Genomic DNA, 49,723 nt, shown 5'->3' on the forward strand with positions numbered 1-49,723 from the left:
TGTTGTTATGTGACCAAGATTGTCAAAGAAGACGTTAAAATATAAGCGCTTGTGATAGCGTATTTACATAGTGCTGATTAGATAGAGCAAAAAACAAGAACATTAGAAAATCACTTTCCTAATTACAATTTATGCTTGGCGGCCATAGCGCTGTGGTACCACCTGATCCCATGCCGAACTCAGAAGTGAAACGCAGCTGCGCCGATGATAGTGTGGGGTCTCCCCATGTGAAAGTAGGTCATCGCCAAGCGCCTCATTTAAAATAGCCCCACTGGTTAGTTCCGGTGGGGCTTTTTTAATTGTGTTGATTTATGCTGGCCTACGCAGAAAGTAGGGCGAGTTTACCGACAGGTAAGGGTCACGAGCGGAGGAGCTCTGCGACGACTTTCCATCGCCAAGCGCCTCATTAAACGAACCCTGTTGACTCACGTTGACAGGGTTTTTTTATGTCTGCTGATTTATGGAGACCTACTTGAACATGGGATAAACAAAGCAGCGACGCAGTCGCTTTCCTTTAGTGTGACAGTAGGGGGAATATCGCGACAGCGATGGGGCATGAGCAATGTTCACCCATCGCCAAGCGCCTAACAACGATAAACCCCAGTCTTCGAAAGAAGGCTGGTTTTTTTTCGTTATTGGCTGTGGGTTTATGCCGACTTGAGCATGGGATAAATAAGTGCCACGTAGTGGCCAACCTTATGTGTGATAGCTAGGGGTGAATTATAGCAATCCTTTTAATTAAGTGGTCAGTTTCATCCAGTCTCTACGGCACATTTTCATTACTCTATTTTTATCACCAATAAAGTCATTCCAAGTATTACAGACAGTTTCTACTATTGTGTTATATCCTTTCAAACGTTTACTCGCTAAATGATGTTGGCGTAACCAACTCCAGACTTGTTCAATTTGATTCAACTCTGGGGAATATGGTGGGATCTTTATGACGGTAACATTATTGAACTCTGTCTTGAGATCATCTGTATGCCACCCCGCTGCATCATGACTTCTTTATTAACATAAGCCATCACTAAGGCTTCTGAGAATACAGACTGAGCCAAATAGATAAGCATACTCAAAATCTTTTTGTATAACCTGAGATTGTTTAGGGTACTTAGATCGAGAAGTTATCCATGAAAAACCAAGCTTATTCAATAATTTGTAAACGATTGCCAAGTGATAATCAAAACCAAACTCTGTTTGAATAAAAGTCTGTATATCAGTGCCTATTAATCGCCCGCCTGCGTCGCTTTTAGCTTGGTTAGAAACGTAATCTTTAAGTTTGTTATGTTATTGCTCAGATAGTCTAAAAGGTCTACCTGTTGTTATCTTATCATTCAATGCATCAACTCCACCTTGATGATACTGAGTGATCCATTTATTAACACTTGTTCTGCTTACTTTTAAGCACTGTGCAATTTGATAGCGAGAATGACCTTCGTAAAAATGTGCTAAGGCTAAAAGTCGGATTCTCATACGAGTACTTTTCTGTCTTTTAGCTAATAAACTGAAATCAGGGGTTTCCATAATCATTAAATAACATTAAGTGATGAGAGCAATAGTTATATTCGTTCATATAATTAAGCGGATTGGTATAACTGCATGGTTTTACAAATCTTTAATAGATCTTGATTTTATATTTTTATCTCGTTGTATTTTTTACATTACTAAATGAGTAGATATTAAAAGTAATAGGTACTAGTCTGTATTTATATATATTGATTATCGTTTAAATGAAATCCTTTATCTTGGAAATATAACCATGAACTTCTATATTAAATTAAGCCTGTGTTGTTCTTTTATTGTATCTACATTGAGTTTTGCAGATACAAACATAAATTTTGATATCGATGAGAATGGTTTATATGAGGATCAAGAACGGAAGGCATTATTAAACTATCTCCAGCAGCAATACCCAGAACTATCTGCTAACTACGATACAAATGATGATGGTGGTGTTTCAATATTGGAACAGACTGATGGGCGCTTACCTTTATCATTACGTATCTCTAGAGATGAAGTGACCAGTAATGAAGAAAAAGTGTCATGGGCTTTAAATCTCTTTCCTGAATGGATCATGACAGCTTATTTTCAAGATGATGTAGAGGTGGGTGAAGTAGACAGTCATAGTGCAAGAGGTAATAGTGTTCGTAACGCAACACAATCAACAACTAGTTTACGACCTGAAAAAGAAACTGAATATGGTGGTATTGAATTTAAAGAAAATTCTGGTGAGTTTCTAACCATGAGCGGACAGCGTGAAGCTCGATGGGCTTATCGTTGGACTATTTTTACATTTCGTATTGATGCTGAGTCGGGTGATGATGATACAACTGTGATGGTTGATATAAACCAAGGTAATGCCTCTAACAAATCTTCTCCTAAAATTTGGTATAACAAAACCACTGGACTAAATATCCAATTCCTTGGGCGAAACGAGAATGGATTGGATAAACGATTAATGACAACTAAAACGGCAGTGGTTGCTGATGGAGAAACTTGGAATGTTGTTGTTACTGGTATTCGCTATGGGCAAATGTTTGCTTCTGTGAATGGAGTTATCCTTTCTACCGAGTCAACTCAACCTGAACGTTATGCTAATTCAGAAATTGGAAATGATACTTCATCTTACATAGGGGATGATAGTGATGGAAATATGGCTTGGGCATACGATACTTTAGCTTTTGGTTTAACTGAACCAACCGAAGCAATGGTAAGAAAAATGACAGGGTGGGCTGCGCACCGTTTAGACGATGGTAATAGCGCAATTATTTTACCCAACAGCCATATTTACAAATCAAATAACCCAGTCATGGATAAAGAAGACTTTCCTACTCGTTATATTCACGATAATGAACAATGGACTGCATGGGGAACAAGTATTAATAGTACTGACGTTAAGGTAAATGGAGGTGGTTCTCCAGTGGAAGTTGAAGGGTTTGAACGTGTTTTTTATGATGATTTTAGAAATGATCGTGTAAAAGCCAGTTATAGTGGTGAATCAGACCTTTGGTCTGCGCCTGGTTTTAATACAGCTGTTGGTGCTTCAGCGACCTTAATTGCTCCCAACGATACAACGAATGTTTATGAATTCGATGAATCTGAACAAAAGCAGTCTCTCTCTTTATTAAAAGTTAATGACAGATGGAAAGCTGCGGCTTTTTATAGTGTTAATGACTTGGGTTATGGTTATACATGGGAAGGACCAAAAATATTTCGTATTCGAATGATGTTCCCCGAAGTTGCTCAAGCAGACTTAGCTGGCGGATTATTCCCTGCTTTTTGGTCATATGACCCTGACTTTTTATTCTGGCGAACCGCTAATAGAATTGAAGTGGATTGGTTTGAATTTGATGGTAAGAATGGCACCTGGTTAAATGGGCTGGCCTCTCATTATCATTATGCTGCCGTGGATAATATTTTTGCTAAAAGTGCAGAAAGCTATAAGAGTTATAAAGCCTATAGTGGTCAAATGACAGAAGCAAAAAGTAAAATTGCAGGTGGTATGGAGTTTTGGGATGGTGAATACCATACTTGGGAATTTGTTGTTGATGATGATATTACTTATATCAATGTGACTATACAAGATAGCGATGGCAATGATCAATGGGTTGAAGTAGGCAGAGTTTCGACACCACCAACTTATCTTGAAAGGTTAGACTTACAATTAGACTATGCACTAAGGTCATCGGATGGAGAGCCGAGTTCAGACCGTGAAGATTTTACTATTGATTCTATCGAGGTTTTACAAAAAACCCGTAATATCATGGAGCTCCCAGATATATTTAGTAGTAGACCAGTTATTACTGGCGATAAAACAGAAGGAAGCACTATTACCTGTCAGGCAAATATAGTAGACATTACCGATATACGTTATTACTGGTTTGCGAATGCCTACCCATTAACTTACACTGCAAGCAATGAATACCAAATTACAGCAGATGATGTCGGTAAGAATATGAGATGTATGGTAAAGGCTGTTGGCGCATTAGACAGTCCGGAAGCTTGGACAGAGTCTGTTCGAATTCCTGCTGTTCAAACTCCTATCGCACCGGGTGAGATCAAGTTACAAAAGTCAATTTAAGCAATAACTTGTCCTTATAAGGCAGCAGATAAATGTTGCCTTGTTCTTTTATTCCTATGTTTGATATTTGTTATGCAGAGCCCCTAAATTAGTTGTTCTATTTTAGGGGTAAATTAACCCGCTAATTTTAATTATTGAAACAATTACTTATCTAATACCAATCATACTAATTAACTGATCTACTTTACTTGTTAAAATAACTTATTTCTTCGTTGTAAATTTAGCAAAGGGAACAGCCATTAAGGAATGAATATCTTTTCGTTCACTCTCCGACAGATGATTAACGAAGTTAATCATCGATAGGCTCTATTCACGCCTTAAACTGAGTCATTTTTTCTCCGCAAAATTTAGAGCTCTTATTTAATATAATTGGTATAAAACCACTCTCAAACTAATTCTATCTTCCTATATTAAAAGGCTCCTTATTACATTTTTATTGCTCTATTTTGTTTTTATGGTGTTCATATACCTGTCACATAATCGCAGTAATATCTTCACGAATTTATCAAAATAATTAAATAAATTAAAATTAATGTAAATAAAATCAGTGGTTTAGTTTATTTGTTTTTTAAAGTTTAATGTTAGGAGTTTTTGTATGAAACGAGTTCTTAGTTTAGTGGCTGCTTCTGTATTATCTATTAATACTGCTTCTGCTGCATTTTCATTGGATAGTCGTTATACAGATAATGATAATGATTTAGTGGCAGATATCCCTACCGATAAATCTAAATTAAAAGACCCAAGTACGTTAATATTTGCTTATACTCCGGTTGAAGACCCTGCGGTTTATGCTGATGTTTGGTCTGGTTTTTTAGAACATATGGAGAAAGTGACTGGTAAAAAAGTAAGATTTTTCCCCGTTCAATCCAACGCAGCACAAATAGAAGCTATGCGTGCTGGTCGTTTACATGTTGCTGGTTTTAACACTGGCTCTAACCCATTAGCGGTTGCTTGTGCTGGTTTCCGTCCCTTTACTATGATGGCAGCAAAAGATGGCTCTTTTGGTTATGAGATGGAAATTATCACTTATCCAAATTCAGGCATTGATACTCCAAGTGATATTAAAGGCAATAAATTAGCCTTTACTTCACAAACTTCTAATTCAGGTTTTAAAGCACCTTCTGCTATTTTAAAAGCAGATTTCGATTTAATTGCTGATCGTGATTTTGAACCTGTTTTTTCAGGCAAACATGATAACTCTATTCTAGGCGTTGCGCATAAAGATTATCCTGCAGCGGCAGTGGCTAACTCTGTATTGAAACGAATGATTTCTCGCGATGTTATCAACCAGTCGCAAATCAAATCTATCTATAAATCTCAGACTTTCCCTACTACGGGTTATGGTGTTGCAAATAACTTAACTCCTGAGTTACAAGCAAAAATTAAAGAAGCCTTTTTCACTTTTAATTGGGAAGGTAGCAAGCTGCAAAAAGAGTTTAGTAAAGAAGGACAATTCTTACCTATTACTTTCAAAAGCGAGTGGGAAGTTATTCGCAAAATCGATACAGCAAACGGTGTATCTTACACCTGTCAATAGGAAAGCTTGTGCTTAAAATTGAACACTTAAAAAAACAATATAAAAAAGGCCCCTTGGTATTAAACGATATTAATCTTGAAATTCCAGAGGGGCAGATTGTAGGGCTTATTGGACCAAGTGGCGCTGGTAAGTCGACCTTAATTCGCTGCATTAATCGTTTGATTAAGCCCTCTTCGGGGAGTATCTCCTTAGATGGCACAAACCTTAGTGAGGCATCTCCTAAAAAGATTCGTCAGCAAAGACGCTACATTGGCATGATTTTCCAAGAATATGCATTAGTTGAAAGATTAAGTGTGATGGAAAACGTACTGTCGGGGCGTCTTGGTTATTTGTCTTTTTGGCAATCCTTTACCCGCCGTTACCCGCAAAAAGATATTGATAATGCATTCGATTATTTACAACGCGTTGGTTTGATTGATCATGCTAATAAACGTGCGGATGAATTATCGGGAGGGCAGCGTCAACGGGTAGGTATTGCGCGAGCGTTAGCACAAGATCCTCGTTTATTATTAGTGGACGAACCAACAGCGAGCTTAGATCCTAAAACTTCACGTCAGATCATGCGCTTGATCCAGTCTATTTGTCGTGAAAAAGGTTTACCTGCGATTATTAATATCCACGATGTGCCATTAGCGATGCAGTTTGTTGACCGAATCATTGGTTTACAAGGTGGTGATATCGTATTCGATGGTCAGGCAAGTGAGTTAAATGAACAGGTATTAACTCGCATTTATGGTGATGAAGATTGGCAACCTGCAGATGAGCAACAAGATAAAGGGGATGATTGATGCGTCACTGGGAAAGGCCACATTATATTGTTGCCAGTAAGTTTTGGCGCTTATCACTTTGGTTGTTGTTTTTTGTTTATCTAGTGATAGGTATTGGTAGTATCGATGTTAACTGGACACGAGTCTATGAAGGCTTAGAAAGGGGATCGAACTTTTTATCAGCCTTTTTACATCCAGACTTTATCACTCGATCTAATGATATTTATGCTGGAATATTAGAGAGTTTAACGATTACCGTTACCTCAACGGTTGCTGGGATATTGTTATCAATACCATTTGGTATTGGGGCTGCTCGTAATATATCAATTAAGCCTATTTACTTATTTTGTCGTGCTTTCATTGCAGTATCCCGCTCAATGCAAGAGGTGATTGTTGCTATTTTCCTCGTTGCGCTATTTGGTTTTGGTGCTTTTGCTGGGTTTTTAACATTAACCTACGCAACCATTGGCTTTTTGGGGAAATTACTTGCCGAAGAGATTGAAGGGATTGACCGTAAACAATTAGAGGCGATCAAATCTACAGGCGCTTCATGGTTACAAAGCATCCATATGGCTATTTGGCCACAGGTTATGCCACGTATGGTTGGCTTATCTTTTTATCGTTTTGATATTAACTTTCGAGAATCTGCGGTGATTGGGATTGTTGGAGCAGGTGGTATTGGGGCTACATTAAATACAGCCATTGATCGCTATGAGTATGATTCAGCAGGTGCAATTCTATTGTTGATTATCATTATAGTGATGATTTGCGAATACCTTTCAGGGTGGATTAGAAAATGGATCAGTTAACACAACATACATTATGGCAGTCGAATATTCGACGCAAAAACTGGCTTGTATGGGGTACTTGTTTTGTCTTAGCATTGTTAACCGTTTATTGCTGGTCAATCATGAATAAAGATACTATTTGGGAGTTTGTTTATGATGCGCCAGAACAAGGGGCAGATTTGGTTAGTCGCATGTTCCCACCTGATTGGTTTTATATTAATAAGCTGTATAAAGCGTTATGGGATACCATTAATATTGCTACCTTAGGGACTTTATTAGGGTTAATCATAGCTTTACCTGTGGCATTTTTAGCGGCGCGCAATACCACACCCTCGGTATTATTTGTTAGACCTATAGCCTTATTTATTATTGCGGCATCACGCTCTATTAACTCGCTAATCTGGGCGCTGTTATTAGTTATGATATTAGGCCCTGGCATTCTTGCTGGAGTATTAGCGATAGGGTTAAGGTCAGTTGGTTTTATTGCCAAACTCTTTTATGAAAGTATTGAAGAGATCAATGCCACTAGTGTGGAAGCGATTGAGTCTACTGGTGCCTCACGCTTTCAAGTGATTAACTACGCGATTATTCCGCAAGTGTTACCGGCTTTCTTAGGGGTAATTATTTTCAGATGGGATATTAATATTCGAGAATCAACGATTCTAGGGTTAGTGGGAGCAGGCGGTATTGGTCTATTCCTCTCATCATCTTTAAATGTATTAGCTTGGCCACAGGTAACGTTAATTATAGTGGTTATACTCGCCACTGTGATTGTGTCTGAGTTTTTATCTGCCAAGGTAAGGGCATTATTAATTGGTTAACTAATTAGCCGCCTAGTTTATTTATTTCATATCCATGACGACTAGACGGCTTTTTCACTTCTTACATCCACTTTTCAATTTTTCAGATTACTGTTTATTTTCTTCTGTTATTGGTTTTTATTAGTCATATTGGATAGAAATTTTATGTCATAAAAATGTAATGAAGTCAGTAGTTGAAAGGGGTTAATAAGTTATTGTGATTTGTATTTTCTGTTAAATGTTACGTTTTGTAACCAGTCAAATTACCTGTAATAAAATTACAAGTTTAAGAATTCAGTGAAAATAAAGAGATCTACATCACTCTAATTAATTGTAATCGGATTTATTGCATAATTTAATGAGACATACGTCTCTTTTGTGATATTTTCCCCGCATGCTAAACGTGATTAAAATCACTGTTTTTAGTGCGTGAATTTTTATATTTACAATTTGTAACAATAGTACACCCAATTTAAGTGACTTATGTATCAAAAGTAGGGCAGTTGCCGAGCTTTTAGTGATCATCTTCACAGCAATTGTGTGGCTATTCTATATTTCTTTTTATGTGCTAAATTAATTGTATCAAACCTAAATACCGCAGTTTTAACGGACTGTTAATTAACATTATTAATAACAAAATGAACGGGGAAATGAAATGATATCATCCGAAGCTAAAATCAGAGTACAGAACTTTGGTAGGTTCCTATCAAATATGGTTATGCCAAACATTGGTGCGTTTATCGCGTGGGGTTTTATTACTGCACTCTTTATTCCTACAGGTTGGTTCCCTAATGAGCAATTGTCTCAATTAGTAGGTCCAATGATTAAGTTCCTACTTCCTTTATTAATTGGTTATACAGGTGGTAAATTAATCGGTGGTGATCGTGGTGCGGTTGTTGGTGCTATCACTACAATGGGTGTTATCGTTGGTACTGAAATTCCAATGTTCCTAGGTGCGATGATTGTTGGTCCTCTAGGTGGTTACGCAATTAGCAAATTCGATAAAGCGGTTCACGGTAAAGTGAAAAGCGGTTTTGAAATGCTAGTAAACAACTTCTCTTCAGGTATTATCGGTATGATCTTAGCGATCATCTCTTACTACTTGATTGGTCCAGCTGTAAACGTTCTTTCTGAAGGTCTAGCTGCAGGCGTTAACTTCCTAGTTGAAGCAGGTCTATTACCACTGACTTCAATCTTCGTTGAACCAGCTAAAATCCTATTCTTAAACAATGCGATTAACCACGGTATCTTCTCGCCACTTGGTATTCAGCAGTCTACAGAACTAGGTCAATCAATCTTCTTCCTTATCGAAGCAAACCCAGGTCCTGGTCTAGGTCTATTACTTGCTTACATGGTATTTGGTAAAGGTACTGCTAAACAAACTGCAAGTGGTGCATCTATCATTCACTTCTTCGGTGGTATCCATGAGATTTACTTCCCATACGTGTTAATGAACCCACGTTTAATCCTTGCTGTTATCGCAGGTGGTATGACTGGTGTATTCACGCTAACACTATTCAATGCGGGTCTATTATCTCCAGCATCTCCAGGTTCTATCTTCGCAATCTTACTATTAACACCTAAAGCATCGCTAATTGGTGTTGTGTTATCAGTAGTTGCATCTGCCGCTGTATCTTTCCTTGTTGCTTCAGTATTAATGAAAACACAAAAAGATTTAGGTGAAGATGAAGGTGATAAACTTGCTGAAGCTTCTAACCAAATGAAAAACATGAAAAACGCTCCAGCAGCTGCTGCACAAGGCGGTGCTGACGTTGACATGGGTAAAGTAAACAAAATTATTGTTGCTTGTGATGCAGGTATGGGTTCTAGTGCAATGGGCGCAAGCTTATTAGCGAAGAAAGTTAAATCTGCAGGTCTAGATATTAGTGTAACTAACTGTGCGATTAACAACCTGCCAGGTGATGTTGATATCGTTATTACACATAAAGACTTAACGCCTCGTGCAATTAAGCATGCTGGTCAAGCTAAGCACTTATCACTAACTAACTTCTTAGACAGCACGTTATATGATGGATTAGTATCTGAAATCATCGCGTCATCTGATACGCCTGTTGCTGCACCTGCTGCTGCGCCAGTTGTTGAAGAAGCGTCTACAGAGAAGCCAGTGTTTGAGCTAACAGCTGAAAACATCCACCTTGGCCTTAAAGCTGAAAACAAAGAGCAAGCTATCCAGTTCGCCGGTGAGCAACTAGTTAAACTAGGTTATGCAGAACCAGCTTACATCGAAGGTATGTTTGAGCGTGAAAAATTAGTTACAACTTACCTAGGTGAATCAATTGCGGTTCCACACGGTACAATTGAAGCTAAAGAAAGCGTAATCAAAACGGGTATCGTTGTATGTCAATACTCTGAAGGTGTACTGTTCGGTGATGACGAAGATGACATTGCTAAACTAGTTATCGGTATCGCGGCTAAAAATGATGAGCACATTAGTGTTATCACAACCATCACTAATGCATTAGATGATGAAGAAGCTATCGAAACATTGATCAATAGTAATGATGTTCAAAAAGTATTAAGTATATTAAGTTAGTCAGCTCTGGCTTAAATTAAAACGCTGGTCTTTACCGGCGTTTTTTCGTTAAATATTCTTAAAAAGAAGGAAAAAACAATGAAATCAATTCATTTTGGCGCGGGTAACATTGGTCGTGGCTTTATTGGCAAACTATTAGCAGATGCAGGAATCAAAGTAACATTTGCAGATGTTGATGAGAAAGTGATCAACTTACTAAACTCATTGAATACATACAATGTGAAAGTAGTAGGCGCAGAATGTAAAACAGAAGTTGTTTCAGGCGTAAACGCAATCAACTCTACTAGCGATGACCTAGTAGGCTTAATTAGCGAAACAGACCTTATCACAACAGCGGTAGGTCCAAACGTATTAGTTATTATTGCAAGCAAGTTAGCAGAAGGCCTAGCGATGCGTTTTGAAGCAAACAATGAAGCATTCTTAAATATCATTGCTTGTGAAAATATGATTCGTGGTACTAGCTTCTTAAAAGCTGAAGTATTCAAACATTTAGATGAAAAATATCATGCACAAGCAGAACGTTTAGTTGGTTTTGTTGATTCAGCGGTAGACCGTATTGTCCCACCTTCAGAATCAGATGATCCGCTAGAAGTGACAGTAGAAAGCTTCAGTGAGTGGATTGTTGATGAACAACAGTTCCGTGGTGAAGTTCCTGTGATTGAAGGTATGCAAAAAACTGACAATCTAATGGCATTTATTGAGCGTAAATTATTTACCTTAAATACTGGTCATATCATGACTGCATACTTAGGTGCATTAGCTGATTACGCAACAGTAAAAGATGCGATTGATGACGAAGCTATCTGTGCGCAAGTTAAACAAGCGATGCAAGAAAGTGGTGAAGTACTGATCAACCGTTACGGTTTTGAGCGCGAAGCACATAACGCTTACATTGAAAAAATCATTGGTCGTTTTGCTAACCCATTCTTACATGATGAAATTGACCGCGTAGGTCGTCAACCAATCCGTAAGTTAGGTGAGAACGATCGTCTAGTTAAACCGCTATTAGGCACCATTGAGTACGCGACAGCGAATGATATGTTGTTAAAAGGTATTGCTGCTGCATTTAAATATACAAACAGCGATGACCCACAAGCAATCGAGCTACAAGCGTCTCTGCAAGAGATTGGATTCTTAGCAACATTGTCTAAATACACTGGTTTAGCAGAAGATAGTGCTGAAGCAATCAAGATTGAGAAGCTATTTCTAGCAATGGCTTAATAAAACAGTTATGTGGGGCAATTGTCCCACATAACCCTAATTAGCTGAGCTTATGTCGAAACAACTACAAGAAAATGAAATACTAGAATGTTTAAATGAAAGTGCGACAGCTCGCGGCTTTTTTATCTCTACTGTTGATATTTTTGAACAGCTTATACAAGCATTAATTGAACGTATTTTTTTAAAAGATGATTTTGCTGTGCAATCTGTTGTTGGCCCATTATTAACTAATTCTGGTCCACTTGGTGAGTTATCAGTTCGTTTAAAGTTATTATTCGGGTTAGGGGCGATCCCCCATCTTGTTTATCAAGATATAGAGAGCCTTATTAAGCTGAAAAACTTACTGAGTAACGATAGCGCTGATTACCATTTTACTGATGCCCCTATCGCAGAAGCGATTAAGTCATTACATCTATCTAAAAACATGAATCTAGCGATTTTTGATGCAGTCAAAGCAACGCAAGATGATATAGATTTAATCTTTCATAAAATGCAATTAGAGAGACAACAACAGGTGATTAAATCCTCCTTAGCGTTGGAAATTATCTCGCTTTGTGAAAACTTAAATAAAGAAAGCCCGTTTTAAACGAAGATCATAGTATTTCTTATCTGATAGTAAAAAGCCCCTAATAACTAAGTTATTAGGGGCTTTTTTATAACTTAATTAAGTATTAAGTTATAGTTGGTCTTTATAGGATGTAACGTGTTAAATCTTCATCCTGAACCACTTCATCAAGCATATTGGCAACGTAGGCTTCATCAATCGTAATCGACTCTCCTGAACGCTCTGTGGCTTCATATGAAAGTTCATCCATAATATGTTCCATCAAGGTATGTAAACGACGTGCACCGATGTTTTCAGTGGTCTCATTTACTTGCCATGCAGATTTAGCAATCTTGTTAATGCCGCTTTCAGTAAAGTTGATGCTAACCCCTTCTGTTGCAAGTAACGCCTGGTATTGCTCACTCAGTGATGCTTTTGGCTCTGTTAGGATACGCGCTAAATCTTCTTCACGTAGCGCTTCTAACTCAACACGAATAGGTAGACGACCTTGTAACTCAGGGATCAAGTCAGAAGGTTTAGCTACTTGGAACGCACCAGAAGCGATAAATAACATATGGTCAGTTTTCACCATACCGTGTTTAGTTTGTACTGTTGAGCCTTCAATTAATGGTAATAAGTCACGTTGTACACCTTCACGTGATACATCTGGTCCAGATGACTCACCACGTTTACAGATTTTATCGATCTCATCGATGAAGATGATACCGTTATTTTCTGCAGCGTAGATCGCTTTCTCTTTTAAGTCTTCTTGGTTAAGCAGTTTTGATGCTTCAGATTCAACTAAGGCTTTTAACGCATCTTTAATTTTCATCATGCGTTTCTTAGACTCACCTTTGTTACCTAGGTTTTGGAACATACCTTGTAGCTGGTTAGTCATCTCTTCCATACCAGGAGGAGCCATAATCTCAACACCAATTTGTGGTGCAGGCACATCAATCTCTACTTCTTTATCGTCTAATTTCCCTTCACGTAATTTTTTACGAAAAGATTGTCTAGCTGGACCTTCTTCAGCAACTTCAGAGCTATTTACGTCCCATTCTGTTGCTGTTTTAGCTGGTGGAATAAGAATATCTAATATGCGATCTTCTGCTAAGTCTTCCGCTTTAGCTGTTACTTTTGCTAATTCTTGCTCTTTAGTGATTTTGATTGCAGCTTCAACAAGATCTTTAACGATACTTTCTACTTCTTTACCAACGTAACCAACTTCCGTAAATTTAGTCGCTTCTACCTTGATAAAAGGGGCATTAGCCAGTTTTGCTAAACGGCGAGCAATCTCAGTTTTACCCACCCCTGTTGGACCGATCATCAAAATGTTTTTAGGCGTTACTTCATGACGAATATCTTCGCTCAATTGCATACGGCGCCAGCGATTACGTAATGCGATAGCGACTGCACGTTTTGCTTTACTTTGGCCAATGATGTGGCGATCCAATTCCTGCGCGATTTGTTGTGGAGTCATATTGTTAGTCATCATAAATCCTATTTTGTAGTAGCTACGTCGGTATCTGTATCAATACATTCGATAGTTTGGTTTGAATTGGTAAATACACAAATGTTACCGGCAATTGTTAATGATTTTTCAACAATATCTTGTGCAGATAATTCAGTATTTTCTAGTAAAGCCATTGCAGCTGATTGTGCAAAGTTACCGCCAGAGCCAATGGCAATTAAGTCATTTTCAGGTCTTACTACATCACCGTTACCAGTAATAATGTAAGAGTGCTTTTTATCAGCCACCGCCAGTAATGCTTCTAATTTCCTTAGCATACGATCCGTTCGCCAGTCTTTTGCTAGTTCAACCGCTGCGCGTTCTAAGTTACCTTGGTGAGCTTGTAGTTTTGCTTCAAAGCGCTCTAATAGAGTGAAGGCGTCCGCAGTACCGCCAGCAAAGCCAGCAATGACTTGATTGTTGTACAGGCGGTGTACTTTACGTGCATTACCTTTCATTACCGTGTTACCAAGTGATACCTGACCATCACCACCGATAACCACTTGATTACCGCGACGTACAGAAACAATAGTAGTCATATTGATACCTTTTGTTGTTTATTAAATAAATGAAGATGCCATTTTTGCAGGCTTGATATCTATAAGGTGGGGCAGATTTTATTGAATTCAAGGGAAATAGATAAAGAAAAGGAGAACCTAAGTTCTCCTTTTTTGATGTTTAACGCCAAAACCAGATTTGGCAGCCATTAATTTTTGCGCGCTGTAATTGGTGACGTTGTTTTTCAGCCAGACGTTTACGCTCGTATGGCCCTAAAATAACGCGGTACCAGTTACCAGTTTTTTTCACTATGCTGTTTAAACCTTGGAAAGCAATTTTGGCTTTCAGCGACTCAGCATCACTCTGATTTCTGAATGAACCACATTGCATTTGATAAGGTCGAGTTGGTTTTTCTTCAACCGGAATATCAACCTTCACTTCTTTGGTTTTTAAAATATCAACATAGTCCCACTTAGGTTGTGGCATCTCCGGCAGTGTTTCTTCGGTTTTTGCCGTACTTTTAGTGGTCTGTTTTTGTACAACGGGTGGTTTATCAACCGCAAATACAAAGTAGCTAATAAACGCGATCAATAAAATGGCAATAAAGCAGGCAATATAAGGAAACCCTTGTTTAGTTTGCTTACGCGTATTACCTCTTTTAGTTGCGCCCCGTTTAGCGGGTTTTCTACGTGTGACTCTTGGCATTTTTACATGCGTTCCAATGTGTTAATGCCTAATAATGCGAGGCCTTGTTGTAAGGTTTTTGCTGTTAACCCTGCTAGTTTTAAACGGCTTTGTTTTTGTGTTTCGTTTTCGGCGATTAGAATCGGGCAAGCTTCGTAAAAACTTGAGAATAAACCTGCTAATTCAAATAAGTAAGCACATAGGTAATGCGGCATACCTTGTTTACCTACTTGATTAATGATTTCATTAAATTGCATTAATTTATTAGCGAGGTCTTTCTCTTTTTCTTCAGTGAACGTCACGTCAGCGGTAATACTATCAATCGCGATACCTGCTTTATTAAAGATGCTCGCGACACGCGTGTAAGCATATAGTAGGTACGGTGCTGTATTACCTTCAAAACTCAACATGCTATCGAAACTAAAGGTGTAATCACTGGTACGGTTTTTAGAAAGGTCGGCATACTTAACCGATGAAATACCCACTACAGAGGCAATATGACGTAACTCTTGCTCTGCCATATCTTGGTTTTTCTCTTTCACTAACTCGTAAGCACGTTCTTCAGCTTCTGTTAATAAATCAGCTAATTTAGGTGTTGAACCCGCACGTGTTTTGAATGGTTTGCCATCTTCTCCCATTACTGTACCAAAAGGCATATGTTCAAGAGAAGTGCCCACTTTTACAAAGTCAGCTAAACGAGCAACTTCAAATACTTGTTGGAAGTGTAAACCTTGACGTGCATCTACAAAATATAATACGCGATCAGCATTTAACGCTGATTGACGGTAACGGATAGCGGCTAAGTCAGAAGTGGCGTATAAGAAACCACCATCTTTTTTCTTGATAATAACTGGTAATGGTTCCCCTTCTTTATTCTTAAAGTTATCTAGGAAAACACATTTTGCACCTTGGCTTTCTTGCAATAAACCTTTGCTATCTAAATCTGCTACGACTTGTGCTAGGTCATCGTTATAAGCACTTTCACCACGAACATCATCTAAACCTAAGCTCACACCCATGCGCTCGTAGGCTTCTTGACAGTGAGAAATACTGATCTCTTTAAACTCTTTCCATAGTGCTAAACATTCCGAGTCACCGCTTTGCAACGCAACCACTAGGTCACGTGCACGATTAGCAAACTCTTCTGATTCGTCAAAACGACCTTTAGCTGCACGGTAGAATACTTCCAGATTGGCTAGATTTTTGTTGATCTCTTCACCCTTAGCACGTAACTCTTCCATGTAAGCGAGCAACATACCAAACTGCGTTCCCCAGTCTCCTACATGGTTTTGACGAACCACTTTATGTCCTTGAAATTCTAAGGTACGGGTTACTGAGTCACCGATGATGGTTGAACGTAAATGACCAACATGCATCTCTTTTGCTAAGTTAGGTGAAGAGTAATCGATGACCACCGTTTGTGGTGTTTCTGTTAATTCAACGTTTAAACGTGAATCAGAAAACGCGCTATCTATTTGTTTTTCTAAATAGTTAGGGTTGATGAAAAAATTGATAAAACCAGGGCCAGCGATTTCAGTTTTAATCACTAACTCAGAAGCGGGTAAGTTTTTTACTATTAACTCAGCTAATGCACGTGGGTTTTGTTTAGCTGGTTTTGCTAGCATCAATGCAAGGTTGTTAGCAAAGTCACCGTGTGATTTGTCTTTAGTGCGATCAATAGCGATACGAGGTTGAACATCGGCAGGTAAAAGTTGTTGCGCTTGTAAAGAAGCCACTGCTTGTTCAAGTAGGTTTTGGATTAATGCTTTCATGTATAACTCACTAATTGATTCGGACAAATAAAGTAGTGAGATTCTACCGTTTATCTAAGGTGAAGACTAGGAAGTTAATTCAGTTCAACACCTTAAAAGTTAAAATAATGATTAAATTTACAACGCTTTTAAATATATTCAAACTCATGGCTGGCCATCACTACCTGATACAGCATCTCTTCTTCTTGTGACGTTAATCCTTCTAATGCACTTTCTGCTTCAGGTGTACTGCTATTGATAGCGGCAGCTTGCATCGCATCAATGAGTTGCATATCTAATTGAATGGCTAGCGTGACAACATCTTCTAAGGCTAATTCAGGTTGAAACTTAAGTTCTTTACAGCGCTGTGGGAAGCTTTGGTCGAATATGTCTTCTAACCAGGCATTTAATAAACTCAATGGCGCTTGTTGAACATATTGGTGTAGGTGGCAGTATGAGAGTTGTTCTTTATTTTTCATATATTCTAGTAAGAGCTTTACCTTTTCATCGTTGGCTTCAAGGCTTAACCTTTGGTAAAGCTCGGCTAATGCTTTATGACAATCTTCAATGTATAGTAAAAAATCTTTGATCAGTTTCACGCGCATAACAACCTCCTGAATTTTACTCCTTGTGCTGTTCAAAAAACAAACAGAACTTGCTTATCATAGCGAGTTTTAAGGATTAAGCGAGAAGTTATATTGGATATGTGATGTGTTATGCTTTTTATAAACAGGGTAAGTAACTAAAAGGTTTTCTTAACTAAAGAAAACCTTATCAATCTAGATATGTTGGTATTTTTTGCTGATGGAAATTAAATGACTTCTAAACGGGCATAAGTCGTCATTAACCATTTGCTACCCACACCCATAAAGTGTACTTGTAAACGGCTGTTCTCTCCGCTGCCTTCTTGCGCGGTGATAGTTCCTTCACCAAACTTAGCATGTCTTACTTGTTGGCCTAACTTAAAGCCTTGAATATCTTGTGTTATAGAGAGTTTAGGTTGTTGGACTTTAGGCTCAGCTCGACGTACTTGAGTTTTCATACGCACATAATCTACATTTTCATCGGGTAACTCACTAATGAAACGTGATGGAGCATGAAACTTCTCTTGTCCGTATAAACGTCTACTTTCAGCATGGCACAAAGTTAATTTAATCATAGCGCGCGTCAAACCGACGTAACATAGGCGGCGTTCTTCTGCCATACGTGTTTCATCGGTTGCTGATTGTTGGCCTGGGAACATACCTTCTTCAACACCAACAATAAATACCTGTGGGAACTCTAAACCTTTGGCTGCGTGCATCGTCATTAATTGCACAGCATCTTCAAACTCATCAGCTTGGTTGTCGCCTGACTCTAAGGCTGCATAAGCAAGGAAGGCAGTAAGTTCTTCCATTTCTTGCTCTTCTTCAGGAATAACAAAAGCTTTAGTAGCAGAAACGAGCTCTTGTAAATTCTCAATTCGGCTACGTGATTTTTCCCCTTTTTCAGCCTCAAACATCGCCACTAAACCAGAATGTTGAGTGACGTGATCCACTATTTGGAACAACGGTAATTCTGATGTTTCTTCTTTAAAACGATTTATTAAGGTTAAGAAACCGTTTAATGATGATTTTGCAGCGGCGCTGAGTAAGTTATTTTCTATTAAGTGCTGACTCGCCTGCCATAGTGTATAACCTTGCTCACGAGCACAAATTCGTATTTTATCTAAGCTGGTATTACCAATTTTTCGCTTTGGTTTGTTAACAATACGTTCGAAGGCGGCATCATCTTGATGGTTATTCATTAAACGTAAGTAAGCAATGCTGTCTTTAATTTCTAAACGGTCAAAGAAGCGTTGTCCGCCATAGATATGGTAAGGGATCTGCTGCGCCATTAACTGTTCTTCAAATAAGCGAGATTGTGCATTACTGCGGTATAAAATCGCACATTCACTTAACTTATTACCAGCGTTTTTCCAGGTTTGTAGTTGGCTCGTCACATAACGTACTTCATCGTAGTCATTAAACGCACTGTAAATGGAAATGGGTTCACCATCTTCACCGCTGGTCCAAAGTTCTTTACCTAATCGATCACTGTTATTTTGGATCAACTGGTTAGAGGCTTTTAGAATATGACCCGTTGAACGGTAATTTTGCTCTAAACGAATGGTAACCGGTGAATTTTTCTCTTTTAAGAAACGTTGGATGTTTTCAATATCAGCGCCACGCCAGCCATAGATAGACTGATCATCATCACCAACAATGGTTAAGTAATTACCATTGTCTGTTAATAGCGTTAACCAAGCATATTGTAATTTATTGGTATCTTGGAATTCGTCTACTAATACATGCTGAAAGCGTTGTTGGTAATGTAATAACAGGGCTGAGTTATGTAACAATAATTCATGTGCGCGTAATAATAGCTCTGCAAAATCTACTAATCCTGCTAAGTCACAGGCAGCTTCATAGGCTTGATAAACCTGTAAACGTTGTTTCTCTTGTAAACTAAACCCAGGGTCGATGTGTTTCGCGCGTAAACCTTCATCTTTTTTATCGTTGATGTACCACTGTAGCTCTTTAGGTGGGTAGTACTTTTCATCAAGATCTAGGCTTTTTATGATACGTTTGATCATCTTTTGCTGATCGTCACTATCAATAATTTGAAAGTGCTCTGGTAATTTTGCTTCTTGATAATGCAAGCGTAATAAACGATGTGCTATTCCGTGGAAGGTGCCGATCCACATACTACCAATCTGTTGTGGGCAAATATCAGCGATACGTCCACGCATCTCTTTGGCTGCTTTGTTGGTAAAGGTTACCGCTAAAATGCCGTAAGTTGGAATCTGGTTTACTTGCATTAACCAAGCGATTCTATGGGTTAATACTCGTGTTTTACCACTGCCTGCGCCTGCTAATACCAGCATGTTTTGTTCTGGTGCAGAAACCGCTGCGCGTTGATGATCATTTAAACCATCGATTAGGTAAGATACGTCCATAGAAAAGCCTGTTTATTTATTCAGTAGATAAGAACTATACCGAAACATAGATTAAATGTGAATGATCTATGTTTCGGCGTATATGTTGTGTGTCTTTATAACAACTTGAGGAGATCTTGGAGATCAGTCATTTCGATAGTCGGTAGCAGTTTTGCTCCATTTAGGGCAGACCCTTGAGGATTAAACCAAACCGCTTGAGCATCGTGCTGTTGCGCACCAAATACGTCACTATTTAGGTGATCACCAACATGTAATAAGTCGCTGATCTGAATACCTAATTGATCCGCAGCTTGTTGAAACAAGGCAATATCAGGTTTGCTTTTAAAACCATTACCCGCTTTTAAAACAAACTGGAATTTATCCTGTAGCCCTATTTTTTCAACATCAACATTGCCGTTGGTGATGGCTACTACAGGGTAGTGCTTAGCAAGTTGTTGTAATAGTTCGATGCTTTGATTCGGTACATTAACTTCACTGCGTAATGCTATGAAGATTTGTAATGCTGTTTCTGAGTAAGTAATAGCATGAACAGGTGCGATACCATGTACTATCATCACTCGTTGAATCGCAGCTCTTCGCCATGCAGTGACATCGTGCTTTAAGCTTGGATCTTCTTTAACCATTAATGCTTTATATAGATTCCATCTTCTTTCATCTAGCTCAGCTAACTTTTCATAGGTGTTGTTAAGGTAGGCTAAAAATTGTTGTTCTGCTTTTTTGATGACCGGTTCGTTGTCATACAAAGTATCATCAAGGTCGAAGCTAATCGCTTTAAATGGACGGAGTGTTTTATAAAATATCATCGGTTATCCCATCTTATTTTTTACGTTTAGCGCGTGGGTGTGCTTTATCGTAAACTTCTGCTAAATGTTGAAAGTCTAAATGTGTATAAATTTGAGTGGTCGCCAAGTCAGCATGCCCTAATAGAGTTTGTACTGCTCTTAAATTGCCGCTCGACTCTAACATGTGCGTTGCAAAGGAGTGACGTAGCTTATGTGGATTCACATGGCTAGGTAAGGATTGCTCTAATCCCCATTTTTCCATACGCATCTGCACACTACGAGTAGAAATTCGCTTTTTCTGTTTTGATAAAAACAGTGCTTGCTCACCCGGCTCTGCAAAGTCGGGTCTGACTTTTAACCATAATTGCATGGTTTCAATGGCAGCTTTAGTGATCGGTAATAGTCTTTGTTTGCTGCCTTTACCGGTGACCACGATCTCTTTAGCGGAGAGCTTAATATCACCTAAATTGATATTCACTAATTCACTTAAGCGTAAACCCGATGAATACATCAACTCCATCATACAATGATCGCGTAGAGTGAGTGGATCATCGCCATCAATATCTAATAGCTGATCCATATCATCTACGCTGATATTTTTAGGTAAAGGTTTATCTAACTTAGGCGCAGAAACGCCTTTGGCAGGGTTAAAGGTCAATAGACTGTTCTTTACCATATATTCAAGGAAAGAGCGTAAGGCAGAGAGTTTGGTTGCGATCGAGCGCGCTTTAATGCCGTTTTGGTTTAACTGTTTGGCTAATAGACGTACTTGGTGTGTATCTAAAACTTGCCAGCTTTTTATCTGTTGTTCGGTTAATAGATCGATAAATTCATTAAGATGGCGTTGATAGTTATTTATGGTGACCGGGCTTAATCCGCGTTGACTGGCAATGTGAGTTAAAAAGCGTTGTACGTCAGGTAATAATGGATTCATAGTAAACCCTAGGTTGAAGAAAAGTGCAGTATTGCTACTGCACTTGAGCAAAGGTTATATTTGAATTTGTCCATCAAATACAAAGTCTGCAGGACCGCTCATGCGAACGCTTTGGCCTGGTTGCCAGAAAAAGCGTAACTCGCCACCTGGTAACTCGATGCGACAATGTGTATCTAGTTTATTTTGTAATTGACCGACAACGGCAGCTGCACATGCGCCAGTACCGCAGGCTAGTGTCTCACCTACACCACGTTCCCAAACGCGTAATTTAGCAAACCCACGGTCAACCACTTGCATAAAGCCAACGTTTACCTTGTTCGGGAAACGTTCATGTACTTCTAGTAGTGGGCCTAAGGTTTCCACGGGCGCCGTATCAATATCATCAACTAATACCACGCAGTGCGGATTCCCCATAGACACAACACCACATAATACTGTGTGATCAGCAACGCGAAGAATGTAAGTCTTTTCCTCTTTTTGCGCTTCAAAAGGCACTTTAGCTGGTTCTAAAATAGGTTTCCCCATATCCACAATGATGTTGCCATCTTGCTCTATTTTGAGCTGAATTTTACCCTTTGCGGTACTCACGTTAATGACACGCTTTTGAGTTAACCCTTTTAACTTTACAAAGCGTGCAAAACAGCGTGCGCCGTTACCACATTGTTCAACTTCACTGCCGTCCGCATTAAAAATACGGTAATGGAAGTCTAAGTCTGGATCATAGGGAGGCTCAACCATTAACAGCTGGTCAAAACCAATACCAAAGTTACGGTCTGCTAGCTTAGCGATCGTTTCTTTAGATAAAAATACATTCTGCGTAACATTGTTAATGACCATAAAGTCATTACCCAAGCCATGCATTTTAGAAAACTCAATATTCATTATTTACCTTCAAAATAGGGGCATTACTCACCCCTAATGTATTGGGTCAATCTTTCACTAAGGTAAAACGTGCTCACCGCGCCATAAATCGATATGTTTTTCACGTTGGCGAACAACAAAGGCTTTATCACCATCAACCATGATTTCAGCAGGGCGACAACGAGAGTTATAGTTTGAACTCATTGTTGAGCCGTAAGCGCCTGCACTACGTACCGCCAAGTAATCACCTTCAGCAATGGCAAGTGAACGTTCTTTACCTAAGAAGTCACCTGTTTCACAAATTGGACCTACGATATCGTAAACACGTGTTGGACGTTTTTCAGGATCATCAAGTTTGTTATTTGTCGGAATGATATTTTGCCATGCACTGTATAGCGCAGGACGGATCAAATCATTCATTGCAGCATCAACAATAGCAAAGTTTTTGTAGTCATTAAGTTTTAAGAATTCAACTTTTGTGACCAAAATACCTGCATTAGCCATGATTGCACGACCTGGTTCAAAGATAAGTTTTAACTGGCGACCATTCATACGAGCGATTAATGCTTGCATGTATTGTGCTGGATCTGGAGGTGTTTCACCGTTGTATGGTACACCTAAGCCGCCACCTAAATCTAAATGCTTAATGTTGATACCTTGTGTTGCTAGGTCATCAATCAGCATGAGCAGTTTATCTAAGGCTTCAATGAAAGGTTCAATCTCAGTTAATTGAGATCCAATGTGGCAATCCACACCTTTCACTTCTAAAAATGGTAGTTCATTAGCTAGGCCAAATACGGTTAACGCTTGCTCTATCTCGATACCGAATTTGTTTTCTTTTAAACCAGTCGAAATATAAGGATGTGTACCAGCATCAATATTAGGGTTAATACGAATAGAGATAGGTGCTTTAGTTTTTAAGCAACCCGCTACTTCATTGATACGGTATAACTCTGAGATCGACTCAACATTGAAACAGTAGATACCTGCTTGCAGTGCCGTAGAGATTTCAATTTCTGTTTTACCAACACCAGAGAAAACCACTTTTTTAGGGTCGCCACCGGCTTGAATAACACGTAGTAGCTCACCAACAGATACAATATCAAAGCCTGATCCTAAGCGAGCCATTAGGTTTAATACACCTAAGTTTGAGTTCGCTTTTACGGCATAACAGATTAGGTGAGGGTGATCGCCCGCTGCTTGATCAAAGGCATTCCAATGACGTTCAATAGTCGCACGAGAATAAACGTATGCAGGCGTTCCAGATTTTTTGATGATATCTTCAATTGCAGTATCTTCTACTAATAGACGGCCATCGCTATGGTAATTAAAATGATCCAATGTTAAATCCTTTTTTGTTCAGTTTGTTATCACTGCCTTTGAGCATACTTATTGTGAATTATTTAAGGCATCTGTAGTGGTGTCAGTTACGTTATTTTGTTGTGTTTCTGTTTCTTGTTGTTGTGGCGCTTCTTGATAAAGAGGCCCTTTCATACCACAACCAACTAAAAAACTTGAAAAACACAGGACTATTAACGATAAATAAAGATTTTTCATACCTTATCCTAGTCAAATATTTTTAGCCCTCTATAATCGCATTTCATGGTTAAAAAGCAAAGGAGAAGTAAATGCCCGATGATGAATTTATCGAATTAGCTGACCCCTTGTTGTAAAAATTTGAAAAATACAGTGCTGATATTGATGATCGTCACCTTGTTCAAGGCTGATTTCATTTTTATTAGTGTTGATGGACCAACAATCTAGCGAAACAATGTGTTTCGATTTTAAGAGCACAAAACTATGTTCAAGTTATTTTTTTTATATCCTTTTATCGCACTAGTATGCATTTGGCTAAGCAGTGATGTTGAGGTTGATACCTCTATTTATAAGCTAGATGATAATAGTGTCTCCATTGAATTCCCTAAAGCTCGTTTTAGAGAAACCGGATCTGAACCTTGGTTTACCTTTTACTGGCAAGTGGACCACGAAGCGCAATTCTCCGAAACATTAATCGAATTAGAATAGAGGGATACTAATGAAAACAGTTGTTTTTCCAGGGTCTTTTGATCCCGTCACTAATGGACACCTTGATCTTATTTCAAGAGCTAGCAACCTTGCAGATAAAGTGATTGTTGCTGTTGCAATGAATGACAGTAAAAATCCTTTTTTTAATCTAGAAGAGCGTTGTGCTTTGTTGAAACAAGCAACACAACATATTGAGGGGATTGAAATCGTACCATTCAGTGGTTTATTGGCTGAATTTGCGAAACAACATCAAGCAGAAGCACTTATCCGAGGTATCCGTGGCGGTACTGATGCTGATTACGAAATTCATCTCTCACAGGTGAATTTCACCTTGTACCCGCAATTAGAAACTATCTTATTACCTGCTCACGCACGTACTGCTTTTATTTCATCAACTATTGTTAAGGAGGTGTTTAAACATCAAGGTGACATTAGCTTATTAGCACCGGAGTGTGTCCAACAAGCTTTTAAGAAAAAACAATAAAAATAAAATCTTACTTTAAAGTCATGCCATAGGAATAATAATGAGAATAATAACAAAAACACTCTTACTTAGCGCACTTAGCTTTTCTTTGCTGGGATGTAGTACCGTTGTCGATAAAACCTGGGAACAGGATAAGGTTTACAATATCACTGTGCTTCATACTAATGACCATCATGGTCGTTTTTGGCAAAACCGCTATGGCGAGTACGGTATGGCTGCACGTAAAACCTTAATCGATAGCATTAGAAGTGAAGTGGAAGATGCTGGTGGTAGTGTGTTGTTATTATCAGGTGGTGATATCAATACCGGTGTACCTGAGTCTGATTTACAAAATGCAGAGCCTGATTTTAAAGGCATGAGTTTAATTGGTTACGATGCGATGGCCATTGGTAACCACGAGTTTGATAATCCACTAGCGATTTTAAAACAGCAGGAAGAGTGGGCTAATTTCCCGTTATTATCAGCGAACATCTACGATAAAAAAACCAATACTCGTCTATTCCAGCCTTATCAGATGTTTGACCTAGGTGGTGTAAAAACCGCAGTGATAGGTTTAACAACAGAAGACACCGCTAAAGTGGGGAATCCTGAATATGTTGCAGGAATTGATTTTAAAGACCCAACCACTGAAGCGAGAAAAGTGATTGCTGAAGTTGAAAGAAATGAACATCCAGACCTTATATTTGCTGTGACACATATGGGTCACTACCAAAATGCATTTTATGGTGTCAATGCACCGGGTGATGTGACATTAGCACGTGCGTTACCGGAAGGTGCCTTAGATATGATCGTAGGTGGTCATTCTCAGGAGCCGGTTTGTATGGAAGGGCCTAATGTCGTTGATACCGGGTTTAAACCAGGTGATGACTGTGTGCCTGATAAACAAAACGGCACTTACATTATGCAAGCGCATGAATGGGGTAAATATGTAGGACGTGCTGATTACCAATTTAAAAATGGTGTGTTAACACTGGTTAATTACCGTCTTATTCCTGTCAACCTAGTGAAAAAAGTGAAAGTAAACGGTGAATCAAAACGTGTACTCGTCGAAGATAAAATAGAGCAAGACCCAAGTCTATTAGCCTTCTTAACGCCTTTCCAAGAAAATGGTCAAGCTGAATTAGGCAATGCTGTCGCGGAAAGTGATGCGAAGTTAGAAGGGGATCGTAATAAGGTTCGTTTCCAACAAACTAACCTAGGTCGTTTAGTGGCTAAGGCACAAAAAGAACGTGCTAAAGCAGACTTTGGTGTGGTTAACTCTGGCGGTGTGCGTGATTCTATTGAAGCAGGCACAATCACTTATAAAGATGTGTTGAAAGTACAACCTTTTGGTAATCAATTAACTTATGTTGATATGAGTGGTAAAGAGATCCTTGAGTACCTTAATGCAGTGGCGACTAAACCAGTTGATACCGGTGCTTATGCACAATTTTACGGTATTAGCATGACAGTGGGTAAAACGGCTGTTAGCAAGGTTAAAGTCAATGGTAAAAATCTTGATTTAACAGAGCAATACCGTTTCTCTATCCCAAGCTTTAATGCCGCTGGGGGTGATGGATACCCAAATATTACTGCACACCCAGGTTTTGTAAATACAGGTTTTGTGGATGCTGAAGTATTAAAAGAATACCTAGAGTCACACTCACCACTTAAGGTTGAAGAGTACCAGCCTGCAGGGGAAATGGTTTATCAGAACTAATCTTGTTATTTAATAGCGGCTAGTAATCGTTATTGATTAATATTACCAAATAAAAGCCTAGTAACTGAGTTGTTACTAGGCTTTTTTGTTGGTATTGATCAGCGTTGACAGTTTGGGCAGTACACACTGTTTCGTGCAGCTAACTTAACTGAGGTTAATGGCGTTTCACAACTTGGGCATAATTCACCAGTTTTGCCATACACATGTAAGGTTTGCTGGAAGTAACCGGGTTTACCATCACCACCAACAAAGTCCTTCAATGTTGTGCCACCTTGTTTAATGGCTTCGGTTAATATCTCTTTAATCGCAGCAACTAAAACCTGATAGCGTTTTAAGCTGATATTGTTGGCTGCTCTTACAGGGCTGATACCCGCTTTAAATAAAGCTTCAGTAGCATAAATATTGCCTACACCCGTCACTACCTTTTGTTCCATAATGAACTGCTTAACGGGTAGTTTTCTATTTTTGCCTAACTCATAGAGTAATGCGGCACTAAATTCATCGGAAAGAGGTTCTGGCCCTAAGATACTGAGTAATGGGCTCTCTTCAGGTTGTTCACCTAACCATAAAATAGCACCGAAGCGCCTCGGATCTGTGTAACGTAATAGGCAATGTTCAAATTCAAAATCAACATGGTCATGTTTTTGTGGGGCAGTCCCTAACTCACAAATACGTAAATTACCGGACATGCCTAAATGAATTAATAAAGTACCAGTAGCAAAACGCAATAATAGATATTTCGCGCGGCGATCAACGGCTAACAAGGTTTTCTGCTCTAATAACGATGGTAATTCTTTTGGTATTGGCCAACGTAATTGATGGTGGCGTAGGGTTATCTTTTTAACCGTTTGCTTAACAATATGTGGGCTAATACCACGACGGCTAGTTTCTACCTCTGGTAACTCTGGCATGTTTATCTCTTCATTTATTTAATAGTCATCCACGCAACAATAGCTTACTAGGCTTAATTAGTTAACTGTGTTTTTCAGCAAAAGTTAGCTGGATAATAGATCATCTACCAATAAGCGCGGTGAGTTTATCAAGGGGCAAAGCTAAGTAAGTGTCTTCATTAACTTGTAAAATGTACTGGCCATCCTGTTGCTGGTGGAGTTGCACGATAATAGGCTGTTGTTGCTCAATAACAAAAAACTTTAAGATAAAGTTGGAGAGTGGTAATGATTGGATATTTAACACGTCTAAGGGAAGTGTTTGCCAATTATCTACAATACTTTGTAGGTTTTCATTAGACAGGTTAATACTCGGCTCTCTTTTCCATTCTCGGCCTGTGCGTGTCATCACGAAGTCGGGTGTTTGTATTTCAACAATAGTGAAGTCAGGAGAGATAACAGGGCGTTGCTGCGTTGTATTTGAAAAATTAAGCTGTTGGCGGAAATTGAAAATGAAGATAATAAGTAATACGCCAAAGATAAGTACATTGTTCCAACCTTTTTTGGATAAGCGCATAAATATTCCTTTTTCTTCAGGTATAAAAAAACCCAGTATAAACTGGGTTTTTTCAAGGTGAAATCAAAATTACTTGATTTTGCCTTCTTTGTAGATAACGTGTTTACGTACTACAGGATCAAACTTTTTGATCTCAAACTTTTCAGGCATGTTCTTTTTATTCTTATCAGTAGTATAAAAATGACCAGTACCAGCGCTTGAATTTAAACGAATTTTATCACGCATTTTTAAGCTCCTTAAACTTTAACGCCATTAGCACGGATATCAGTTAAAACTGAATCAATACCTTTTTTGTCGATGATGCGCATACCTTTAGTAGATAGGCGTAATTTAACAAAACGGTTCTCACTCTCAACCCAAAAACGGTGTGTTTGTAGGTTAGGTAAGAAACGACGTCGTGTACGGTTCTTTGCGTGTGATACATTGTTACCAACAGCTGGACGCTTGCCTGTAACTTGACATACTCTAGACATGTCGAAATTCTCCAAAAATATTAGTTTTACTCGAGCAAAATAGTCGAACACCTTTTTTAGCCGTCGCCAAAGGCGTCGAGGGCGCATTTTATACATCATTAAGATTAAAAGATCAACAAATGTGAAAATAAATGCCCTAAATCCACCCTTTTTCGGCAAATGAGGTGTATTTTCCATCACCAATGATGAAATGGTCTAATATTTTAACATCAATTAATTGCAGTGTATTCACAAGTTTTTCAGTAATATTTTTATCCGATTGACTGGCCGTTGGATCACCTGAAGGGTGATTATGGACAAGAATAATTGCAGCAGCATTTTCCTGTAATACTTTTTGTACGATAACTCTTGGATGAACATTTGCACTATTGATGGTGCCGAAGAAAAACTCGTGAAAGCGAATAACACGATGTTGGCTATCTAATAATAACCCAGCAAACACTTCATAAGGATAATCACGCATTTTTGCACTTAAAAATTGTTGTGTTTGTGCTGCACTGGTTAAAGGGTCTCCTTTCATTAATGGTTCTTGTAGGTAACGACGAGACATTTCTAACACGGCTTGCAATTGTACATATTTTGCTTGTCCCAAACCTCTGTGGGTACAAAACTCACTTTCACAGGCAGAGAAAAGTGATCGTAAAGAACCAAAGTCGGTTAATAGCTGTCGCGATAGGGTGACCACATCAACACCTTGACAGCCAGTGCGTAAGAAAATAGCCAATAATTCACTATCGGTTAGGCTACCAGCACCTTGCTGGATCAGTTTTTCTCGTGGTCTTTCTTGTTTTGGCCATTGCTTAATTGATACCAAAGCTGACCTCCTTGATCAATATACAGAGTCTTAAATCTAGTTGAACTTGTACTTATTGCGTAACCTTTTTATGGTATTGTTAGTTTCTTTTTTTTATCTACTTTTCCGAGAATCTTATGTCGTCAATATTATCCCTTGCAGGGAAAAAGATATTATTAGGTGTTTGTGGTGGTATTGCTGCTTACAAAAGTGCAGAGTTAACCCGTCGCTTAATGGAGCAAGGTGCAGAAGTACGTGTTGTGATGACGGCTTCTGCAAAGCAGTTTATTACCCCTTTAACCATGCAAGCTGTATCTGGCCATGTTATTTATGATGATCTCTTAGATCCACAAGCAGAAGCGGGAATGGGACATATTGAACTCGCTAAGTGGGCTGATTTAATTTTAATCGCGCCAGCAACTGCCAATGCCATTGCGCGCTTACGTGCGGGAATGGCCGATGAATTGTTAACCACGTTGTGTTTAGCAACACCTTCTCCTATTGCGATTGCACCTGCAATGAACCAACAAATGTATTTAGCGGCAGCAACACAGGAGAACTTAACTGTGTTAGCTGAACGTGGCGTATCGATATGGGGGCCAGGGCAAGGCATTCAGGCCTGCGGTGATATTGGTCCAGGTCGCTTATTAGATGTCCCTGATTTAGTTACATGCTGTTGTGATTTTTTTGCGCCCAAAGCGCAAACGTTAGCAGGTGTAAATATAGTGATTACTGCTGGACCTACACAAGAAGCGATTGATCCTGTACGTTATATTAGTAACCATAGCTCTGGTAAAATGGGGTTTTCGTTAGCGAATGCGGCGCTTGATATGGGGGCTACAGTGACGGTGATTGCGGGGCCAGTTAATTTAACATTACCAAACAGTATTCACCGTATTGATGTTAAAAGTGCAATGGATATGCACCAGGCAGCCTTAGCGTCATTAGACTCAGCGGATATCTTTATTGCTTGTGCAGCAGTTGCAGATTATCGCACTGAAAATATTCATACAGAAAAGATGAAAAAACAAACTGACACTGATTCAATCACATTAACTTTAGTGAAAAACCCAGATATTATTGCCGATGTTGCGAGTGCTGCTAACCGACCTTTTTGTGTTGGGTTTGCCGCAGAAACTAATGATGTGGAAGCTTATGCAAAGGGTAAGTTACAGCGTAAAAACTTAGATCTTATTGCTGCAAATGATGTTTCTGTTGGGACACAAGGCTTTAATAGCGACAATAACGCATTAACGGTTTTTGCTAAAGATAAGCGTTTTGATATTGGCTTAACCAGTAAAAAAGAGGTTGCTAAGCAATTACTTACAATCATTGCAAAAGAGTATCAGCAGCGCTCATAAGATCATATGCATGACATAAATTAACAGTAGTATCTGCTCGCTAATTATTTAGCAATAGATAATACATGGTGAGTTTTTATAGTTACTTATTTTAAATTAATACTATTTATATTGAATCATTAACGCTCAGTGAGTGCTTAATCAGTGTTTTAGTATCACAACTGGAGACCAGCTTTGCGGACTCAGGAAAACAACAACGATAACAAAGGAAGTTATTAAGATGGTTGCAAAAAATAATAATAAAAAAGCCAATAGAAAGGATGATATTTTAAGTGCTTTAGCGATTATGTTAGAAGGAAAGCCAGGACAACGCATTACTACCGCAAAATTGGCTGCAGAAGTAGGTGTATCTGAAGCGGCTTTATATCGCCACTTTCCAAGTAAAGCGCGTATGTTCGAAGGGTTAATTGACTTCACAGAAACAACGGTTTTTACTCAGATCAATTTGATCAAAGAACAGCAAAAAGACACTTTTGTACGTATTGAACATATCGTCCATTTCTTATTAGGCTTTTCTGAAAGAAACCCTGGTATCACCCGCATTTTAAGTGGGGATGCTTTAGTCGGGGAAAATGAACGATTACAATTACGCATCGAACATGTTTTTTCTAAGTTAGAAACACAACTAAAACAAACATTACGTGAAAGGCCAACTTCTGATGGACAAAAGTTCACCACAGATGAAGGTATATTAGCGAACTTATTATTATCTTATGTAGAAGGGCGAATGAGTCAGTTTGTTCGTTCTCAATTCAAACAAAAACCAACACAACATTTTAAAAACCAATGGCAGTTTTTCTATAAACAGCTAACACAAAGTTAAGGAGCAATACAATGTCAGAAGAAAGTGGAGCGGTAAATGCTGTTGCCGAAGCTATCGAGAAAAACGTAGATATCCTCAGTAATAGTGTCACTTGGTTTGCGGATAACCAAGATCTTATTATTAGTTATGCGTTAAATATTATCTTTGCTGTTGTCACCCTGATTATAGGGATGATGGTGGCGCGTTTTGTTGCAGGTACATTGCATAAAATATTAGGTAAACGTGGTTTTGATAGCACCATAGTCGACTTTGTTACACGCATGGTGCGTTACATCATTGTTGCCTTTGTTATTATCGCCTCTCTCAGTAAATTAGGCGTAGAGACAACCTCATTTGTTGCCATCATTGGTGCTGCTGGTTTAGCGGTAGGTTTAGCATTACAAGGTTCACTATCTAACTTTGCTTCTGGTATCTTGATTATTGCATTACGTCCTTTCAAAGCCGGTGAATATATTGAAGCAGCTGGGACCGCTGGGGTGGTTGAGTCAGTTCAAATTTTCTCAACAACCTTAACTAGCCCAGATAATAAGTTTGTTGTTGTACCTAACTCTGCGATTTTAGGTGGCAACATTATCAATTACTCTCGTAAACCAACACGCCGTATCGATTTAGTGGTTGGGGTAAGCTACAACGCTGATTTAGCGCAAACTAAAGCGGTATTAGAATCTGTATTGAATAATACGAAAGGCATTTTATCGTCACCTGCACCAACGATAGCGGTCGCTGAATTAGCTGACTCAAGTGTTAACCTAGTGGTTCGTCCATGGGTAAATGGTGGTGATTATTGGCCAATTCGTTTTGAGTTAATGGAATCTATCAAAAATGCATTGGATGAAGCGGGTATAGAAATTCCATTCCCACAAATGGATGTACACATGGATAAATAGGTCTCGGACTTGTTAGCTCAAGAAACCAGCCTTTGTGCTGGTTTTTTTGTTTTTATATGATCCTCATCCTATTAAAACCGGTTTTGAATTCAAAAAAGCCTTCCTAGCTCTCTATAAAAAAATATTTTATAATTTAAAATCATAAACATAAGTGATTGTTAATTGAGCTGTTAGTTGTTTGTATCTAAGCCCTTATAATTATCATATAATAGCGATTGATTTTGATATTTGAAGAGACATTATGCATAACCCATTCATACAAATTTCTGGTTCGAAGCGTAGTTTACATGTCCAAGTGGCGCGTGAGATTGCGAGAAAAATATTATCTGGTGAAGTTGCTCAGAATGAAATTATTCCTAGTGAAATGGTATTATGCGAGCAGTTTAGTGTAAGCCGAACCGCCTTACGTGAGGCGATTAAACTACTAACCTCAAAAGGTCTATTAGAATCTAAGCCTAAAGTTGGAACGCGTGTTAAAAGTCGTGATAACTGGAATTTCTTAGATGCGCAATTATTAGATTGGGTGATTGATTTAGGTGATAACGCATTTGTATACCAAGAGTTTCTTGCTCTGCGTAAAGCGATTGAGCCAGAAGCGGCGGCTTTAGCGGCACAGAATGCAACTGCTCAACAGCGTATTCTATTATCTGCTACTTTCCAACAAATGGATTATGTGTCTAAAAACTTCGATGCTAAACAATGGATGGAAGTGGATATGGAGTTTCACCGTTTAGTCTTCCTTTCAACGGGTAATAGCTTTTATCTGCCTTTTGCTAATGTGCTATGTACTATGTTTAAAAGCTTTATTAGTCATTCATCTGAAAAGGGTGGCACTTGTATTGGCGAACATAGAGCTATTTACTCAGCTATTATGGCTGGTGATGCGGAAAAAGCGCGTGAAGCCAATAAACGTTTATTAGATACAACAAATCATCGTTTACCCACGAGTAATTAATTTTTCTTAAGTAGTAAACGAAAAAGCCGCGCTCAGTGAAAACTTAGCGCGGCTTTTTGTTAGCGGTCATTCGAACTAGAGGATAGCCACAGGGCCTGTCCAAGTAATCTGCTCACCATTGATAGTCACGTTAGCATCAGTTGTAGCATTCACCCCAACTTGATTGTTTACACATACTGTTAGTTGTTTTTGGTTACTTAAGTGAATCACTACTACTGATGTATTATCATCACTTTGAAGTACTTCTACCGACTCCACTAATCCACGCGCATTTAAGCTTGCTTCAACAGCTTCGTTAAAATAACCGTGTGTTTCATAAACATTAGCAAATAAGTGGTTAGCGGCTTTCTGACGAAGAATAAATAGGGGTTCATTACGTAAGTTGAAATCAGGATCATTTGCGCCGGTACGCGCAAAGATAAACTCGCTATTTTCATTGGCACTACTGATCAATGAATAATAAGTGTTACCCATTAACCAGGTAGTTAAAGAAGATTTCTCTACTTTACCTTGTCCTAAGTTCCATAAATGCTGATAACCGAATGCGTCACCTAAAGTATTAAGGCTTTTATTCGCTTCATAATCAAAGTTATTACGAATGATTTGCCCTTGGTAATGCACTGGGTAGTCGTAACTATGTTCTTCTTCACTGATTAAGCGGAAGAGGTCGATGATCAATGGTTTCTCAAAGCCTTCAATTTCAGCCATAATCACCGTTCGTTGTTGATCAACACCTGAATAGTAATCACGTGCATAAGCACTCATAGCTTGAAGTTGTTGGTCATCCAATAAGGTGAAGTGTTGTTCGCCAAAGTGCTGTTGGGCAATAGAAGTTGTCCCTTGGTTTTGGCTGACTTGGTCAACAACTACCGTGTTATGTGCAATGGTTTGCTTGCAGTAGCTAGTATTTTCGGGAATATAACGACCACCAAATTTAGGCTCGATATTTACCCAACGTCCGTAGCCATAATCATTAATGAACTCTTGGTTATTGTTAAATAGGCTAAGGTGTAATCCATCAAAGTGTCCATGGTCTAAAGCTGAGTGTAATTTGGCATCGCTACCGTGTTGACCGTACCAAAGTAAAGCCATGCTATCGTCGGCTTGTGTGTCTCGGTGACGCAAAATAGTCACACCACCACATTCACCTTCAGCACCATCACTTAAACTTAAGCTGCCCCAGTTAAAGTTAGGGACTTCAGTATTATCTTGTAGAGCATTAGATAAGGTTGCACCGGTATTATGCACCCAGACTTTACCTTGATGTTTCGCCATGGCTAATAAGGTTTCATTTTGCTCGTAACGATCGAAACAGATATTCGTCGCCAATAAAATACCTAGATCTTTGATATCCATGGTACGTGAGGAGTCATTTAGTGCAGGTAAGGTACCATTCGGGAAAGCTGTCGACATCACTGCATAGGCGGTGGTTTTGATCACTTCATCTTTTAATTGATAGATACCAATTTCAGGTTGGCGACGCTCAATGGTTTCAGCAAATAGGAAGATAGGACGCAGTGAAAAACGATGGTAATAAGGCCCTTCCATATAATAACCATCAGGTGAGAACAGTTGCGTTAATTGTGCAATAAAACCGCCAGAAACACTGTCGCCTTTTAAACCATAGATAGCTTTATCTACCGTTGCTTGATCGTTAATTGCGTATGCACAAATACCTGCACTCGCCACTGACCATAAACCATGATTATGAATAATATCAAAATTCTCAGCGTAGGTTTCAACAAACATTTCGAGCATTACTTTGAATAGATCATTTTCAATCAGTTGTTGTTGCCCTTCACTCAATTTGTGACGAATACAAGAGTAAGCGCAGGATGAATATAACATCCACATATTTTCATTGAGTGTTTGATGAAATAGACGACCGGGCTTGTTGGAGTCTCGGCTAATGTTTAACTCTCGGTGCTTATAAACCTTTGCATATTCAATTAACATAGTGGTTGCGTAATCAAGGTAACGCTGATCTTCAGTGATCAGATACAAACGGCCTGCTAGGTCTAAATGAATATAGTTTTGTTTATGACGGTTATGTTCATAACCGCCAGCTTCACCGTGTCCTGGGATTTCTATACCAATAGGCATGTAATCTTCAAGCGCATCAATCTCTTCTTTAATAGATAGACCGATCAACGAGTCGCTACCGACATGTTGACGTAATTCTGCTGCTTGCTCATAGCTCATTAAAAGGGGTTGATAACTCATGCTTAAGACCTCTTACTTTCTACAACTAAGAAACCTGTCCAGCTGTACGATTGATTGTTAAATTCGATGGTTGTTTGACTTGTTTCTGTGGCATCTTTAGCGTTGTTGATCATTACGGTTAACGCGATATCTTCACCTAACACTTCAATCACAGAGGCTTGTTCATTAAAGCCAATAATATTAATGGTGTGTATCTTTCCGCGTGCATCTAAACTCGCTTCAACTGACTCATTAAAGTAACCATGTGTTTCGATAACATTAGCGAATAGGCTATTTTTTGCTTGTCGACGAAGAATTAAGCTAGTTTCACTGCGTAAGTTAAAGTCAGGATCATTAGCGCCAGTGCGGGTAAAGAATAGAGTATCATCAGCGCTACTTGCACTTAACCAAGTGTAATAGCTGCTGCCTTGTAACCAACTTACTAAGTTAGTGTTTTGGCCTTTGCCTTCACTGACATTCCAAAGGTGTTGGTAACCGGCATCATCACCCATAGGATTGAGCGTAGAATGTTGTTTATGTTCAACATTAGTGCGGATGATTTGGCCTTGGTATTGCAGTGAATAATCATACTGATGGTCTTTATCACTGCTTAATCGGAATAAATCTAACAACAATGGCTGTGTTAATTGTTGATGTTCAATTAACACCAATGAACGCTGTTGCTCAACACCTGGGTAAAAGTCTTCAGCAAAGGCACTCATCGCTTGTATTTTTCCTTCACCGATAAAGAAGTGCGGAATACCATGTTTGCTATCAGCAAGCTCAACATCAAAGTCATTCTGACAACCCGCATCAACGGAGACTAGGTTGTGGACGATTGTTTGGCGTGCATAGGATTTGTTTTCATCAAGGTATCGACCACCGAATTTAGGTTCAATGTTCACCCAACGACCAAAGCCATAATCGCGCAATACTTCTTGATCATTATTAAAGTAAGTCATACCTAAAGTATCAAAGTGACCATGGCCCATGCCGTGTTGGCCATAGTTCATCACTAATTGGCTGATGTCGCCTTGTGAGTTTTGCATACGGATAAAGCCTTGTGCGCCTTTATCTCCATCTGGCCCTTCATTTAATTCAACACTTGGTAAGCAAGGCACTTCAACGGATGCTTGTGCTTGGTAAGCTTGAGATAAAGCAACACCGCAACCACTGATCCAAATTTGCTCTTGGATGTTGGCAATGCCATATAGGTTAGTGTCTTCTGGGTAATGCTTCGCATATAAGCTGACGGCAATCACTACGCCTTCATCTTTAATATCCATACTTTTTGATGCATCGTTTAATGATGGGAATACACCATTAGGGTAAGCCGTTGATAATAAAGATTGGATAGTTTTACCAATCACCTGATTTTTAAAGTTAAAAATATCTAATTCAGGGCGGAAACGTTGTGTTAACTCAGCTAATAAACACAAAGGACGAATCGCATAACGATGGTAATAAGGTCCTTCAATGTAATAACCTGAAGGTGCAAATAAATTACTTAACTGCGCAAGAAATCCACCTTGGATATCATCGCCCGCTAAACCATGTAAGGCTAAATCGATATACTTTTCTTGTCCTATGGCTGCACCGCATGCTGCTGTTGCGGCAACCGCCCATACACCGTGATTATGAATACGATCAAAATCAAAGTGATACTTGACTGTTGCTACCTCTAACATAGGTTCAAATAACTGTTTCACAATATGCTGACGTTGTGCTTCCGTTAACCAGTGTTTAATACAGCTATAGCCTAGGCTCGAATATAACAACCAAACATGTTCATTGAGCATTTGGTGGAATAAACGACCCGGTGGGTTGGTATTACGCTGCTCTTGAAACCCTAGTACTAAGTACTTGTCCGCATATTGCGTTAATAACGCTGCTGCAAACTGTGCATATTTATCTTCACCAGTAATCAGAAATAAACGGCCAGCTTGTTCAATATATTTATAGTTTTGTTGGTGTTTATTATGCGCATAGCCACCGGCTGGGCTATGCCCAGGTACGTCTATTGGTAAGGTTAGGTATTTATCGGTATCTTTGATTAAAGCATCTAAACTACGGCCCATTAGACTGGTTTTTCCTAGCTCCTGCTGAATGGCTTCAACTTCTTGCTGATTCATCAGAACGGCGTTAACAGTGGAGAGCATTATGACCTCGCTACATATAAAGTGGATAAAAATTATTTAATAAAGTAATACAAATAAACCTTAAAATCACTTTAATTTTTTAATTTTTAAGGATGACCTCTCTATTTTTAGATTTTAAATAACACTAAAAAAGCTAAAGCCTTTTATAATCTCACTGCTTCAACCAGCGATTTACTTTGCTTTTTATTCTTTATCTACCATAAGCACCTAGGCGGGTTCGCTGAATATGTTCCAGCTTACTTAATGTTTATATAGAATAATTTTTTGATTGTGATGTCGGTGGATGATCTAGATCACACATAGTGTCTTTTTGTATTACAAATTGGGTTGTGTGATGTACAATTTTTAACTTATAAATTGTATCAATAAGATGTAAATGCATTGTGACCATTTAGTGTGTTGATGCTGCAATTGATCTTAATACCGCGCTTTATACCGAGTGCATCAAGCGACGCTATTCGCTGCAACAGATTGAGATAGTTAAGTACAAAGACAATGAATCCATTTTTAGAATAGAGGTAGCAAATGGCTAATTTCAATATCGCTTTGATCGGCGAATGTATGATTGAATTACAGGAAGTAAATGGCGTTTTACGTAGAAGTTTTGGCGGAGATACTCTAAATACAGCTGTATATTTGTCACGTTTAACATCAGGTAAAGATGTTAATGTTAGTTATGTAACTGCCTTAGGTGAAGACAATATAAGCCAAGAAATGATCGATGCTTGGAACAAAGAAGGCATTGATGCACAATTTGTACAACGCTCTGCAACCAGACAACCTGGTTTATATATGGTTGAAACCGATGAAACAGGTGAGCGTAGTTTTTTATATTGGCGTGATGCTGCCGCTGCTAAATTTTGGCTCGAAACAGCAAGTGATGAATATATTGAATCGTTATTAAAACAAGATGTTATTTACCTTTCAGGCATTAGTTTAGCGATATTACCACCTGCTAGCCGTGAAAAGCTTTATGATCTATTAGCTCGTTATAAAGCAGCAGGTGGTAAAGTTTATTTCGATAATAACTATCGTCCGAAGTTGTGGGATTCTGCTGAACAGGCTGCTGAAGGATTTAAACGTATCCTAGCTGTTACGCATACGGGGTTATTAACATTTGATGACGAACAAGCTTTATTTGGTGATACAGACGTTGAGCAATGTATTGAGCGTACCCGTGCATTAGGCGTGCAAGAAATTGTTATCAAACAAGGTGGCAGTGAATGTTTGATCATTACTGCTGATGATTCAATTAGTGTTGCTGCACAAAAAATAGCACCTGAAAAGGTTATCGATACCACAGCTGCGGGTGATTCATTTGCTGCTGGTTATTTATCAAAACGAACTTTAGGTGGAACAACAGTGGCTTCTGCTGAAAAAGCACACCAAGTAGCAAGTACTGTGATACAGCATAAAGGTGCAATTATTGATATGGAATATATTGCCCCATTTGTAGATTAATCATTCATATTTAGGATAGTAGAAATGACAACATTAAATGAAAAGTTACAATCACTGAAAGTGATCCCTGTTATTGCCATTAAAGATGCTAATGATGCTGTACCACTGGGTAAAGTATTAGTTGAAAATGGCATGCCTTGTGCGGAAATTACATTCCGTACTCCAGCAGCTGCACAATCAATTAAAAATTTACGTGAAGCATTTCCTGAAATGTTAATTGGTGCTGGCACAGTACTAAACAGTGAAACTGTTGATTTAGCCATTGATGCGGGTGTTGATTTTATCGTTAGTCCTGGCTTTAACCCAACAACCGTTAAATACTGTCAACAACGTAATATGCCAATTATTCCTGGTGTGAACAATCCATCGTTAGTTGAGCAAGCAATGGAAATGGGATTAACTACCCTTAAATTTTTCCCTGCTGGACCATCGGGTGGCGTTGCAATGTTAAAGTCACTAACGGCTGTTTATCCAGTTAGCTTTATGCCAACTGGCGGTGTTTCACCTGCTAATATTAATGATTACTTAAATATTAATGCAGTATTAGCCTGTGGTGGTACGTGGATGGTACCTGCTGATCTGATTGATAACCGTGAATGGGATAAGATTGGTGAATTAGTGAAAGAAGCCGTTGCTGCACTAAACTAATTACAGTCATCGCATCTAGTTAAGCTATAAAAAACCTCAATAAGCGCAGCTCATGAGGTTTTTTATTTGATACGTTTATTTAGCTGACTTGCTTAAGGTCTCTGAAATATTGACGTTTTGACTTTTATCTAGCTCATCATCTTCAGGTAAAGGTTGACCAGTATAAGCATGTAAAAAAGCTTCGCATAACAGTTCACTGTTAGTTGCATGGCGTAAGTTATTCACCTGACGACGAGTACGTTCGTCTGTCAATATCTTCAATACCTTCGTAGGTATAGACACAGTCACTTTTTTTACCTGCTCACTTTTTTTCCCGTGTTCGGCATAAGGGCTGATATATTCACCGTTCCATTGTGTTGACATAGTAATAACCTTTTAAAAAATATGCTTTATTTTACCTCGATAAATTAAACATGGCAATCTATACGTACAGAGGGCTAGAAGTCTATAATTTAAAAGAGAATAGAAACAAAGGAGAATAGGGGAAGGCTTAAGATTTTTCTTTAACAGGGCTAAGTGCCGAGATTAAATCCTGTGCAGAAGCAACTAATTTACTGCTTTTAAAAGGGTTTAGTGACAATGTTTTATCTTCATTGAGGGTAATATCATAAAATTGTGGCAGATTAAAATTAACCTGTTCAGTGTCGGCATTAGGTAAATGATTATTAGAAGTATAAAAACGGTTTACGTTTTGTACAAACTCATTTTTTGAGCCAGCAAAGTTTAAGAATGTTTCGACATCATTTTCTGCATTAGCAATATAAACATTAAAACCATTATGGTAATTCTCAAAAAAGAATTGAATCAAACCTTCACTAATGTGGGATTCAATCACATCGGCGGTTTGATCGTAATGCGTGGTTTTTAAATTCAATGAACTTGTGGATAACTTCTTATTCGAGATATGGCTATAAATATCCACCGCACTTTCTAAATGTTGCAGTGATACACCTTTACGCTCAAAGTAAAAACCAAATTTTCTGCCACCCGTCCACAATGTTTGTACCGAACGAGTATGTACGGTATGTAAACGTAATTGAATGAATTCATTAAGTTTACTACCAAAGGCTTTACAGATTTGCTCACTAAAATGACGGCTATAACAGAAAAGGTCTATTTGTTGAGGGGGGGATGCATCTTGATGCATTTTCGACAAAATAGTATTAAGTGCTTCAACCACTGAGAATTGACTATTAAAGTGCAAAGTACGTACTTCATTCCATGAATTTCGGTAAATAAAGTCGATACTACCAATCAAACTCTCTTTATGTTCACCATAAGCCATTACGTTGTCGACTTGGTTTAATTCACTCTCTTCTGTATCTTGCCAATGACGTGTTGGATCTTTTTCAACATTTAAGAAAATAGATAAATGTTTAATTGCACAGGGTTCACTGAGTGCTTTATCACTGGCTTTAGGTACATAGATAGGGAAAACCGCATACAAGTCTCTGGCAAATTGATTAAGATTTTTATCAACGAGGTCAGAGCCTTGATTATATAAATGTAGAGTCGTGTCTTCATCATACAGTCCATTCACATAACTCCAAGCAACCAGCTTAGATAAATAAGGTGAATAACCTAGATTAGGTGTTGATGCTAATTCAAATGGATCCAGCGTACTATTAAATAAATACCAACCGGCTTTATTTTTGCGATGTTCTGGAATTTGGATCAGGCTAAGGTCATGCTCAATTAGATTCGGTGAGATATTAGGGTTAATAATATCCACTTTACCTGGCAGTGTTTCATGAGCAGCATAGAGCTTACGCGATAATATACCAATATCTTCGGCACTGATCGATTCACTAATATCATTGACTCGAGCAAATTTTATTAAGTTGCTGTAACTTAACATTAATGCATCAAGTAAAAGATGATTAGCTTGTTTTACTTCGCTTATTTTCCAGTTATTACGATTATCTAAATCAACAATTTGGCTAGCAGTCCAACCCCATTGTTTCACAAGTTTTTTTAAAATAGTACGGCGCCAAGCATGACTTTCATTGTAAGAGGGTTTAGATAACATCTCTTCAGTTTTAAAGTAGAAACAAACACGCACTAACTCTAAACGCTGTAAATCATTAATACTGATTAAGTAATGACTTACTTTTTCTAACATTAAACAATAGGGATCAAGGTGTTCATCATAACAATCTTGTTCTTGGAAACTTTTTTTGTAGGAAGTCGAGATCAGCTCTGTATTGGGGTATTCCCAAGAGTAAGCTTCCATTAATATGGTTTTTAAGGTGGCTTTATACGGGTTATCAATCCCTTTATATAGCTGCCATAAGGTTGCACCAAATAATTCTTCAGCTGGTACACGGTGTAAACCACCTAGGTCTAACCAATCATCTGGATTGATTTTTCCAGTGTCATAAAGATTTTTCACATAATTATCATAATCATGCTCATGTTCATGCGGAATTTGTCGCCATAGAATTCGACGGCCAGCAACACGCAATGAAGTACGATAAAACTCATCTAATAACAGCATATGCTGCGAGCTACCACAGGACTCATTACTTAATGATGCTTTATTTTTAACTCTGAACTTATTATCAGGAATAAGGAAGAAGTTAAGTTCTACGCCTAAACTTTCTGCCCAATAAGTAATTTCCCAAGATTTTTCATTAAGTAATGATACTCGGTCTGCACCCAAGGTATGTGAATAACAGATCCAAATATCAAAATCACTTTCAGAGCATTGCCCAATAGAGGAAGTACTGCCCATTGCATATAGGCCAATAATTTCGTTTTTTTCTACAGGTGGCTCAGGGACAACGGAAAAAAGTTGCTTGGCAAGCGTTTGATGTTCTTGGGTTGGATTGAATTGGCTAATGCCCGTTGGTACATCACCTTCAACATATCCCGGAAGGCTAGGGGAGTGATAATGAAATAGGAAAGGACAAATTTGAAATACGTTGGCTTCGTCTTGTTTCATTAATGCGAGAGCAGATCTAACACGCAAACGAGAAAACTCATCTGATTTATCGCGTAATTGAATGATTTCTTGGCTCAAGCTGTGTTCCATTAGTACAGGTATTAGTGTTAATTCAACCTTATAAAAAGTGTGAGCATCATAGCATTAATTCTGGTTGTTGGTAAATATAGTGTGAAATGAGTTGATTTTGGGAGGGACTAGCCCTCAGCATAACTGAGGGCTAGTTAACTTAATCTTCGGTTATTTGGTAAGGTAAAGGAGCGCAATACAGTGTTGAACCCTCAAGTTCTTTTACTTGGAAAATATCATCAGTATTTGTATCTTTTGGTAATACCGCGAGTACCTCAATGTGCCCATCGCCATATTGACTAGCAGACACGATAGTACCTACTCTTTTCCAGTTATTATTTAATAATACTTCCACTGTTTGCCCCGCTTTAGGACAATCCGCTGAACGACCTGTTAGAATAAACATGGCACGCTTGTTTGCGCCTCGGTACTTGGCGCGCGCTACGGTTTCTTGCCCAATGTAACAACCTTTAGTAAAGCTAATACCATCTAATGCCTGTAGATTTAGCATTTGAGGAATAAACTGCGCGGTTGTTTCCGCAGTTAAAAAGCCAACACCTGCAGCAATATTCATTGCATTCCATAAGCTGTCGTCAAAGACTTGTGCTTTGTCTTCTAAATCTACTAACAATGCTTCTGCTACAGCATTCTTCATGACCGCAAGGTAACGCAATGAAGGGTAAGGTTGTTTGATTAATACTGTGCCAGTGTCTAATAATCGGCTAGTATCATGAGTTGCTGCTGTATCCACCTCTTCTGCAATATATTCTGCTGATTTGTGACCCGCTAAGCCTAATATCTTATATTCAGTCTCTTTTTCAATAGTGACTTTAGAGAATGCGGCATACTTTTTAAGTTCAGGTAGTTGCACCTCTGACACAGAGCTAGGTTGGGTTAATAGAATACGGTCAGCTAATATAATCACTCGGGCAATGGTCCATGCTTTACCTTGAGGGTTACAGTGTGCCGCTAATGTTTGCTCACCCGGTACTAATTGCGTTAAATCACAAGTTAGTTGTCCTTGTAAAAAAGTAACACGGTCTTCACCTGTAATGCTGATCAAGTCCCAGCTATCGAGTGGACAGAGAACAAGATCGGGTAATTGGCTAATATTCTCAAGTTGGCTAAGTGTTAGCATGGTTGGCCTCATTTATGGACGAATGTGTTTTTTTACAATGTTATCGCCAATCGTCTATTTTACAACTGCTAAATGATGGTATTGATGTCGTACACGCTATATTTCTTAGAATAAATAACTGACTAATATAGGTGCTTATAATAAGCTACTGGTTTGTTTCAACGTTTATACGTATAAGTTGATAAGCAACTTAACGTTTTCATTTAAAAAGGAAGGTTTAGTCATGCCAAAAGAGGTTCCTCTTTCTCGTTTAATATGGGCTTGTCGTCGTGGTATGTTAGAGCTCGATGTTTTGCTTATGCCATTTGCAAAAGAAGAATACAGTGATTTAAGCGAACAACATAAGCTGTACTTCCAACGTTTATTAACCTGTGAAGATCCCGAGTTATTTGCGTGGTTTATGGGCCATGAGAAATGTCCAGATCCACAGTTGGCTGAAATTGTCGATGTCATCCTTAAGCGCGTTAAAATATAAGATAAGCACCGATCCTTCTGTTATCGCCAAAGCCTTGGCGATAACTTTACTGCTGCTCAGTGCTATTATACTTTACTTATTATGGGGAGTTGGTTGGTTTAGTGCTCTGTTATTAATCATATATATTCTTGTCTCTGCCTATTTTGTTTGTTCTTCGGTACAACTGCCTTTCAGCTGTCTTTTATCCGATGCTGGTCATATTGAAATAAGCGAACCGAAACAGCTGATAGGGGTGATCGATAGGCGCTCTTTTTATAATGCTTGGGTGATGTTTTTATGTGTAGAGCAAGTGGATGCATTATTGGTAGAAGTAAAACACGATAATCCTAGAAAGTGGTTTATCGTGTTTTATGACAGTGTAACGGAACAAGAGTATCGATTACTGGCACGTTTGATTAATACAGCATACGCAGGTTAATTATTATTAGGATTTAAAATCGTTGGCTTGGGATTATCATTTTGTTCGGGGTAATCTAAGTTGTAATGTAGACCACGACTCTCTTTCCTTTGTATTGCACTCTTGATAATCAACTCAGCGACTTGTACTAGATTTCTTAGTTCTAATAAATTATTACCAACTTTAAAGTTACTATAATACTCAGTGATCTCATGCTGTAATAATTCAACACGACTTAAAGCACGTTGTAGGCGTTTGTCTGTACGTACTATACCGACATAATCCCACATAAATAAACGTAGCTCGTGCCAGTTATGCTGAATAACCACTTGCTCGTCGGAGTTTTCGACTTGGCTGTCATCCCAGTCTGGAATCTTGGCAAATTTACGTTGTTTATAAAAAGGAATTCGATTAATAATATCTTTAGCGCTAGCATGCGCATAAACAATACATTCTAATAATGAATTAGAAGCCAAGCGGTTAGCGCCATGTAAACCGGTATAAGTGACTTCACCAATAGCATATAAACCATCAATATCGGTTTGACCGTGATGGTCGATCATCACACCACCGCAGGTATAGTGAGCCGCTGGGACAATAGGCATTGGCTGCTCTGCGATATCTAACCCTAGTGATAAACAACGTTGGTATATAGTAGGGAAGTGCTTAATAATAAATTCTTTGGGTTTATGGCTAATATCTAGATACATACAATCCACACCTAAGCGCTTCATCTCATAATCAATCGCTCGTGCGACAATATCACGTGGCGCTAATTCACCACGTTCATCAAAGTCGGGCATAAAGCGAGTTCCGTCGGGGCGTAATAATAGTGCCCCTTCGCCACGTAATGCTTCAGTTAATAAAAAGTTTTTTGCATCTTTGTGGTACAGGCAGGTTGGATGAAATTGATTAAATTCCATATTAGCGACGCGACAACCGCTTCGCCATGCCAGTGCAACACCATCTCCACTAGAGACATCCGGATTACTAGTATATTGATATACCTTACTTGCACCGCCTGTCGCTAGAGTGACAAAGTGAGCGTTAACGGTTTCAACTTGTTCAGCTTCTCTATTCCAAACATAAGCTCCTAATACACGGTTGGCAGGTAAATTTAATTTACGTGTCGTGATTAAATCAATGGCGTTATAACCTTCCATTAGGGTGATGTTTGGGTGGTTTTTAACGGCACTTAATAAAGATTCTTCAATCTCTCTGCCCGTCGCATCGGCGGCATGTAATATTCGACGATGAGAGTGACCGCCTTCACGCGTTAAATGATATTGTGTTTCTGATTGGTCGTTGGTTTCTGTATCAAAATCAACGCCCGTATCAATTAACCATTGCATACTTTCTTTAGCGTTAGTGACGGTAAAGTTAACTGCATCTTCATCACATAAGCCGGCACCGGCTATCAGTGTGTCTTCAAAATGTGAGTCGGTACTATCGTCATCAGAGAATACCGCTGCTACACCGCCTTGTGCATAATAAGTGGAGCCTTCAGAAAGTTTTCCTTTGCTTAAAACTCTTACATTGCTGTGATCTGCAATTTTTAAGGCTAATGATAAGCCCGCTGCACCTGCGCCAATAATTAATACATCACAAGTGTATTGATGTTCAGGTGTTGTTTTATTCTCTGCCATGGCATTATATGCTCTGTTTTGGGTAAAATAGTGTAACTAACATTTCGAATAACTAGAGAGTTTATCCAAAAACATCATTGTTTTGAATTAATTTGGAACTTTCTTTTTTTATAAAAGTCATATCTGTGAGAATTGATAGCTCACTATAATATAGGTAGAAAAGCTCAATGAATGAGCGTGAATTAGATTTACAGTTAATACAACGTATACAAAATGGTGAGCAACAAGCATTTGCATTATTAGTACGTAAGTACCAGACGCGTGTGGCCAATATATTAACACGTTATGTGCGTAGTTCAGGTGATATACCTGATGTATCGCAAGAAGTGTTTATAAAAGTATATAAATCATTACCTAACTTTAGAGGTGATAGTGCTTTTTATACTTGGCTGTTTCGCATTACGGTTAATACTGCAAAAAATTACTTAACCAGTCAAAGTCGTCGTCCGCCTGCGTCAGATATAGATGCAGAAGAAGCTGATAGTTACGATGGCAGTGGTGCTTTAAAAGATGAGGACAACCCTGAGTCTCTTTTACATTCTCAGGAAATAAAAGAAGTCATCTTAAAAGTGATTGGTGGTTTACCAGATGAGTTAAAGTCTGCGATTACTTTGCGCGAACTTGAAGGAATGAGCTATGACGAAATTGCACAAATTGAAAATTGTCCAATTGGTACCGTCCGTTCTCGTATCTTCAGAGCACGTGAAGCAATTGACAAACAACTCAAACCCTTATTAGAAAATTAATTGGAATTGATGATGAAAGAATACTCACAAGATCTGTCATCGCTCATTGATAATGAGTTTGATGACCAAGAGATCATCGACACAGTACTTGAGGATGTTGAATTACAGCAACAATTCTCAAGATACCAACTAATTGGTGACGTTTTTCGTGAAGAAAGCGATGGCTTAGATTTACGCGTTGATGTGACTGATAGTGTAATGGCTGCGATTGCTAACGAAGTTCAACAAGATAATGTTGTGCCATTAGTAACTCCTGATAAACAAGAAACTAACGTTGTCCCATTCATGAAGCGTTTTGGTCAATATGCAATTGCTGCCTCGGTAGCAGGTGTTGTAGTGGTCAGTAGCCTAGTGGTGAATCAAGACAATGCAACCGATGCAAGCTCAACACCAGTACTGAATACCGTACCTTTTGGTGGCGCAGCTGCACCAGTAAGTTTGCAGGCGACACCAGCACAAACAGAAAGTGACATTAAAGAGCGTAATGAACGTTTAGAAGCGTTAGTGAAGGACCATCAGTTACAGTTGCAAACAAAACCTTAAGGTTGGCGATGAAACATCGATTATTTTTAGTTGCGTTAGTGTCACTTATTTCGTTAATAGTGTCACCGCAACTAATGGCAAGCTCTGAGTCCGAAGTAGCACAACCTGAGCAAGCAAAAACAGCGCAAGTAGCTTTACCATCTGCATTAACTTATTTAAATAACATGAAGCAAGCTTATAATAACTTGAATTATACGCTGCTTTATTTAAATACAGCCCAAAATAAAATAGAGCCAAAGCAATTAGTCCATGGCGTGATTGATGGTAAGCGTATCAGTTACTTTACCTACTTAAATGGGGCAATGCGTGAGTCGTTACAATTTGATGGTAAAATTAGTTTTTATCAACAAGGCACTAAACCATACAGCTTAATCAGTCACCAGGATCAAAGTGTGTTTGCTGATATTGCTAACTTTGATTTCAAAAGTGGCAATAGAAGTTATGAATACATTATCCTAGGGAAAGACAGAATCGCAGGCAAAAAAGCCATAGCGATACGTATGATAAGTAAAGATAAATATCGTTACAGCTATATTGTCTGGTTAGATCTAGGCAGTTATTTACCCCTGCGTTTAGATATCATTAACAAATCCAATATAATACTTGAGCAAACCATGGTTGTTTCAATGAATATTAGTCATACCGTCAGCCCTTGGATAAAACAACTCAGTACACAATCCACACCAGATATATTAACCTTGCCACAAACGACTACATCAAATATTGCACAGTGGAATGTCGATTGGCTACCAACTGGCTTTAAAGTCATAAAAGACGATCAACATAAATTAATGATGCATGATACTGATCCAGTCTCTTACTTAATGTTGAATGACGGTATTGTTAGCGTGTCAGTGTATATTTCTAGTAATAAATCTTTATTGGCTGATCAGCAAACCATTATTCAACGTGGTGGTACTCTAATCTATACTAAACAAGTCAATAATGCTGAAGTTAATATTATTGGACAAATACCATTGGTCACAGCTGAAAAAATAGCAGCATCAATTAAACCGGTACATTAATGTTAAAAGAAACAGGTCGTATCATTGAGATAACCGAAATAAACGGTGAAAAGAGTGTCACTGTCGAGTGCATCTCTAAATCTGCCTGTAAATCTTGCAGTAGTAATGATAATTGTGGTGTTGGTGTCGTTGCCAAAGGCATTAGTGATAAGTCTCACCATATCTCCATGCCATATAAAGAAGGGATGGAAGTAAATAAACAAATAGAATTATTAGTTAATAATAAAGATATCGTACAAAGTTCTTTGGTTGTTTATATCATTCCGCTTATTTTATTTGTTGTTACTTGCATCATTTCCAACCTAATCACCGATAATGAACCTCTTATTATCCTATTTTCAGTATCTGCATTACTTATTGGTAGTGTTATTGCCAAACTTCTATCCGCAATCCTTTATCCTGCTAACAGTTTAAACAAGATGATAAGCACAAAATAACAGCATAAAAGCGTGTTATTTTGAGCGGTTTGTTGGTTAATTAAGCGGTCAGTAAAATAATCAAAAAAAACAGTAATAAACGCTTGCTTACCTTTTCAAGATCCCTATAATGCGCATCCACAGACACGGGACGGAACGCAAGTTACCCAGCGAGTTTGAGAACAAAACAAACGCAGTAAACGCTTCGAAGTTCGCTTCGAAATAAAGTTGAAAATTAACGTTGACATTGTTCGAAAGGCGCGTAATATACGCCGCCTAGCCGAAAGGCACGCTCTTTAACAATTTAATCAAACAATCTGTGTGAGCACTTATTGTTGATGTGATTTCAAATTAGAAATCCTAACTTAGTTAGGTAACATCAATACTTAGTGACACACGAATTAATTCATTAATTCAGAATAACATTGTACTTAGGTACATAGTTTTAGTCAGTAATATTGAGTCGCAACTTAGGTTGCAAATTAAACTTTAAATTGAAGAGTTTGATCATGGCTCAGATTGAACGCTGGCGGCAGGCTTAACACATGCAAGTCGAACGGTAACAGAAAGTAGCTTGCTACTTTGCTGACGAGTGGCGGAC

Annotated in this window: 45 protein-coding genes, 2 rRNA genes and 1 pseudogene; 25 read left to right on the plus strand and 23 right to left on the minus strand. The window is 38.6% G+C overall.

Annotated elements, in window-relative coordinates; translation table 11 throughout:
• The first annotated feature begins 134 nt into the window (after positions 1–134).
• Positions 135–250: ribosomal RNA gene (gene rrf / locus DS885_RS14130) — 5S ribosomal RNA — on the plus strand.
• A 488-nt stretch (positions 251–738) separates the two neighbouring features.
• Here rrf and DS885_RS14135 read toward each other — a convergent pair.
• Positions 739–1,524, minus strand: a pseudogene (locus tag DS885_RS14135) (helix-turn-helix domain-containing protein).
• Positions 1,525–1,759: 235 nt separating this feature from the next.
• Between DS885_RS14135 and DS885_RS14140 the strand changes: the two are divergent.
• From DS885_RS14140 to DS885_RS14175, 8 genes are all read left to right on the plus strand, one after another.
• Positions 1,760–4,081 (plus strand): hypothetical protein, encoded by a 2,322-nt coding sequence (locus tag DS885_RS14140; RefSeq protein WP_113820066.1) that lies wholly within the window; start codon positions 1,760–1,762, stop codon positions 4,079–4,081.
• Between the two features lie 595 nt (positions 4,082–4,676).
• The gene (gene phnD, locus DS885_RS14145; RefSeq protein ID WP_113820067.1) at positions 4,677–5,618 is read left to right on the plus strand and encodes a phosphate/phosphite/phosphonate ABC transporter substrate-binding protein; all 942 of its coding nucleotides are present in this window, start codon (positions 4,677–4,679) and stop codon (positions 5,616–5,618) included.
• A gap of 8 nt (positions 5,619–5,626) precedes the next feature.
• Positions 5,627–6,406, plus strand: a complete 780-nt coding sequence (gene phnC, locus DS885_RS14150) for a phosphonate ABC transporter ATP-binding protein (protein ID WP_113820068.1) — start codon at positions 5,627–5,629, stop codon at positions 6,404–6,406.
• Positions 6,406–7,194, plus strand: coding sequence for a phosphonate ABC transporter, permease protein PhnE (phnE, locus tag DS885_RS14155; RefSeq protein ID WP_113820069.1), 789 nt, complete (start codon positions 6,406–6,408; stop codon positions 7,192–7,194). The genes phnC and phnE (DS885_RS14155) overlap by 1 nt, the downstream gene beginning before the upstream one ends.
• On the plus strand, positions 7,182–7,994 hold the full coding sequence (phnE, locus tag DS885_RS14160; RefSeq protein WP_113820070.1) for a phosphonate ABC transporter, permease protein PhnE: 813 nt from the start codon (positions 7,182–7,184) through the stop codon (positions 7,992–7,994). The genes phnE (DS885_RS14155) and phnE (DS885_RS14160) overlap by 13 nt, the downstream gene beginning before the upstream one ends.
• 634 nt (positions 7,995–8,628) lie before the next feature.
• Positions 8,629–10,527, plus strand: coding sequence for a PTS mannitol transporter subunit IICBA (locus DS885_RS14165; protein WP_113820071.1), 1,899 nt, complete (start codon positions 8,629–8,631; stop codon positions 10,525–10,527).
• A gap of 78 nt (positions 10,528–10,605) precedes the next feature.
• A complete protein-coding gene (locus DS885_RS14170; protein WP_113820072.1) occupies positions 10,606–11,748 on the plus strand; it encodes a mannitol-1-phosphate 5-dehydrogenase in 1,143 nt (380 codons plus the stop codon).
• A gap of 52 nt (positions 11,749–11,800) precedes the next feature.
• Positions 11,801–12,334: an MltR family transcriptional regulator gene (locus DS885_RS14175; protein ID WP_113820073.1), complete on the plus strand. Its 534-nt coding sequence runs from the start codon at positions 11,801–11,803 to the stop codon at positions 12,332–12,334.
• Positions 12,335–12,437: 103 nt separating this feature from the next.
• Here DS885_RS14175 and hslU read toward each other — a convergent pair whose 3' ends face one another.
• The 11 genes from hslU to lptM all read right to left on the minus strand — a co-directional run bounded on the left by hslU (position 12,438) and on the right by lptM (position 23,846).
• The gene (gene hslU / locus DS885_RS14180) at positions 12,438–13,784 is read right to left on the minus strand and encodes an ATP-dependent protease ATPase subunit HslU (RefSeq protein WP_181817774.1); all 1,347 of its coding nucleotides are present in this window, start codon (positions 13,782–13,784) and stop codon (positions 12,438–12,440) included.
• An 8-nt stretch (positions 13,785–13,792) separates the two neighbouring features.
• Entirely contained in the window at positions 13,793–14,341 is a 549-nt protein-coding gene (gene hslV, locus DS885_RS14185; protein ID WP_113820075.1) for an ATP-dependent protease subunit HslV, read from the minus strand.
• 139 nt (positions 14,342–14,480) lie between these two features.
• Positions 14,481–15,005 (minus strand): SPOR domain-containing protein, encoded by a 525-nt coding sequence (locus DS885_RS14190; protein ID WP_113820076.1) that lies wholly within the window; start codon positions 15,003–15,005, stop codon positions 14,481–14,483.
• 2 nt (positions 15,006–15,007) lie between these two features.
• Positions 15,008–16,756 (minus strand): arginine--tRNA ligase, encoded by a 1,749-nt coding sequence (gene argS, locus DS885_RS14195; RefSeq protein WP_113820077.1) that lies wholly within the window; start codon positions 16,754–16,756, stop codon positions 15,008–15,010.
• 128 nt (positions 16,757–16,884) lie between these two features.
• A complete protein-coding gene (locus DS885_RS14200; protein ID WP_113820078.1) occupies positions 16,885–17,340 on the minus strand; it encodes a hypothetical protein in 456 nt (151 codons plus the stop codon).
• A 206-nt stretch (positions 17,341–17,546) separates the two neighbouring features.
• Entirely contained in the window at positions 17,547–19,712 is a 2,166-nt protein-coding gene (gene uvrD, locus DS885_RS14205) for a DNA helicase II (RefSeq protein ID WP_113820079.1), read from the minus strand.
• Between the two features lie 95 nt (positions 19,713–19,807).
• Positions 19,808–20,515 (minus strand): HAD-IA family hydrolase, encoded by a 708-nt coding sequence (locus DS885_RS14210; RefSeq protein WP_113820080.1) that lies wholly within the window; start codon positions 20,513–20,515, stop codon positions 19,808–19,810.
• Positions 20,516–20,528: 13 nt separating this feature from the next.
• Positions 20,529–21,428 carry a tyrosine recombinase XerC gene (xerC, locus tag DS885_RS14215; RefSeq protein WP_113820081.1) on the minus strand — a complete coding sequence of 300 codons (900 nt, stop codon included), beginning with the start codon at positions 21,426–21,428 and terminating at the stop codon, positions 20,529–20,531.
• A 54-nt stretch (positions 21,429–21,482) separates the two neighbouring features.
• Positions 21,483–22,310 (minus strand): diaminopimelate epimerase, encoded by an 828-nt coding sequence (dapF, locus tag DS885_RS14220; RefSeq protein WP_113820082.1) that lies wholly within the window; start codon positions 22,308–22,310, stop codon positions 21,483–21,485.
• A 57-nt stretch (positions 22,311–22,367) separates the two neighbouring features.
• The gene (gene lysA, locus DS885_RS14225) at positions 22,368–23,630 is read right to left on the minus strand and encodes a diaminopimelate decarboxylase (protein WP_113820083.1); all 1,263 of its coding nucleotides are present in this window, start codon (positions 23,628–23,630) and stop codon (positions 22,368–22,370) included.
• A 48-nt stretch (positions 23,631–23,678) separates the two neighbouring features.
• Positions 23,679–23,846, minus strand: coding sequence for an LPS translocon maturation chaperone LptM (gene lptM, locus DS885_RS17555; protein ID WP_181817775.1), 168 nt, complete (start codon positions 23,844–23,846; stop codon positions 23,679–23,681).
• A 243-nt stretch (positions 23,847–24,089) separates the two neighbouring features.
• Between lptM and DS885_RS14230 the strand changes: the two genes are divergently transcribed.
• Genes DS885_RS14230 through ushA form a run of 3 tightly spaced genes read left to right on the plus strand, consistent with a single transcriptional unit; the run spans position 24,090 to position 26,497 of the window.
• The gene (locus DS885_RS14230; RefSeq protein WP_113820084.1) at positions 24,090–24,314 is read left to right on the plus strand and encodes a hypothetical protein; all 225 of its coding nucleotides are present in this window, start codon (positions 24,090–24,092) and stop codon (positions 24,312–24,314) included.
• 10 nt (positions 24,315–24,324) lie between these two features.
• On the plus strand, positions 24,325–24,798 hold the full coding sequence (gene coaD, locus DS885_RS14235; RefSeq protein WP_113820085.1) for a pantetheine-phosphate adenylyltransferase: 474 nt from the start codon (positions 24,325–24,327) through the stop codon (positions 24,796–24,798).
• Between the two features lie 40 nt (positions 24,799–24,838).
• Entirely contained in the window at positions 24,839–26,497 is a 1,659-nt protein-coding gene (ushA, locus tag DS885_RS14240; RefSeq protein ID WP_220149712.1) for a bifunctional UDP-sugar hydrolase/5'-nucleotidase UshA, read from the plus strand.
• A 98-nt stretch (positions 26,498–26,595) separates the two neighbouring features.
• Here ushA and mutM read toward each other — a convergent pair whose 3' ends face one another.
• From mutM to radC, 5 genes are all read right to left on the minus strand, one after another.
• Positions 26,596–27,408: a bifunctional DNA-formamidopyrimidine glycosylase/DNA-(apurinic or apyrimidinic site) lyase gene (gene mutM, locus DS885_RS14245; protein ID WP_113820087.1), complete on the minus strand. Its 813-nt coding sequence runs from the start codon at positions 27,406–27,408 to the stop codon at positions 26,596–26,598.
• Positions 27,409–27,508: 100 nt separating this feature from the next.
• Positions 27,509–27,961, minus strand: coding sequence for a hypothetical protein (locus DS885_RS14250; RefSeq protein WP_113820088.1), 453 nt, complete (start codon positions 27,959–27,961; stop codon positions 27,509–27,511).
• Positions 27,962–28,030: 69 nt separating this feature from the next.
• The gene (gene rpmG / locus DS885_RS14255) at positions 28,031–28,186 is read right to left on the minus strand and encodes a 50S ribosomal protein L33 (RefSeq protein WP_025562982.1); all 156 of its coding nucleotides are present in this window, start codon (positions 28,184–28,186) and stop codon (positions 28,031–28,033) included.
• 11 nt (positions 28,187–28,197) lie between these two features.
• Positions 28,198–28,434: a 50S ribosomal protein L28 gene (rpmB, locus tag DS885_RS14260; RefSeq protein ID WP_113820089.1), complete on the minus strand. Its 237-nt coding sequence runs from the start codon at positions 28,432–28,434 to the stop codon at positions 28,198–28,200.
• Positions 28,435–28,570: 136 nt separating this feature from the next.
• A complete protein-coding gene (radC, locus tag DS885_RS14265; RefSeq protein ID WP_113820090.1) occupies positions 28,571–29,248 on the minus strand; it encodes a RadC family protein in 678 nt (225 codons plus the stop codon).
• 116 nt (positions 29,249–29,364) lie between these two features.
• Between radC and coaBC the strand changes: the two genes are divergently transcribed.
• The 4 genes from coaBC (at position 29,365) to DS885_RS14285 (ending at position 33,253) form a co-directional block, all read left to right on the plus strand.
• A complete protein-coding gene (coaBC, locus tag DS885_RS14270; protein WP_113820091.1) occupies positions 29,365–30,588 on the plus strand; it encodes a bifunctional phosphopantothenoylcysteine decarboxylase/phosphopantothenate--cysteine ligase CoaBC in 1,224 nt (407 codons plus the stop codon).
• 220 nt (positions 30,589–30,808) lie between these two features.
• On the plus strand, positions 30,809–31,411 hold the full coding sequence (gene slmA, locus DS885_RS14275) for a nucleoid occlusion factor SlmA (protein ID WP_113820092.1): 603 nt from the start codon (positions 30,809–30,811) through the stop codon (positions 31,409–31,411).
• Positions 31,412–31,422: 11 nt separating this feature from the next.
• On the plus strand, positions 31,423–32,298 hold the full coding sequence (locus DS885_RS14280) for a mechanosensitive ion channel domain-containing protein (protein WP_113820093.1): 876 nt from the start codon (positions 31,423–31,425) through the stop codon (positions 32,296–32,298).
• Positions 32,299–32,539: 241 nt separating this feature from the next.
• A complete protein-coding gene (locus tag DS885_RS14285) occupies positions 32,540–33,253 on the plus strand; it encodes a FadR/GntR family transcriptional regulator (protein ID WP_113820094.1) in 714 nt (237 codons plus the stop codon).
• Between the two features lie 75 nt (positions 33,254–33,328).
• Here the strand turns inward: DS885_RS14285 and DS885_RS14290 are convergent, their stop codons facing one another.
• Entirely contained in the window at positions 33,329–35,476 is a 2,148-nt protein-coding gene (locus DS885_RS14290) for a heparinase II/III domain-containing protein (RefSeq protein WP_113820095.1), read from the minus strand.
• Between the two features lie 2 nt (positions 35,477–35,478).
• Positions 35,479–37,587, minus strand: coding sequence for a heparinase II/III domain-containing protein (locus tag DS885_RS14295; protein ID WP_258546919.1), 2,109 nt, complete (start codon positions 37,585–37,587; stop codon positions 35,479–35,481).
• A gap of 552 nt (positions 37,588–38,139) precedes the next feature.
• Here DS885_RS14295 and DS885_RS14300 point away from each other — a divergent pair.
• Positions 38,140–39,075 carry a sugar kinase gene (locus tag DS885_RS14300; RefSeq protein WP_113820097.1) on the plus strand — a complete coding sequence of 312 codons (936 nt, stop codon included), beginning with the start codon at positions 38,140–38,142 and terminating at the stop codon, positions 39,073–39,075.
• A gap of 24 nt (positions 39,076–39,099) precedes the next feature.
• Entirely contained in the window at positions 39,100–39,723 is a 624-nt protein-coding gene (locus DS885_RS14305; RefSeq protein ID WP_113820098.1) for a bifunctional 4-hydroxy-2-oxoglutarate aldolase/2-dehydro-3-deoxy-phosphogluconate aldolase, read from the plus strand.
• Positions 39,724–39,798: 75 nt separating this feature from the next.
• On the opposite strand, the gene metJ is transcribed toward DS885_RS14305, so the two are convergent.
• From metJ to ygfZ, 3 genes are all read right to left on the minus strand, one after another.
• Positions 39,799–40,086: a met regulon transcriptional regulator MetJ gene (metJ, locus tag DS885_RS14310; protein ID WP_113820099.1), complete on the minus strand. Its 288-nt coding sequence runs from the start codon at positions 40,084–40,086 to the stop codon at positions 39,799–39,801.
• A gap of 127 nt (positions 40,087–40,213) precedes the next feature.
• Entirely contained in the window at positions 40,214–42,745 is a 2,532-nt protein-coding gene (locus DS885_RS14315; protein ID WP_220149713.1) for a class I adenylate cyclase, read from the minus strand.
• Positions 42,746–42,896: 151 nt separating this feature from the next.
• A complete protein-coding gene (gene ygfZ, locus DS885_RS14320) occupies positions 42,897–43,874 on the minus strand; it encodes a tRNA-modifying protein YgfZ (RefSeq protein WP_113820101.1) in 978 nt (325 codons plus the stop codon).
• Positions 43,875–44,097: 223 nt separating this feature from the next.
• Here ygfZ and DS885_RS14325 point away from each other — a divergent pair, with 223 nt between their 5' ends.
• Both DS885_RS14325 and DS885_RS14330 read left to right on the plus strand, forming a co-directional pair.
• Complete coding sequence (locus DS885_RS14325) at positions 44,098–44,349, plus strand: FAD assembly factor SdhE (protein WP_113820102.1); 252 nt, start codon at positions 44,098–44,100, stop codon at positions 44,347–44,349.
• Positions 44,321–44,767: a protein YgfX gene (locus DS885_RS14330; protein WP_113820103.1), complete on the plus strand. Its 447-nt coding sequence runs from the start codon at positions 44,321–44,323 to the stop codon at positions 44,765–44,767. The genes DS885_RS14325 and DS885_RS14330 overlap by 29 nt, the downstream gene beginning before the upstream one ends.
• Here the strand turns inward: DS885_RS14330 and nadB are convergent.
• Complete coding sequence (gene nadB / locus DS885_RS14335) at positions 44,764–46,392, minus strand: L-aspartate oxidase (RefSeq protein WP_113820104.1); 1,629 nt, start codon at positions 46,390–46,392, stop codon at positions 44,764–44,766. The two genes, DS885_RS14330 and nadB, sit on opposite strands and share 4 nt — an antisense overlap.
• Positions 46,393–46,559: 167 nt before the next feature.
• On the opposite strand from nadB, the gene rpoE reads away from it, so the two are divergent.
• From rpoE to DS885_RS14360, 5 genes are all read left to right on the plus strand, one after another.
• Positions 46,560–47,138, plus strand: a complete 579-nt coding sequence (rpoE, locus tag DS885_RS14340) for an RNA polymerase sigma factor RpoE (protein ID WP_113820105.1) — start codon at positions 46,560–46,562, stop codon at positions 47,136–47,138.
• 12 nt (positions 47,139–47,150) lie between these two features.
• Positions 47,151–47,681, plus strand: coding sequence for a sigma-E factor negative regulatory protein (locus DS885_RS14345; protein WP_113820106.1), 531 nt, complete (start codon positions 47,151–47,153; stop codon positions 47,679–47,681).
• Positions 47,682–47,689: 8 nt separating this feature from the next.
• The gene (locus DS885_RS14350) at positions 47,690–48,706 is read left to right on the plus strand and encodes a MucB/RseB C-terminal domain-containing protein (protein ID WP_113820107.1); all 1,017 of its coding nucleotides are present in this window, start codon (positions 47,690–47,692) and stop codon (positions 48,704–48,706) included.
• A complete protein-coding gene (locus DS885_RS14355) occupies positions 48,706–49,143 on the plus strand; it encodes a SoxR reducing system RseC family protein (protein ID WP_113820108.1) in 438 nt (145 codons plus the stop codon). Before DS885_RS14350 ends, DS885_RS14355 begins: the two co-directional genes overlap by 1 nt.
• Before the next feature lie 470 nt (positions 49,144–49,613).
• Positions 49,614–49,723: ribosomal RNA gene (locus DS885_RS14360) — 16S ribosomal RNA — on the plus strand; the annotation flags it as partial.

Origin of the sequence: Psychromonas sp. B3M02, assembly GCF_003318165.1 — a bacterium.
In the GTDB taxonomy this organism is placed as follows: domain Bacteria; phylum Pseudomonadota; class Gammaproteobacteria; order Enterobacterales; family Psychromonadaceae; genus Psychromonas.

What these genes read in the sequence shown, in the direction of transcription:
- DS885_RS14140 (WP_113820066.1), top strand. Translation starts at nt 1,760, where the DNA reads ATGAACTTCTATATTAAATTAAGCCTGTGTTGTTCTTTTATTGTATCT.
- phnD (WP_113820067.1), top strand. Translation starts at nt 4,677, where the DNA reads ATGAAACGAGTTCTTAGTTTAGTGGCTGCTTCTGTATTATCTATTAAT.
- phnE (WP_113820069.1), top strand. Translation starts at nt 6,406, where the DNA reads ATGCGTCACTGGGAAAGGCCACATTATATTGTTGCCAGTAAGTTTTGG.
- phnE (WP_113820070.1), top strand. Translation starts at nt 7,182, where the DNA reads ATGGATCAGTTAACACAACATACATTATGGCAGTCGAATATTCGACGC.
- DS885_RS14165 (WP_113820071.1), top strand. Translation starts at nt 8,629, where the DNA reads ATGATATCATCCGAAGCTAAAATCAGAGTACAGAACTTTGGTAGGTTC.
- DS885_RS14170 (WP_113820072.1), top strand. Translation starts at nt 10,606, where the DNA reads ATGAAATCAATTCATTTTGGCGCGGGTAACATTGGTCGTGGCTTTATT.
- DS885_RS14175 (WP_113820073.1), top strand. Translation starts at nt 11,801, where the DNA reads ATGTCGAAACAACTACAAGAAAATGAAATACTAGAATGTTTAAATGAA.
- hslU (WP_181817774.1), bottom strand. Translation starts at nt 13,784, where the DNA reads ATGACTAACAATATGACTCCACAACAAATCGCGCAGGAATTGGATCGC.
- hslV (WP_113820075.1), bottom strand. Translation starts at nt 14,341, where the DNA reads ATGACTACTATTGTTTCTGTACGTCGCGGTAATCAAGTGGTTATCGGT.
- DS885_RS14190 (WP_113820076.1), bottom strand. Translation starts at nt 15,005, where the DNA reads ATGCCAAGAGTCACACGTAGAAAACCCGCTAAACGGGGCGCAACTAAA.
- argS (WP_113820077.1), bottom strand. Translation starts at nt 16,756, where the DNA reads ATGAAAGCATTAATCCAAAACCTACTTGAACAAGCAGTGGCTTCTTTA.
- DS885_RS14200 (WP_113820078.1), bottom strand. Translation starts at nt 17,340, where the DNA reads ATGCGCGTGAAACTGATCAAAGATTTTTTACTATACATTGAAGATTGT.
- uvrD (WP_113820079.1), bottom strand. Translation starts at nt 19,712, where the DNA reads ATGGACGTATCTTACCTAATCGATGGTTTAAATGATCATCAACGCGCA.
- DS885_RS14210 (WP_113820080.1), bottom strand. Translation starts at nt 20,515, where the DNA reads ATGATATTTTATAAAACACTCCGTCCATTTAAAGCGATTAGCTTCGAC.
- xerC (WP_113820081.1), bottom strand. Translation starts at nt 21,428, where the DNA reads ATGAATCCATTATTACCTGACGTACAACGCTTTTTAACTCACATTGCC.
- dapF (WP_113820082.1), bottom strand. Translation starts at nt 22,310, where the DNA reads ATGAATATTGAGTTTTCTAAAATGCATGGCTTGGGTAATGACTTTATG.
- lptM (WP_181817775.1), bottom strand. Translation starts at nt 23,846, where the DNA reads ATGAAAAATCTTTATTTATCGTTAATAGTCCTGTGTTTTTCAAGTTTT.
- DS885_RS14230 (WP_113820084.1), top strand. Translation starts at nt 24,090, where the DNA reads ATGTTCAAGTTATTTTTTTTATATCCTTTTATCGCACTAGTATGCATT.
- coaD (WP_113820085.1), top strand. Translation starts at nt 24,325, where the DNA reads ATGAAAACAGTTGTTTTTCCAGGGTCTTTTGATCCCGTCACTAATGGA.
- ushA (WP_220149712.1), top strand. Translation starts at nt 24,839, where the DNA reads ATGAGAATAATAACAAAAACACTCTTACTTAGCGCACTTAGCTTTTCT.
- mutM (WP_113820087.1), bottom strand. Translation starts at nt 27,408, where the DNA reads ATGCCAGAGTTACCAGAGGTAGAAACTAGCCGTCGTGGTATTAGCCCA.
- DS885_RS14250 (WP_113820088.1), bottom strand. Translation starts at nt 27,961, where the DNA reads ATGCGCTTATCCAAAAAAGGTTGGAACAATGTACTTATCTTTGGCGTA.
- rpmG (WP_025562982.1), bottom strand. Translation starts at nt 28,186, where the DNA reads ATGCGTGATAAAATTCGTTTAAATTCAAGCGCTGGTACTGGTCATTTT.
- rpmB (WP_113820089.1), bottom strand. Translation starts at nt 28,434, where the DNA reads ATGTCTAGAGTATGTCAAGTTACAGGCAAGCGTCCAGCTGTTGGTAAC.
- coaBC (WP_113820091.1), top strand. Translation starts at nt 29,365, where the DNA reads ATGTCGTCAATATTATCCCTTGCAGGGAAAAAGATATTATTAGGTGTT.
- slmA (WP_113820092.1), top strand. Translation starts at nt 30,809, where the DNA reads ATGGTTGCAAAAAATAATAATAAAAAAGCCAATAGAAAGGATGATATT.
- DS885_RS14280 (WP_113820093.1), top strand. Translation starts at nt 31,423, where the DNA reads ATGTCAGAAGAAAGTGGAGCGGTAAATGCTGTTGCCGAAGCTATCGAG.
- DS885_RS14285 (WP_113820094.1), top strand. Translation starts at nt 32,540, where the DNA reads ATGCATAACCCATTCATACAAATTTCTGGTTCGAAGCGTAGTTTACAT.
- DS885_RS14290 (WP_113820095.1), bottom strand. Translation starts at nt 35,476, where the DNA reads ATGAGTTATCAACCCCTTTTAATGAGCTATGAGCAAGCAGCAGAATTA.
- DS885_RS14295 (WP_258546919.1), bottom strand. Translation starts at nt 37,587, where the DNA reads ATGAATCAGCAAGAAGTTGAAGCCATTCAGCAGGAGCTAGGAAAAACC.
- DS885_RS14300 (WP_113820097.1), top strand. Translation starts at nt 38,140, where the DNA reads ATGGCTAATTTCAATATCGCTTTGATCGGCGAATGTATGATTGAATTA.
- DS885_RS14305 (WP_113820098.1), top strand. Translation starts at nt 39,100, where the DNA reads ATGACAACATTAAATGAAAAGTTACAATCACTGAAAGTGATCCCTGTT.
- metJ (WP_113820099.1), bottom strand. Translation starts at nt 40,086, where the DNA reads ATGTCAACACAATGGAACGGTGAATATATCAGCCCTTATGCCGAACAC.
- ygfZ (WP_113820101.1), bottom strand. Translation starts at nt 43,874, where the DNA reads ATGCTAACACTTAGCCAACTTGAGAATATTAGCCAATTACCCGATCTT.
- DS885_RS14325 (WP_113820102.1), top strand. Translation starts at nt 44,098, where the DNA reads ATGCCAAAAGAGGTTCCTCTTTCTCGTTTAATATGGGCTTGTCGTCGT.
- DS885_RS14330 (WP_113820103.1), top strand. Translation starts at nt 44,321, where the DNA reads ATGTCATCCTTAAGCGCGTTAAAATATAAGATAAGCACCGATCCTTCT.
- nadB (WP_113820104.1), bottom strand. Translation starts at nt 46,392, where the DNA reads ATGGCAGAGAATAAAACAACACCTGAACATCAATACACTTGTGATGTA.
- rpoE (WP_113820105.1), top strand. Translation starts at nt 46,560, where the DNA reads ATGAATGAGCGTGAATTAGATTTACAGTTAATACAACGTATACAAAAT.
- DS885_RS14345 (WP_113820106.1), top strand. Translation starts at nt 47,151, where the DNA reads ATGAAAGAATACTCACAAGATCTGTCATCGCTCATTGATAATGAGTTT.
- DS885_RS14350 (WP_113820107.1), top strand. Translation starts at nt 47,690, where the DNA reads ATGAAACATCGATTATTTTTAGTTGCGTTAGTGTCACTTATTTCGTTA.
- DS885_RS14355 (WP_113820108.1), top strand. Translation starts at nt 48,706, where the DNA reads ATGTTAAAAGAAACAGGTCGTATCATTGAGATAACCGAAATAAACGGT.